60 protein-coding genes, 2 pseudogenes and 1 riboswitch (1 of these 63 running past the window's edge) are annotated in these 57,671 nt (G+C 36.5%); of the genes and pseudogenes, 17 read left to right on the top strand and 45 right to left on the bottom strand.

Annotation, left to right across the window (positions count from 1 at the left end; all coding sequences use genetic code 11):
* Window positions 1-30: the 3' end of a winged helix-turn-helix transcriptional regulator gene (locus CHI06_RS19730; protein WP_095250324.1), read on the top strand. Its footprint begins 282 nt before the window's first position; the window shows 30 of its 312 coding nt (coding positions 283-312); its start codon lies off the left edge, out of view; its stop codon occupies window positions 28-30.
* Between the two features lie 49 nt (window positions 31-79).
* Here the strand turns inward: CHI06_RS19730 and CHI06_RS19725 are convergent, their stop codons facing one another.
* Complete coding sequence (locus tag CHI06_RS19725; RefSeq protein WP_095250323.1) at window positions 80-733, bottom strand: carboxymuconolactone decarboxylase family protein; 654 nt, start codon at window positions 731-733, stop codon at window positions 80-82.
* A 155-nt stretch (window positions 734-888) separates the two neighbouring features.
* Entirely contained in the window at window positions 889-1,953 is a 1,065-nt protein-coding gene (locus CHI06_RS19720; protein WP_095250322.1) for a Gfo/Idh/MocA family protein, read from the bottom strand.
* 250 nt (window positions 1,954-2,203) lie between these two features.
* Between CHI06_RS19720 and CHI06_RS19715 the strand changes: the two genes are divergently transcribed.
* Entirely contained in the window at window positions 2,204-2,965 is a 762-nt protein-coding gene (locus tag CHI06_RS19715; protein WP_095250321.1) for an IclR family transcriptional regulator, read from the top strand.
* Between the two features lie 58 nt (window positions 2,966-3,023).
* On the opposite strand, the gene CHI06_RS19710 is transcribed toward CHI06_RS19715, so the two are convergent.
* The 11 genes from CHI06_RS19710 to spxA form a co-directional block, all read right to left on the bottom strand.
* Window positions 3,024-3,656, bottom strand: a complete 633-nt coding sequence (locus CHI06_RS19710) for an FMN-dependent NADH-azoreductase (protein WP_095250320.1) — start codon at window positions 3,654-3,656, stop codon at window positions 3,024-3,026.
* Between the two features lie 650 nt (window positions 3,657-4,306).
* Window positions 4,307-4,558 carry a hypothetical protein gene (locus CHI06_RS19705; protein ID WP_095250319.1) on the bottom strand — a complete coding sequence of 84 codons (252 nt, stop codon included), beginning with the start codon at window positions 4,556-4,558 and terminating at the stop codon, window positions 4,307-4,309.
* The gene (locus tag CHI06_RS19700) at window positions 4,551-5,021 is read right to left on the bottom strand and encodes a CBO0543 family protein (RefSeq protein ID WP_095250318.1); all 471 of its coding nucleotides are present in this window, start codon (window positions 5,019-5,021) and stop codon (window positions 4,551-4,553) included. Before CHI06_RS19700 ends, CHI06_RS19705 begins: the two co-directional genes overlap by 8 nt.
* Before the next feature lie 142 nt (window positions 5,022-5,163).
* Entirely contained in the window at window positions 5,164-5,595 is a 432-nt protein-coding gene (locus CHI06_RS19695) for an organic hydroperoxide resistance protein (protein ID WP_095250317.1), read from the bottom strand.
* Between the two features lie 173 nt (window positions 5,596-5,768).
* The gene (gene wrbA / locus CHI06_RS19690) at window positions 5,769-6,434 is read right to left on the bottom strand and encodes an NAD(P)H:quinone oxidoreductase (RefSeq protein WP_095250316.1); all 666 of its coding nucleotides are present in this window, start codon (window positions 6,432-6,434) and stop codon (window positions 5,769-5,771) included.
* Between the two features lie 50 nt (window positions 6,435-6,484).
* On the bottom strand, window positions 6,485-6,907 hold the full coding sequence (locus CHI06_RS19685) for a DoxX family protein (RefSeq protein WP_095250315.1): 423 nt from the start codon (window positions 6,905-6,907) through the stop codon (window positions 6,485-6,487).
* An 80-nt stretch (window positions 6,908-6,987) separates the two neighbouring features.
* Entirely contained in the window at window positions 6,988-7,596 is a 609-nt protein-coding gene (locus tag CHI06_RS19680) for a flavin reductase family protein (protein WP_095250344.1), read from the bottom strand.
* A gap of 23 nt (window positions 7,597-7,619) precedes the next feature.
* On the bottom strand, window positions 7,620-8,558 hold the full coding sequence (locus tag CHI06_RS19675) for a ring-cleaving dioxygenase (RefSeq protein WP_095250314.1): 939 nt from the start codon (window positions 8,556-8,558) through the stop codon (window positions 7,620-7,622).
* Window positions 8,559-8,647: 89 nt separating this feature from the next.
* Window positions 8,648-9,046: a DoxX family protein gene (locus tag CHI06_RS19670; protein ID WP_095250313.1), complete on the bottom strand. Its 399-nt coding sequence runs from the start codon at window positions 9,044-9,046 to the stop codon at window positions 8,648-8,650.
* A gap of 63 nt (window positions 9,047-9,109) precedes the next feature.
* Entirely contained in the window at window positions 9,110-9,532 is a 423-nt protein-coding gene (locus tag CHI06_RS19665; protein WP_095250312.1) for a MarR family winged helix-turn-helix transcriptional regulator, read from the bottom strand.
* A 95-nt stretch (window positions 9,533-9,627) separates the two neighbouring features.
* Window positions 9,628-10,032 carry a transcriptional regulator SpxA gene (spxA, locus tag CHI06_RS19660; RefSeq protein ID WP_095250311.1) on the bottom strand — a complete coding sequence of 135 codons (405 nt, stop codon included), beginning with the start codon at window positions 10,030-10,032 and terminating at the stop codon, window positions 9,628-9,630.
* Between the two features lie 369 nt (window positions 10,033-10,401).
* Between spxA and CHI06_RS19655 the strand changes: the two genes are divergently transcribed.
* On the top strand, window positions 10,402-10,896 hold the full coding sequence (locus CHI06_RS19655; RefSeq protein WP_095250310.1) for a hypothetical protein: 495 nt from the start codon (window positions 10,402-10,404) through the stop codon (window positions 10,894-10,896).
* 313 nt (window positions 10,897-11,209) lie between these two features.
* Here CHI06_RS19655 and CHI06_RS19650 read toward each other — a convergent pair whose 3' ends face one another.
* The 11 genes from CHI06_RS19650 to CHI06_RS19600 form a co-directional block, all read right to left on the bottom strand.
* Window positions 11,210-12,223, bottom strand: coding sequence for a pirin family protein (locus tag CHI06_RS19650; protein ID WP_095250309.1), 1,014 nt, complete (start codon window positions 12,221-12,223; stop codon window positions 11,210-11,212).
* Window positions 12,224-12,568: 345 nt separating this feature from the next.
* Window positions 12,569-13,546: a ring-cleaving dioxygenase gene (locus tag CHI06_RS19645; protein ID WP_095250308.1), complete on the bottom strand. Its 978-nt coding sequence runs from the start codon at window positions 13,544-13,546 to the stop codon at window positions 12,569-12,571.
* A gap of 18 nt (window positions 13,547-13,564) precedes the next feature.
* Window positions 13,565-14,533, bottom strand: a complete 969-nt coding sequence (locus tag CHI06_RS19640) for a ring-cleaving dioxygenase (RefSeq protein ID WP_095250307.1) — start codon at window positions 14,531-14,533, stop codon at window positions 13,565-13,567.
* A 95-nt stretch (window positions 14,534-14,628) separates the two neighbouring features.
* Complete coding sequence (locus CHI06_RS19635; protein WP_095250306.1) at window positions 14,629-15,027, bottom strand: DoxX family protein; 399 nt, start codon at window positions 15,025-15,027, stop codon at window positions 14,629-14,631.
* A gap of 528 nt (window positions 15,028-15,555) precedes the next feature.
* The gene (locus tag CHI06_RS19630) at window positions 15,556-16,899 is read right to left on the bottom strand and encodes a glucose-6-phosphate isomerase (RefSeq protein ID WP_095250305.1); all 1,344 of its coding nucleotides are present in this window, start codon (window positions 16,897-16,899) and stop codon (window positions 15,556-15,558) included.
* Between the two features lie 95 nt (window positions 16,900-16,994).
* Window positions 16,995-17,654 carry a fructose-6-phosphate aldolase gene (gene fsa, locus CHI06_RS19625; RefSeq protein WP_045517207.1) on the bottom strand — a complete coding sequence of 220 codons (660 nt, stop codon included), beginning with the start codon at window positions 17,652-17,654 and terminating at the stop codon, window positions 16,995-16,997.
* Between the two features lie 35 nt (window positions 17,655-17,689).
* Window positions 17,690-18,583, bottom strand: coding sequence for a phosphogluconate dehydrogenase (NAD(+)-dependent, decarboxylating) (gnd, locus tag CHI06_RS19620; protein ID WP_095250304.1), 894 nt, complete (start codon window positions 18,581-18,583; stop codon window positions 17,690-17,692).
* A gap of 43 nt (window positions 18,584-18,626) precedes the next feature.
* Window positions 18,627-20,627 carry a transketolase gene (gene tkt, locus CHI06_RS19615; protein WP_095250303.1) on the bottom strand — a complete coding sequence of 667 codons (2,001 nt, stop codon included), beginning with the start codon at window positions 20,625-20,627 and terminating at the stop codon, window positions 18,627-18,629.
* A gap of 25 nt (window positions 20,628-20,652) precedes the next feature.
* Entirely contained in the window at window positions 20,653-22,155 is a 1,503-nt protein-coding gene (zwf, locus tag CHI06_RS19610) for a glucose-6-phosphate dehydrogenase (protein WP_095250302.1), read from the bottom strand.
* A gap of 39 nt (window positions 22,156-22,194) precedes the next feature.
* Window positions 22,195-22,863: a ribose-5-phosphate isomerase RpiA gene (gene rpiA / locus CHI06_RS19605; RefSeq protein ID WP_095250301.1), complete on the bottom strand. Its 669-nt coding sequence runs from the start codon at window positions 22,861-22,863 to the stop codon at window positions 22,195-22,197.
* 35 nt (window positions 22,864-22,898) lie between these two features.
* Window positions 22,899-23,033 carry a BA3454 family stress response protein gene (locus CHI06_RS19600; protein WP_095250300.1) on the bottom strand — a complete coding sequence of 45 codons (135 nt, stop codon included), beginning with the start codon at window positions 23,031-23,033 and terminating at the stop codon, window positions 22,899-22,901.
* Window positions 23,034-23,378: 345 nt separating this feature from the next.
* Between CHI06_RS19600 and CHI06_RS19595 the strand changes: the two genes are divergently transcribed.
* On the top strand, window positions 23,379-23,819 hold the full coding sequence (locus CHI06_RS19595; protein WP_095250299.1) for a YaiI/YqxD family protein: 441 nt from the start codon (window positions 23,379-23,381) through the stop codon (window positions 23,817-23,819).
* Window positions 23,820-23,823: 4 nt separating this feature from the next.
* On the opposite strand, the gene CHI06_RS19590 is transcribed toward CHI06_RS19595, so the two are convergent.
* Window positions 23,824-25,005, bottom strand: a complete 1,182-nt coding sequence (locus tag CHI06_RS19590) for a helix-turn-helix domain-containing protein (RefSeq protein WP_095250298.1) — start codon at window positions 25,003-25,005, stop codon at window positions 23,824-23,826.
* Between the two features lie 260 nt (window positions 25,006-25,265).
* On the opposite strand from CHI06_RS19590, the gene CHI06_RS19585 reads away from it, so the two are divergent.
* A complete protein-coding gene (locus tag CHI06_RS19585; RefSeq protein WP_095250297.1) occupies window positions 25,266-26,873 on the top strand; it encodes a glucose PTS transporter subunit IIA in 1,608 nt (535 codons plus the stop codon).
* A gap of 175 nt (window positions 26,874-27,048) precedes the next feature.
* Here the strand turns inward: CHI06_RS19585 and CHI06_RS19580 are convergent, their stop codons facing one another.
* Complete coding sequence (locus CHI06_RS19580; RefSeq protein WP_095250296.1) at window positions 27,049-27,882, bottom strand: MerR family transcriptional regulator; 834 nt, start codon at window positions 27,880-27,882, stop codon at window positions 27,049-27,051.
* Between the two features lie 119 nt (window positions 27,883-28,001).
* Here CHI06_RS19580 and norA point away from each other — a divergent pair, with 119 nt between their 5' ends.
* Entirely contained in the window at window positions 28,002-29,195 is a 1,194-nt protein-coding gene (gene norA / locus CHI06_RS19575; protein ID WP_095250295.1) for a multidrug efflux MFS transporter NorA, read from the top strand.
* Between the two features lie 152 nt (window positions 29,196-29,347).
* On the opposite strand, the gene CHI06_RS19570 is transcribed toward norA, so the two are convergent.
* From CHI06_RS19570 to CHI06_RS29950, 7 genes are all read right to left on the bottom strand, one after another.
* Window positions 29,348-30,208 (bottom strand): amidohydrolase family protein, encoded by an 861-nt coding sequence (locus CHI06_RS19570; RefSeq protein ID WP_095250294.1) that lies wholly within the window; start codon window positions 30,206-30,208, stop codon window positions 29,348-29,350.
* 74 nt (window positions 30,209-30,282) lie between these two features.
* A complete protein-coding gene (locus tag CHI06_RS19565; protein WP_095250293.1) occupies window positions 30,283-31,083 on the bottom strand; it encodes a nucleotidyltransferase domain-containing protein in 801 nt (266 codons plus the stop codon).
* Between the two features lie 203 nt (window positions 31,084-31,286).
* Window positions 31,287-31,670 (bottom strand): MazG nucleotide pyrophosphohydrolase domain-containing protein, encoded by a 384-nt coding sequence (locus CHI06_RS19560; RefSeq protein WP_095250292.1) that lies wholly within the window; start codon window positions 31,668-31,670, stop codon window positions 31,287-31,289.
* A gap of 157 nt (window positions 31,671-31,827) precedes the next feature.
* A complete protein-coding gene (locus CHI06_RS19555) occupies window positions 31,828-33,108 on the bottom strand; it encodes a M48 family metallopeptidase (RefSeq protein ID WP_095250291.1) in 1,281 nt (426 codons plus the stop codon).
* Window positions 33,109-33,543: 435 nt separating this feature from the next.
* Entirely contained in the window at window positions 33,544-33,825 is a 282-nt protein-coding gene (locus tag CHI06_RS19550; protein ID WP_257009375.1) for a hypothetical protein, read from the bottom strand.
* A gap of 58 nt (window positions 33,826-33,883) precedes the next feature.
* Window positions 33,884-34,750 (bottom strand): hypothetical protein, encoded by an 867-nt coding sequence (locus tag CHI06_RS19545; protein WP_095250289.1) that lies wholly within the window; start codon window positions 34,748-34,750, stop codon window positions 33,884-33,886.
* Between the two features lie 95 nt (window positions 34,751-34,845).
* A complete protein-coding gene (locus CHI06_RS29950; RefSeq protein ID WP_179292703.1) occupies window positions 34,846-35,007 on the bottom strand; it encodes a hypothetical protein in 162 nt (53 codons plus the stop codon).
* Window positions 35,008-35,383: 376 nt separating this feature from the next.
* Between CHI06_RS29950 and CHI06_RS19540 the strand changes: the two genes are divergently transcribed.
* Window positions 35,384-35,782 carry a (deoxy)nucleoside triphosphate pyrophosphohydrolase gene (locus CHI06_RS19540; RefSeq protein ID WP_095250288.1) on the top strand — a complete coding sequence of 133 codons (399 nt, stop codon included), beginning with the start codon at window positions 35,384-35,386 and terminating at the stop codon, window positions 35,780-35,782.
* A gap of 28 nt (window positions 35,783-35,810) precedes the next feature.
* Here the strand turns inward: CHI06_RS19540 and CHI06_RS19535 are convergent, their stop codons facing one another.
* Both CHI06_RS19535 and CHI06_RS19530 read right to left on the bottom strand, forming a co-directional pair.
* The gene (locus CHI06_RS19535) at window positions 35,811-38,714 is read right to left on the bottom strand and encodes a DUF3427 domain-containing protein (RefSeq protein ID WP_095250287.1); all 2,904 of its coding nucleotides are present in this window, start codon (window positions 38,712-38,714) and stop codon (window positions 35,811-35,813) included.
* A 160-nt stretch (window positions 38,715-38,874) separates the two neighbouring features.
* Window positions 38,875-39,549 carry a uracil-DNA glycosylase gene (locus CHI06_RS19530; RefSeq protein WP_095250286.1) on the bottom strand — a complete coding sequence of 225 codons (675 nt, stop codon included), beginning with the start codon at window positions 39,547-39,549 and terminating at the stop codon, window positions 38,875-38,877.
* Between the two features lie 244 nt (window positions 39,550-39,793).
* On the opposite strand from CHI06_RS19530, the gene CHI06_RS19525 reads away from it, so the two are divergent.
* Window positions 39,794-40,633, top strand: coding sequence for a hypothetical protein (locus CHI06_RS19525; protein ID WP_257009374.1), 840 nt, complete (start codon window positions 39,794-39,796; stop codon window positions 40,631-40,633).
* A 163-nt stretch (window positions 40,634-40,796) separates the two neighbouring features.
* On the opposite strand, the gene CHI06_RS19520 is transcribed toward CHI06_RS19525, so the two are convergent.
* The gene (locus CHI06_RS19520; protein ID WP_095250285.1) at window positions 40,797-41,678 is read right to left on the bottom strand and encodes a LysR family transcriptional regulator; all 882 of its coding nucleotides are present in this window, start codon (window positions 41,676-41,678) and stop codon (window positions 40,797-40,799) included.
* A 244-nt stretch (window positions 41,679-41,922) separates the two neighbouring features.
* On the opposite strand from CHI06_RS19520, the gene CHI06_RS29945 reads away from it, so the two are divergent.
* Window positions 41,923-42,081 (top strand): hypothetical protein, encoded by a 159-nt coding sequence (locus tag CHI06_RS29945; protein WP_179292702.1) that lies wholly within the window; start codon window positions 41,923-41,925, stop codon window positions 42,079-42,081.
* A gap of 583 nt (window positions 42,082-42,664) precedes the next feature.
* On the opposite strand, the gene CHI06_RS19515 is transcribed toward CHI06_RS29945, so the two are convergent.
* The 5 genes from CHI06_RS19515 to CHI06_RS19495 form a co-directional block, all read right to left on the bottom strand.
* Complete coding sequence (locus CHI06_RS19515) at window positions 42,665-43,780, bottom strand: amidohydrolase (protein ID WP_095250284.1); 1,116 nt, start codon at window positions 43,778-43,780, stop codon at window positions 42,665-42,667.
* Window positions 43,781-43,863: 83 nt separating this feature from the next.
* Window positions 43,864-44,415, bottom strand: a complete 552-nt coding sequence (locus CHI06_RS19510; protein ID WP_095250283.1) for a hypothetical protein — start codon at window positions 44,413-44,415, stop codon at window positions 43,864-43,866.
* 2 nt (window positions 44,416-44,417) lie between these two features.
* Entirely contained in the window at window positions 44,418-44,768 is a 351-nt protein-coding gene (locus tag CHI06_RS19505) for a DUF6508 domain-containing protein (protein WP_257009373.1), read from the bottom strand.
* 156 nt (window positions 44,769-44,924) lie between these two features.
* A complete protein-coding gene (locus CHI06_RS19500; protein ID WP_095250281.1) occupies window positions 44,925-45,785 on the bottom strand; it encodes an EamA family transporter in 861 nt (286 codons plus the stop codon).
* 306 nt (window positions 45,786-46,091) lie between these two features.
* The gene (locus CHI06_RS19495; protein WP_257009372.1) at window positions 46,092-46,634 is read right to left on the bottom strand and encodes a GNAT family N-acetyltransferase; all 543 of its coding nucleotides are present in this window, start codon (window positions 46,632-46,634) and stop codon (window positions 46,092-46,094) included.
* 215 nt (window positions 46,635-46,849) lie between these two features.
* On the opposite strand from CHI06_RS19495, the gene CHI06_RS19490 reads away from it, so the two are divergent.
* The 3 genes and pseudogenes from CHI06_RS19490 to CHI06_RS19485 all read left to right on the top strand — a co-directional run bounded on the left by CHI06_RS19490 (window position 46,850) and on the right by CHI06_RS19485 (window position 47,631).
* On the top strand, window positions 46,850-47,062 hold the full coding sequence (locus CHI06_RS19490; protein WP_095250280.1) for a hypothetical protein: 213 nt from the start codon (window positions 46,850-46,852) through the stop codon (window positions 47,060-47,062).
* Between the two features lie 128 nt (window positions 47,063-47,190).
* Window positions 47,191-47,337, top strand: a pseudogene (locus CHI06_RS30645) (cupin domain-containing protein); the annotation flags it as partial.
* 6 nt (window positions 47,338-47,343) lie between these two features.
* Complete coding sequence (locus CHI06_RS19485) at window positions 47,344-47,631, top strand: hypothetical protein (RefSeq protein WP_257009377.1); 288 nt, start codon at window positions 47,344-47,346, stop codon at window positions 47,629-47,631.
* Window positions 47,632-47,684: 53 nt separating this feature from the next.
* On the opposite strand, the gene CHI06_RS19480 is transcribed toward CHI06_RS19485, so the two are convergent.
* The gene (locus CHI06_RS19480) at window positions 47,685-48,239 is read right to left on the bottom strand and encodes a YhcN/YlaJ family sporulation lipoprotein (RefSeq protein WP_095250278.1); all 555 of its coding nucleotides are present in this window, start codon (window positions 48,237-48,239) and stop codon (window positions 47,685-47,687) included.
* A gap of 148 nt (window positions 48,240-48,387) precedes the next feature.
* On the opposite strand from CHI06_RS19480, the gene guaC reads away from it, so the two are divergent.
* A complete protein-coding gene (gene guaC, locus CHI06_RS19475) occupies window positions 48,388-49,371 on the top strand; it encodes a GMP reductase (RefSeq protein ID WP_095250277.1) in 984 nt (327 codons plus the stop codon).
* Window positions 49,372-49,485: 114 nt separating this feature from the next.
* On the opposite strand, the pseudogene CHI06_RS19470 reads toward guaC, so the two are convergent.
* From CHI06_RS19470 to CHI06_RS19460, 3 genes and pseudogenes are all read right to left on the bottom strand, one after another.
* Window positions 49,486-49,800 (bottom strand): annotated as a pseudogene (locus CHI06_RS19470) (serine aminopeptidase domain-containing protein); the annotation flags it as partial.
* A gap of 105 nt (window positions 49,801-49,905) precedes the next feature.
* Window positions 49,906-51,402: an RNA-guided endonuclease InsQ/TnpB family protein gene (locus CHI06_RS19465; RefSeq protein ID WP_095250275.1), complete on the bottom strand. Its 1,497-nt coding sequence runs from the start codon at window positions 51,400-51,402 to the stop codon at window positions 49,906-49,908.
* A gap of 489 nt (window positions 51,403-51,891) precedes the next feature.
* The gene (locus tag CHI06_RS19460; RefSeq protein ID WP_095250274.1) at window positions 51,892-52,740 is read right to left on the bottom strand and encodes a DegV family protein; all 849 of its coding nucleotides are present in this window, start codon (window positions 52,738-52,740) and stop codon (window positions 51,892-51,894) included.
* Between the two features lie 321 nt (window positions 52,741-53,061).
* On the opposite strand from CHI06_RS19460, the gene CHI06_RS19455 reads away from it, so the two are divergent.
* The 4 genes from CHI06_RS19455 (at window position 53,062) to dapA (ending at window position 57,549) form a co-directional block, all read left to right on the top strand.
* Window positions 53,062-54,144 carry a branched-chain amino acid aminotransferase gene (locus CHI06_RS19455; RefSeq protein ID WP_095250273.1) on the top strand — a complete coding sequence of 361 codons (1,083 nt, stop codon included), beginning with the start codon at window positions 53,062-53,064 and terminating at the stop codon, window positions 54,142-54,144.
* 161 nt (window positions 54,145-54,305) lie between these two features.
* Window positions 54,306-54,779 (top strand): M15 family metallopeptidase, encoded by a 474-nt coding sequence (locus CHI06_RS19450; protein ID WP_257009371.1) that lies wholly within the window; start codon window positions 54,306-54,308, stop codon window positions 54,777-54,779.
* A 206-nt stretch (window positions 54,780-54,985) separates the two neighbouring features.
* Entirely contained in the window at window positions 54,986-56,182 is a 1,197-nt protein-coding gene (locus CHI06_RS19445) for a class I SAM-dependent rRNA methyltransferase (RefSeq protein ID WP_095250272.1), read from the top strand.
* A 179-nt stretch (window positions 56,183-56,361) separates the two neighbouring features.
* Window positions 56,362-56,542: riboswitch (Lysine riboswitch) on the top strand.
* A 128-nt stretch (window positions 56,543-56,670) separates the two neighbouring features.
* Entirely contained in the window at window positions 56,671-57,549 is an 879-nt protein-coding gene (gene dapA, locus CHI06_RS19440; RefSeq protein WP_095250271.1) for a 4-hydroxy-tetrahydrodipicolinate synthase, read from the top strand.
* The last annotated feature ends 122 nt before the right edge of the window (window positions 57,550-57,671 follow it).

The raw sequence follows: 57,671 nt of genomic DNA, 5'->3' as shown, positions 1-57,671 counted from the left end.
CTAGAAGAATGGGCAGAAAAATGGTTGTAAATTAAAAAACCTCTCTAATTAATGGAGAGGTTTTTAACTGTATATTATATTAATCACCATAGCTCTGAATTAAATTCGCGATATGAGCATAAGCCCCTCCTGCAAGCAATGCGGAAGTAACCATTACGGCTTCTGCAAGCTCTTCATTTGTACATCCAAGCTTCACGGCATTTTTCGTATGGACATCTATACAATATGGGCATTGCGTAGCATGAGCAACAGCCACAGCAATAATCTCTTTAAACTTTCCACCCAACTTGCCGTCCTTCATTGCTGTTCTACTAAACATTGAGTAACCTTTAAAGCCTTCTGGGGCAAATTTATTTAGTTGACCTAGTTTTTTTAGATTTGAGCGTCTATACAGTGAATCATCTGCATCGGAATCCATCGCATTATGTATATGAGTACTATGAGTGACAACTCCACCGGCTTCTACTCCCGCTACTACAAAGACCGCTTCTACTAGTTCTTCTAGTGACGCTCCTTCTGCTTTTGCACGACGTGTATGTGAATCAATGCAATAAGGGCATTCCGTTACATGGGCAATTGCAACCGCTATAATTTCCTTTTCTTTTTTACTAAGGGCTCCTTCAGTCATAACTGCTGTATTAAATTCCGAGAAAGCTTGCAGCTGTTCTGGCGCTAATTCTTGAAGTTTACTAAGATTCTTCAAATTTCCTTTTTCATATAAATTGTTTGTCACTGTAAACACCTTTCTTTCTAATTAAAATAAGGAGCATGATTCCCATGCTCCTTATTTTTATCAAATTTTACTTATTTCATTATGATTAAACTGCTACCGTCCATAATTTTCTTTGCTGTTTCTATTACTGTTTCTATTACTTTTTCTATTTACTGTTAAAAACCCTCTATCTGTATAGGTTGTCCTGTCCGTGCAGATTGATAAATAGCTAAAATAATTTTTAGTGGTTTTAATCCTTCTTCACCATTCACAAGCGGTTCTCTATCTTCCTGAATGGCATTAATCATATCGATAAACTGTAAACGATGTGAGGCACCATCAAGTGCTGCAGGGTTAATAGACGCATGGTCTTGGTCTGCCCCATGATGATGTTGAATATTAGCTAAGTTGATAGCTTCACTTTCATTATTTGGATTTCGTAGATAATGCTTCAGTAATTGATCATTCTCAATCACTGCTGTACCATTTGTTCCGATAATCTCTAAGCGGGCTGACAGGCCTGGATAAGCAGCTGTAGTTCCAACAATGGTTCCTAACCCGCCATTTTTAAATTTCACCGTGGCAACAGCCACATCCTCCACTTCAATTCCTTCATAAGCTAATATGGCGGTATGTGCGTATACACTTTCGACCTCTCCCATGAAATACTGAAATAAATCGATGGTATGAATGGCCTGATTGATTAATACGCCGCCTCCATCCATTTTTATTGTTCCCCGCCATTTACTAGTATCATAGTAGCTTTGAGGCCGGTACCAATTCACAGAGGCTTGGCCAAGGACCATTTTTCCAAATCGTCCTGAATCAATATCATCTTTAATCTTCACAGCTGAAGCATCAAAGCGATGTTGTGAAATAACACTTAATTTAACTTGTTGTTCACGGCATACATCAATCATTTGCTGAGCTTTCTCAAGGGAAATATCCATTGGCTTTTCAACAATTACATGCTTTCCTGCCCGAGCAGCCTCTATCGCCATGTCAGCATGAGTGCCGCTTGGAGTAATAATCGATACAATATCAATATCTTTTCTCTTTAGCAATTCATGATAATCGGTATACCAATCTGCACCGGCCTTATCCGCAAGTGATTTTGCTTTTTCTTCCTTACGGGAGTACACAGCAACCACTTTTGCTCCTTCAATCGCTGAAATTTGCTCATAATGCGTGGTACTAATAAGCCCAGTTCCGACAATAGCAAACCCGAATTCCCTCTTCATCCTGACCGTTCTCCCCTCATAAGAAAAAAATTTCACATTCTCTTTTTATATTAACACTACCTATTTTATTTTAACCACATCATGATACACCTGTATCGTATTACGATTAATTTCAGTATAATAACTTTCAATGTTTTCGTCAATTATTCTTTCCTAATTATTTGCTATAATTAATAATAATCTTTGATGTCTGTGTGAATTTTCTCAGCTAAAAATAATGGAATAGGTATAAGGAGAAGGAGGATTTTTCTTGAGCAATAATCAAGACCAAAATAAAACATCTAGTATCCAAGTAATATCGCGTGCAGCTAAAATACTGAGATTGCTTAGAGAGCATCCAAAAGGATTAAGTCTTTCACAGATAGCGAAAGAAGTAGACCTAGCTAGGTCTACCGTCCAAAGAATTGTAGCTGCACTCGAGCAGGAAAACCTGGTTACAACAGCTTCTGCTAATGGGGGCTTCCGCCTTGGTCCTGAGATTGCAAGGCTTGCTGGCGCTGTACATAGTGATTTAAGAGAAGAAATTAGACCATTTTTAATCCAGCTTTCTACTATAGTGAACGAAACTGTCGACCTATCAGTATTAGATAACGGAAAAGTGCTCTTTGTTGATCAAATTATTGCGCCACATCCATTACAAGCAACTTCACAGCCTGGTGCTTCTTTTCCATTGCATTGCACAGCAAATGGAAAAGCTATTCTCGCTTCACTGCCTTTAACTGAAGTTGAAAACCTGCTGCCGAAAGAGCTAAAATGGTATACGGATAAAACTATTACGAATCGGGATGAACTGTTAAAGGAATTAGAAACGGTCCGAAGCGAAGGGGTTGCTTTTTCAAGGGAAGAGCATATCGAAGGAATATGTGCAGCCGGGGCGGTCGTAGTAGATCGATTGGGCAATCGGAGTGCAGTCTCCATTCCGCTCCCATCTACACGTTTTTATGGGAATGAAGAAAAGCTGATTAGTGCTCTTCTCAAAACATGTCAAAATATTAATCGACACTTCGAGTAAGAGAGAAAAAGAAAGGCGCTGGGATATCCAAGCGCCTTTCTTTTGGTTTACTTCATTATTATACTGCTACTGGTGATAGTTTCTTTGCAGCTTCTTTTACTTTTTCTAATCCTTCAGCAATAATCGTTTCAGCTTGAGCTGGCATTGCAGCATGACCTTCAATAATAACTTCGTCAATGATTTCCATACCGAATACGCCGCCAACTACGTTTTTAATATAAGTTGCAGACATTTCCATTGGTGCTGCTTCCGGAGTTGAATAAACGCCGCCGCGTGCACTTAGGATAATCGCTTTTTTGTGTGTCATTAATTGTACTGCTTGACCATTTTCATCGTATTTAAATGTAAAACCAGCTTGGTATACATAATCAATGAATGTTTGTAATGGTGCTGGGATGGTTAAGTTCCATAATGGGAATGCGAATACAACTAAATCAGCTGCTGTAAGAGCATCCATTGCTTTTTGTTTTGCAGCAAGAAGACGTTTTTCTAGATCCGTCATTTCTTCACCTGATTCAACTTTACCGAAAGCGTTAAATAATTCTTGGCCAAAGTAAGGCATATCTTCAGCGAAAACATCGAAAGTTGTTACATTGACACCTTTTAAGTTCTCCATAAAAGTTTCATATATTTTACTTGATACAGCCTCTGAAGCGGGACGATTGTTTGCTTTAACTACTAAAACATTCATTTATATAATTCTCCTTTTTATCTTTGATTTTATTATTTTTAAATCATATATCTCGAATTAATAATATATTAATCTAGTATTCTTGTCAATCAAACACTCTTAGTAGATATTTCCTTGGGTAGATACTAAACATAAATTTGAAATGGTTGCTCGATACTCTAGCCGAATATAAAAAAGCCGATTCCTCCTTCCATTAGTAAGGAATAAGAGTCGACTTTTTTAACAAATTATCTCAACTTAATAGGGTTAAGATTATATTGGATAGACTGTTTTATGCAACTATCACCAATTGATTTTCCTGAGGTTGAAAGTATATTTGTGAATTAGAGGAGTAATACCAAGTCTTTTCTTTTTCCTTTGCTTCAAATATATTTAACTCATCCTGAAAATCTAGAACTGTAGACGCCGTTTCTTCATCAACAGATAAGGAGATTAGCCAACGATCGTCTTGCTTTTCAAAACGGTAATTAGTAGTTTTTTACAGCAATCGGCTGCCAATAGAGTGACGAATCATTAACATTAAAATCCACCTCCAGGTACATAAAAAGAAACTATCTTGATTTCCCTGAATCGTAATTTCATGAATGTCTGTAATCCGTGCCGCATCCTTGGATTGTAAAATAGAATCCTAATTAATAAAAAATTCTCCTTCAATAGTAAAGATGTAAATCTTTCTGCTTCTTATTACCGTCTAACTGTAAATATAGGGTTAAATCTTGATGAATTCCGGCCACCCCTTCGTAGGCAGTATGGGAGATTACAGGTAATAAGTTATTTTCTAATTGTTCAACATCACATGAGATATCTTCATAGGATGGTGTTAACTTTTTTTCATTTGGTGAAAACCATAGCTGTAAAAACCGGACTTCTTCATCATTGGAAGCATCTATAAATTTATGCACTCTTTATCTTATCTATTTTTTTTATAAACCCAACTAAACCTCTTATCGTAAACAAAGTAAAATTTACACTTGCAAACGTATGAAAGGGTGTCCATTTTTTCCATTTGAATAACCTAGAATTCTTTTCAAAGTACCATTGACCGATACTCATAGGAACACTAAAAAGTAAACTTTTCAAAAGTATTTTTCCTAATTGATCGTTATAAGAAATTTTCACCCAGATGACACTTAAAAGCGGAAAAAAAAGCATGTCATAAATAATATTTGTTTTGAAAATTTTAGGAAAAGGGCGAACAGGATATTCAAGTTTTTTGGTACCAACCACATAAGCATCAATCAGAGTTGCAATTACTCCTTTTGAGAAGAAAATAACAAGATTTTCTCGCATTTTTGGCCCTTTAAATAAAAATGGCAAGGAAACCAAACATAAAGCAGTAAGTAGATTCATCAGTTTTTTTTCCATAAAAAACATCCTTCCAAAAAACATCTTATCGATTAGCACTTTCTATCTCTTAACTATTCCCGTTCTTGTTCTTCACCTATTCTGCAACAGTAACAGTACCTTTTGCCTGATGCTTAACGGCAGATTGAACAGCAGAAAAGTCTTATTCTACAACCTCTAAAGTAATATCAATATTCCCTCTTGTTGCTTTTGAGTAGGGACAGAATTCGTGTGCCTTTTGTACAAGATCTTCTAATTTTCCTTTTTCAATCCCATGTCCTTTCACTTGTAACGTTACAGCAATTTTAAATCCTTGATCTTCTTCATCTTTTAAGAAACTTACATTTGCCGTTACTTCAGAATCAAATTTGACACGCTCTCGCCTCGCTATGTTTTGTAAAGCCCCATCAAAACAAGCAGAGTAACCACAAGCAAACAATTGTTCAGGATTTGTGGCATTTGGTAATTCTTTTGCTCTTGGTGTCCCTGGCATGGCTAAGTCCATTTTAATATTACCCTCAGCCGATTCCACTCTTCCATGTCTACCCCCAACAGCTGTTGCAGAGGACGTAAATAAAGGTTCCTGTTTAGTCATCGTTCTTCTCCTTTATTGTAAAAAATTTATAAAAGTAAACAAAGTTTCAAACATAATTTCCTACCTATTATTTCTTTGGGTTGTCATTAATATTCTTTAGATTTTTAATGTTTTTTTATGTAATTAAAAAACTAATCGAATGGCTTCGATTAGCTTTTATAATGATAAAGATTTTATTGATTCGCTTTTTTTACCCATTCTGCAACTGTTACTGTACGCTTCGCTTGATGTTTTACAGCAGCTTGAACATCCTCAATCATTTTACCGTCCTGACCAACTGTAACACTTGTTCCATAAGGGTTACCGCCAGCTCCGAATGTTACTGGATCAGTATAACCAGGAGCAGCAACGATTGCACCCCAATGATACATGGATGTATAAAGTGATAAAATAGTTGCCTCTTGACCGCCGTGAGGGTTTTGTGCGGAAGTCATTGCACTTACAACTTTATTCATTAGCTTTCCATTAAACCAGAGACCGCCAGTTGTATCTAGGAATTGTTTCATTTGTGCTGGCATGTTACCAAATCGAGTAGGCACACTGAAAATAATCGCATCTGCCCATTCTAGGTCATCCAATTTAACCTCAGGGACATCTTTTGTTGCATCTACATGTGCTTTCCAAACGGGATTCCCTTCGATAGCTGATTGTGGAGCAAGCTCAGGTACTTTTAATACTTTTACTTCAGCACCAGCTTCCTTTGCACCTTCTTCTGCCCATTTTGATAATTGATAGTTTGTTCCACCCATGCTGTAATAGATCACCGCTAATTTTACATTTGTCACTTTTTCTTCCTCCTTTTCAGTTGTATTTCCAAATAATCTAGACAAGAAACCCATTTGTAACACCTCCTATTATTTCTTTCCTCTAAAATCTTCATTCACTACTATTAAGCGGCTTTTTTTAACTCATTTGAATCTTTATGAAAAATCAACTGACTAACTGATAATAGCTTGCTTCCATTGATTACAAGGTAAACTGCTATTGCTAAAAAAGCTAAATCTAACTCATATCCTGCCATTTGACCGTTCCCTAATAAACCAATTGCAAGTTTAACTTTAACTGTTGCTCCGATCATTAATAATGCAAACAAAGCCGATACTAGTCTTGTTGCAAATCCAATGATTAATAGGATACCCCCAATAATTTCAAGTAATGCAACTCCATAAGCTGTAACTCCTGGTAAGCCAAGACTTTCAAACCAGCCTGCTGTATTTTCAATTCCACCTTGAAACTTCACAACTCCATGGATAAAAAATATTGCTCCTAATGTAATTCGTAATATAAGTGCTCCAATTTCATTTTTTAACATTTTCTATTTCCCCTTTAAGTTATATTATTTCGTCATAAAATACTTGGATGTTGAAATCTTAGAAGTGATCACATAGTGATTTAATTAGGTCGCTCTATTTCAAAAATCTCACCGACTTTTGCGTAATTATTCCCAGCCAATCGGCTCACTGCTGCTAATCCCCTAGGATCAATTCTTCCTTTTTCATATATGTCATTTTCAATATGAAACTGAACAATTCTCCCTATAAAAAGGTCACACCCTGGTGAATCCACACCGCCTAATTCAAGAGAATGCTCCAAAGTACATTCCATTCGAATTTTGGCTTCTTTTACACCAGGGGCAGAAACTTTTACACTTTCAACTGGCGTTAGTTGAGCAAGTTCTATTTCACTTTGGTGAGGAGGTAGACTTGCCGCTGTTTGATTGATCTTTTCAACATTTTGTTCATCTACGATGTGAATCACAAATTCCTTTGAATCGATAATATTTCTCGCTGTATCCTTTCGCTGCCCCTCTCTTCGCTGAATCGATAAAGAAATCATCGGAGGATTTGAGGAAACAATATTAAAATAACTAAAAGGTGCGCCATTTATAATTCCATCCTTCGAAAGGGTGGTAACAAACGCTATCGGTCTTGGAATAATACTGCCGATTAGAAATTTATAATTTTCTCTTTCAGACAATGAAGCTGGATCAATTGATAGCAAAGAAATCATTCCTTTTCGTAAAATCAATCTAATTCTCTTACTTGAAATGGCAGCAACCCGCGTTCAATTTGTTCTCTATGTGTTTCATACTGTGCAGGCAGCATTAATTTTTCTCCCATTGTCGCTACGGATTCATCATGGGCAAAGCCTGGAGGATCTGTTGCAATTTCAAATAAGATTTCACCGTGTTCTCTAAAATAAATGGCATTAAAGTAATTTCGATCCTGTACTGGAGTGACACCATAACCATTGGCTGCTACATACTTTTGCCATTCCAATTGATCCTGGTCATCACTAGCACGCCAAGCAATGTGGTGTACGGTTCCCACACCCATTCGTCCACGTCCAATTGATGTTAATTTTAGGTCAATGACATTTCCGATTTCTGCTGAAGAACGATAACGGGCGAAATCTCCTTCTTTACCTACAAATTCAAGCCCCATAACTTTTTCTAGCAAATCCCCCGTTTTATTAGGCTGAGTTGAAAAAAGGGTAGCTCCGCCAAATCCTTTGATGGCAACATCTGGTGTTACCCCGCTAAAGTTCCAAGTATTAACTTCGCCTTCATCTCTTTCAACAATTTCAAGGTGAAGACCATGTGGATCATCGAATTGTAAATATTCCTCGCCGAATCGTTCCACTTTTGAAAAAGGCACTTTGAACTTTTCTAATCTATTCTCCCAAAATCCCATGGCACCTTTAGGAACAACATATGAGGTAACTCCTACTTGACCACCACCGATTGTTCCCGGGCGGGCTCCAGCCCAAGGGAAGAATGTGATGATAGTTCCAGGTCTTCCACCCTCATCTCCGAAATAGAGATGATACGTGCCAGGGTCATCAAAGTTTACCGTTTGTTTTACTAAGCGTAACCCTAAAACACCCGCATAAAAATCAACATTCTCTTGTGGATGGCCTACAATAGCAGTGATATGATGAATGCCCATTGTTTTCTTACTCACTTGAAACACTCCTTTTAAATTATGATGTCTATTAATTGTTTATTTTATTGATGATACCTATTAATCGAGATTCTTTAATTCGAGATAATTTAGAATAAAAATGCATCCAAAGCATATTGCCCAGGCCCAATTAATGCTAACCCAATTACCACTGCTAATATTGTCAGGTTATGTTCGTATCCATTTTGTGTTGCCCAATAGCCATTGGGAGCATGAACCTTAACAATTGCCATTATCATTGTAGCAGCGATCATAATTTCTGCAAGGGGAGTAAGAAGTCCTAATGTAAACAATAATCCACCAATTAATTCTGCTAATCCTGCCAAGAGAGCCATCATCACACCTGGTTTCAATCCGAGGGATTCCATCCAGCCTCCCGTACCCTTCAAGCCATAGCCACCAAACCAGCCAAATAATTTTTGTGTACCGTGAGCCATGAATGACAAACCAATCACTAACCTAATAATTAATAATCCAATACTTATCATTATATATATCCTCCTGTTTTCTAATTATCTCGATTTCGAGATACTAAGTAAAAAAATATACGATTACACTCTATTACTAACCTTTTTTAAAGAATTGACCAACAACTGTGATTCATCATCTGTTAAATCCCCAAAAAAGGAATCAACCATTTCTTGATACTTCGGCATGATGTTTTCCATCATTTCCATTCCTTCTGCCGTTAATGTTATATGAATAACCCGCCTGTCTTCTCTACAGTCATTTCTTTTTATGACTCCTTTTTGTTCAAGTTTATCTATAACATACGTCATCGATCCGCTAGTGATCAAGATTCTATTTCCAATCTGCTGAATGGTTTGTTTTCCTTGGTAGAAAAGTACCTCTAAAACAGAAAACTCTGTAATGCTAAGTTTATTTTTGGACATTTCATCTCTTATTCGTTCCTGAATGGCTTTTGAGGTTTGCATTAACAGCAAAAATGGCTGGTTTGTACATTTCCTTTCCATGTTTACACCTCCTGATTAAATATCCTTAAACAATATATTTTGAATTCGAGATATTGTCAATACCTGTTTATAATATAGGTCGTACCATTTTTGCTCTATTGAGCTTCTTCAATATAGCTATGGTCTTCATCAAGTTGGAATATCCGCATATTACGCGGCAAAAAGCTACGTATCTCTTCTTCATTAAACCCAACCTGCAATCTTTTTTCATCAAGGATTAAGGGTCTCCTTAATAGCCCAGGATTTTGTTCAATAATTTTATACAATTCGCGAAGTGATAGAGAATCAATATTAATATTTAGCTTCTGATAAGCTTTTGACTTAGTTGAGATAATTTCATCGGTACCATCTTCTGTAAAGTGAAGGATATTCTTAATCTCATCCAATGTAAGCTTTTCAGAAAGGATATTTCTTTCTTTGTAAGGAATATGATATTCATCAAACCAAGCTTTCGCTTTTCGGCATGAAGTACAACTAGGCGTAATATATAAAGTTACCATTATTAACCCTCCCTTTATGTTTTAGTCAGTTCGACTGATTTTAAATAAATTTCCCATTTACCTCAAAGTTATTTATCTTCAATTATAATATCTCGAATTAGAGATAATTTTATTATATATCATCCTCTCCATAAGTCAACTGCAAATGATCAAATTACAATAAATTCCCTTTATGAATGTTTTTCCTTGTTGATCCGTTGATCTTTAAAACAAAATCGGTGTTTTAAAAAATAGTCGTGAGCATTTCCAACAAAATCTCACGCAACTTTAATTGATTTATTTATTCATGTTTACTATAATGTATTTAGGTTACTAAAAGTATACATGTTACTTTTTATATAATACTATTTTAGAAATGAGGTATGGAAAATGAATATGTTAGAATCAAAAGTAATTCAAACTAGATTTGAAAAAGAAATATTTATAGAAGAAAAATCAAATATTAACATTAAGGAATTTCATTTACTTGATAAGAACGCTCCTTTTTATGAATTTATGATTGGACTCGATCTAATTCGGATTAGGGATAATGAGTATTATGGAAATAAAACAAGTTACGTTATTATAAGAGTTTCAGAGGATTTACAATCTCTTTTTGTATTAGAGTCTGATCTCCAAAGTATATTTGCCATTAAAAACAAACAAGAAATAGAAGCAGCGATAGAATTAATTCATTATCTATTGGTTGATTCACAAACTTTTAAGCAAGTTGTCTCAGATATGATAAGTACCATAAAAAGAGAAAATCTTATTAATGGATTTGAAGTCAAGGAAGCTAACGCTAAGCTGGCTGTGCTAGAAAGATTATTAAACGTTAGTAATGAAGACTTAAAATTCATGATTAGAATGGAAAATATAGCTTAATATTAATAAAAGGAGAAAAGCCACTTTTAAATGGCTTTTCTCCTTTTTTAATTGAAATAGTTCTTCCTGCATAAAAAAAGCACCCCTATCTAAGACCGGTGCGGTTTTGAATTATAACTTTCGAATTCACAGCTAAAATCACTGAGAAAATGGTATATGAATTAACAAACGACAAAGTGCCCTGCCACACTGAATGGAATGTCTTCCTTTTCACGACACTCCAAACAAAGCTGATGCTCTGTTTGTTTAGAAGGTGTTGGGAGGGAGTTGGAGACGATCGATCTCATTAAATGTGTAAAAATGGACAAGTTTGTTACCTTTTTTCAACTCTTCCATCCGCATGGCGTGCGAATCTTCCTGATTCACGCTTATTTACAGGATCAGGACGGTCCCACGGCCAGCCTCCAAATTGTGTAGCTTGATAATCCTTAAATGCATCGCGAATTTCCTGCTCAGTATTCATTACAAACGGTCTATAGGATACGACAGGTTCTTGTATCGGCTCACCCTCTAGGAGCAGCATATAACTATCGGATGATCCATTAGTAATCGTGATTTCCTGATCACCGGCAAGCTTTACACGGTGGTACGTTTCAATCGCTTTTTCGTCTATATTTAGTTTATCTCCTTGATAATAGTAAATATTTCTCATCATTGTCGCTGAAACTGACGGCAGGGTGAATACTGCATCCGGCTCCATATGGATAACGTAAATACCCACATGATGATTTTTATCGTTTGCCCAAGAAGCAGAGTTTGGTTCTAAACTAGACTTGCCCTTCATACTTCCGGCAACTAGTCTTACGGTCGTTTTCTGTCCATTAGCAGCAGCCAATTGTACTTCCGGTATATCTTCTGCCCATAACATTTTATACTCAGGATCAGCAAATTTATTTTTTGCAGCTAGATTCAGCCAAATCTGAAAGAATTCAAGTGGATTGCCTTTGTCCTGGTGGACGAGAGGAAACATTTCAGTATGCTGTGCGCCCTTTCCTGCTGTCATCCACTGAACATCTCCATTCCCAAATCGTCCTACGGACCCATATGAATCAAAATGATCAATAAGACCTTCAAGAACGACGGTTACCGTTTCAAAGCCTCTGTGGGGATGTACAGGAAATCCCGGAACCGTTTTGCCATGATACATTCTAAAACCATCACGAAGCGTAAAATCCTCGCCAAGATTTCTGCCTTCCAATGAAACGTTTGGACCCTGCTGGTCATTTCCTGAAGGATACGCATCTTTATGATGTACGGTCATAAGGAACGGATCATCTGTCTTCCACGGAAATCCTAATTTTTGAATTTTCATGATTTTGCTATTCATTTCTACCTCTCTCCTTTAAAAGTCATCATGTTGTGGTTGAATAAGTTTACTATTTTTCCTTTAGCTCTGTTATAAATGAATGTTGATTTCACTGTGTTTGAAAAATAAACGGTAAAATTCCGGCTAAATTGGGAAATACACATATTTCCTTAAAAATAAGGGAAGTTTTTCTGTTTATATTAGCCAAATCTTTAGATTTTGTCTTATTTAAAGCAGTTAATCGGAATATCTCCGCTTATATCTGCTTCTTAAGCTTCCTCTATATACATTAGCAGGAAATTCTCCGCCTATAAGTTCTCATACCTACACTAAAATCAACAATTGATAATAACACAGCCTTTCCTTTTATTCTTTGCTGAATTCCTTTGTGCTTCTTACTGTATCAATGGGGCGAACTAATTTTTCGATTTCTTCACGTTTAGGCTCTAAGAATGGGGGTAAGGATAATTTTTCCCCCAGCGTTTCATATGGCTCATCTCCCATAAAGCCAGGACCATCTGTAGCGAACTCAAATAAAATTTGCGGTGCAACCCTTACGTACAATGACTCAAAAAAGTGACGATTTACATAGCCGGATGTATGGAATCCAAAGCCATTCATTCGTTCAATCCATTCTTCTAAAACAGTACGATTCTCTACACGTAATGCCGCATGGTGAACCGTACCAAAACCTTGCTGGGCTTCAGGAAGAACCGCATTATATTCTACAATGACCGAGGCACCATTCCCGCCTTCTCCCACTTCAAATAAGTGGAATGAACCTGCTTTATCTGTCTCTTTAAATAGTAAAACTTTTTCCATCATTTCTTTAAAGTAATCAAAATTTGCTATTCGAACAAAAACAGGTCCTAAACCAGTAATGGCATATTCTAATGGAATTGGACCTTTCTGCCAAGGTGTACCGGATTCCACCCCTTTGTTGAATTCATCTGAAATCAATTGATATTGTTGATCATCAAAATCAACGAAAGAGAGTGTTTTCTTGCCAAATTGTTCTTTGATTCCAGTATGTTTGACTTCTAAACGATCAAAACGTTTTGCCCAATAGTCTAACGCAGCATCACTTGGTACACGGAACGATGTCTTTGAAATCTCATTTGTACCATGTACGCCTTTTGGAATGCCGGGGAAGTCAAAGAATGTCATGTCTGTGCCTGCGCTGCCTTTATCATCGGCAAAGAATAAATGATAGGTTTGAATATCATCTTGATTGACTGTTTTTTTTACTAAACGCATACCTAAAACATAAGTGAAAAATTCATAGTTCTTTTCTGCACTGCTTGTAATAGCTGTTACATGGTGTATTCCTTTTAAATGGTTCATGATATACTCCTCCAAGTTTTAATTTAAGTTTAATGGTCGTAATTTTTCTTCGATCTCTTTTCGATTGGGTTCCAAAAATGATGGAAGTGATAGTTTTTCTCCCATTGTTTCCATTGGTTCATCTGTCGCAAATCCCGGGGTATCCGTAGATAATTCAAATAAGATGCCATTGGGTTCTCTGAAATATAATGCCTTGAAGTAATACCGTTCCACTTTCCCAGAATTCGGCATCCCGTGTTCTTGCAAACGCTCTGCCCATTGGTTATATTCTTCCTCATTCGGAACACGGAAGGCAACATGGTGAACACCACCACGACCTAAGCGGGCTCTTGGCAAGTCAGGTCTTGTTTCAATATGAACTTCCGCACCGCTGCCGCCTTCTCCAGTTGCATAAATCAATATATCTGGATAATCTCCTCCAAGTGAAGGATAAGAACCGCCAAAGCGAAAACCCATCACTTCTGTTAAAACACCGATAGTTGGTTCTGCAATTGCCACTGTTAGTGTTACAGGTCCTAAACCAATAATGGCATGTTCCACTGGAATGTCATCCCTTTGCCAGGGAACTCCTGCTCTAACACCTTTTTCGTCATTATCGGCTACTAGGATTAAACGTGTCCCCTCGAAATCTCTAAAAGCCAAGGTATCACGATTTGCTCTTTTTTGAATCTCATCATGTTCAACCCCAGATTGTTTAAATCGTTCTTTCCAAAATAACAATGAATCCGAGTTTCTAACCCTTAGTGATACAGTAGAAATATCTGAAGTTCCCCTGTATGTTTGCCCAAGATGAGGAATGTCAAAGAACGTGACTTCAGTTCCTGGGGTTCCTTCAGCGTCAGCATAGAAAAGATGATAAGATTCTGTATTATCCTGGTTTACAGTTTTCTTCACCAATCTCATTCCTAAAATTTTTGTATAAAATTCATAATTTTTTTCCGCTTTCCCTGATAAAATGGATACATGATGTAGTCCTAAAAGTTTCATATACTAATCACTCCTGTCATTATATTAATTTAATTCTTTTGTTCGAAATTAAAGATCGCCTGGAATAGTAAAAGTGCCATAAAAGACCGGATATTTTAGAATAAAAATGAATCTAAAGCATATTGACCAGGACCGATTAGAGCTATACCAATAGCAACAGAAAGCAAAGTTAAGTTGTATTCATAACCATTTGCTGTTGACCATAATCCGTTAGGAGCATGAACTTTCACAATCGCCATTGCCATAGTCCCTGCAATTATTATTCCTGCGAGTGGGGTTAATAGTCCTAAAGCAAACAAAAGTCCCCCAATAAGTTCTGCTAACCCTGCGAAAAGAGCCATAGTTACTCCTGGTATTATCCCAATGGATTCAAACCATCCACCAGTTCCTTTCAATCCATAGCCACCGAACCATCCAAACAATTTTTGAGCACCGTGACCCACAAATAGTAAACCAATTACCAAACGAATGATTAATAAACCAATGTTTATCATCCTTAAATCCTCCTAAGTATTATTTATCTCGAATTCGAGATATTATATTAAAAAAAATGAAAGTTTAAACAGAATTCCGTAATACCAAGCTTGTTCTTTGCATTTTCTTCACATATTTGATTATGAATTACTTTCGATGTTTACATTAATAGTAGAAAGGCCAGATTATTGCATTTCCCCTCCATTATTTTTACCTCCCTAAAAAATATTGAATTATATTATCTCGAATTAAATTATCTTTAATACGAGATAATAATAATACTTAAAAACTCTTTTGTCAATAACCTTTTATTTTATTGAACTAAAATGACCTTATATATAGTACCAGGGCGTAGTATTCAACACATTAATGACGTTAAATATTACCCCCAATATCTTGAGTAGTAATGCCCATTAACCTATGAATTCGCATATAACACTTTAAAATCCTGTCGTATCAACCAAAAAGCAGTTCAATTTGCGAATTGGACTGCTTTTTGGTGTGATATTTAATGTTTGGTATTCGATATCCGCACGAGTTAATCAAATTTATTTACTAATAGATATTCGCTTTTGTAATTCTTCTCTTTCCTCTTCATATCCTGGCTTACCAAGGAGTGCAAACATGTTTTTCTTATATGCTTCTACACCTGGCTGGTCAAAAGGATTAACTCCCATTAATAAGCCGCTGATTCCACACGCTTTCTCAAAGAAATAAACCATTTCACCGAAGGTATACTCATTTAATTGGTCCAGCTCGACAGATAGGTTTGGAACTCCTCCATCTACATGAGCTAAAACCGTTCCTTGAGCAGCATTCTTATTCACATAGTCCATTGTTTTCCCAGCTAGATAATTTAATCCATCCAGGTCTGCATCTTCTTTCCCAAGAGTGATGTCTAATTTTGGCTCTTTTATAGATACAACTGTCTCTATCAGGTCACGGCGTCCTTCTTGGACATATTGTCCCATCGAATGAAGATCTGTAGTGAAATCGACAGAAGCAGGATAGAGACCTTTTTGATCTTTACCTTCACTTTCACCAAATAACTGTTTCCACCATTCCGATACATAATGAAGGGAAGGCTCAAAGTTTACCAATAGTTCAATTGATTTTCCTTTACGATAAAGAGCATTTCTAACTGCCGCGTACTGATAACTTTGGTTTTCTGCCAGGTTTGGGTTACTATACTTATCAGCAGCTGCTGCGGCGCCTGCCATCATGTTATCAATATCTAACCCAGCAGTTGCAATTGGTAATAATCCTACTGCGGTTAAGACAGAGTACCTGCCTCCAACATCATCAGGAATAACAAAAGTTTCATATCCTTCTTCATCAGCAAGTGTTTTTAATGCTCCCTTAGCACGGTCCGTTGTGGCATAAATACGTTTCTTCGCTTCTTCTTTTCCATACTTTTTCTCTAAATAGTCACGGAAAATACGGAATGCAATGGCAGGCTCTGTTGTTGTACCTGACTTTGAAATCACATTGACTGAAATATCCTTGTCTTTTAACACATCAAATAAATGCGAGATATATGTAGCACTGATATTTTGCCCAGCAAAATAAATTTCTGTTTTGTCATCCAATTGGTTATGAAATGTATGAGATAGAGCTTCAATGGCAGCTCTAGCGCCAAGATAAGAGCCACCAATACCGATTACGATTAATGCATCTGAATTACTCCGAATTCTTTCAGAAGCCGCCTTAATTCTTGAAAACTCTTCTTTATCATAGTTATGTGGTAAATCGACCCATCCAAGATAGTCGGATCCGGGACCTTTTTTCTCGTGAAGCATGTCATGCGCAGTTTTCACAAATTCACTTAAATAATCCACTTCATGCTGCTGCATGAAAGATAAAGCATTAGAATAATCCAAAGTAATAGCCATTACGTTCTCCTCTTCCCTAGTTAAATAATGTGAAAGGGCGTTATTTCCTATCCCGGCAAAGATAAGAGATAACGCCCTTTAGTTTTTAGTAAGTTTTAGACTGTTTTCCAGTCAGCTGCAAATTTTTCAAGTCCTTGGTCTGTTAACGGATGCTTTGATAATTGCTCAATGACCTTAAATGGAATCGTTGCAATATGAGCTCCAGCCAACGCCACACGGGTAACATGATCAGGATGACGAACAGATGCTGCAATGATTTGTGAATCTAGATTTTGAACACGGAACATCTGAGCAATTTTTGCTACAAGTTCTACACCATCTTCATTAATATCATCCAAACGTCCTAAGAATGGCGAAACATAAGTAGCTCCTGCACGTGCAGCAAGCAATGCCTGATTGACACTAAATATCAAGGTAACATTGGTTTTAACACCTTTTTTAGTTAAATAGCGGCAAGTCTCTAGTCCATCAAGTGTCATTGGAACTTTGATGGTAATATTCTTATCACCACCGTTAATTTTAATAAGCTCGTCTGCTTCCGCAATCATTTGCTCAGCCGTTAAAGCATTTGGCGTTACTTCGGCAGAAACTGACTCAACCTCTGGAACGGCATTTAAGATTTCTGCAATACGATCTTCGAATTTCACGCCTTCTTTAGCAACCAATGAAGGGTTAGTTGTAACACCTGATAATACGCCAATTTTATAAGCCTTTTTAATTTCCTCTAGGTTTGCAGTATCGATAAAAAATTTCATAATCTTTTTCCTCCAATTTTTAATAAATAATATTTTTAGTTCTTTTCGACAGCATGTCCACCAAATTCATTCCGTAAAGCCGCTACAACTTTACCTGTAAAGGTGTCATCCTCTAGAGAACGATAACGCATTAATAATGACATTGCAATGACTGGTGTTGCTGTTTTGAGGTCTAATGCTGCCTCTACAGTCCATTTTCCTTCACCAGAGGAATGCATAATCCCTTTAATTTCTTCCAAATCTGGATATTTTGAAAAAGCATTTTCAGTCAATTCCATCAGCCATGAACGAATAACGGAACCATTATTCCAAACTCTTGCAACCTTTTCGTAATCAAAATCAAATTCACTTTTTTCCAGTACTTCAAAGCCTTCTCCAATTGCAGCCATCATGGCATATTCGATTCCATTATGAACCATCTTTAAGAAATGCCCGCTGCCTGCTTTACCGGCATATAAGAAGCCATTTTCAACAGCTGTATCCTTGAAAAGAGGTTGTACTGCTTCCCATGCTTCTGGATCACCGCCAATCATATAACAAGCACCATTCCGAGCCCCTTCCATACCGCCTGAAGTACCCGCATCCATAAAGCTCACACCGATTTCCTTTAACTCATTATAGCGTTGAATCGATTCCTTATAGTGAGAATTACCTGCTTCAACAACAATATCTCCTTGTTCCAAAAACGGTAAAATTTCACCGATAACGGAATCAACCACTGCATGTGGGACCATAATCCATATAATTCTTGGATGATCCAAAGACTGGATGAGTTCTTTATAACTGGAAACACCAGTTGCTCCAAATTGCTTCATATTTTCGACTGCACTCGGATTCACATCAAATGCTACCACTTCGTGATGATGATCCAATAAATTTTGTCCTAAATTTAATCCCATTTTTCCTAAACCAATAAGTCCTACCTTCATTATGTTCTCCTCCAATGGTGTAAATAATTTGTTTTATCTTCTTCTACTTAGAATGATTTAAGACACTTCTCGCCATACGCACTACATTATCAGTAGTAAATCCAAATTCCTTCATGACTGCAGCTCCATCACCTGAAGCACCAAATGTTTCAATGGACAAGATTTTCCCTTCAAATCCAACAAACCGTTCCCATCCAAGTGAAATCCCCATTTCAATGGCTACACGTTTAGATTGAGAAGAAGGGAGTATCGTTTCTTTATATTCTTCTGATTGCTGACTAAACAATTCCCAACTTGGCATAGAAACGATACGGACCGATATATTTTCTTTTTCAAGTTCAGTCTTTGCATTCACAGCCAAGGACACTTCGGAACCAGTAGCCATTAAAATGACATCTGGATTTGAATTTGTCTCTTCCAGTACATAAGCTCCTTTAGATAGGTTCTCTAGATTTGCTTTTGTTTCATTAAACACCGGTAGGTTTTGGCGGCTTAGGATCAACGCAACTGGACCTTCTGTTTGCTGAAGAGCATACGCCCAAGCACTTGCCGTTTCATTTGCATCCGTTGGTCTTATCACCGTTAGTCCAGGTATTGTACGAAGTGCTGCAAGATGCTCAACAGGTTCATGGGTAGGACCATCCTCACCTACTGCAATGGAATCATGTGTAAACACATAAATAACTGGAAGTTTAGATAATGCAGCAAGACGGATCGATGGTCTTAGGTAATCATTAAAAACAAAGAATGTACTTACAAAAGGTTTCACACCTCCGTGATAGGCCATACCATTAGCAGCTGCTCCCATTGCGTGTTCGCGGACACCAAAGTAAACATTACGTGCACCGTATGATTCTACCGCGTACATTTGTTCACCTTTAATTTCTGTCATTGTAGAATGGGAAAGGTCTGCACTTCCGCCAAAGATTGCTGGCACAGATTTCACATAATGGTTGATTGCATCTCCGCTAGCAACCCTTGTTGATACAGCTTTCCCTGTATCAAAGGTCAATATATCTTTTGTATCAATCAGTACTTTTCCATCGATAGCATTTGTTAATTGATGAGCTAATTCCGGGTATGCTTGCTTATAGGATTCAAAAAAGCTCATCCAGCTTTGCTCAGCGTCAATTCCTTTATTCTTTAGTTGTGCAAAGTGTGCTTTTACTTCCTCTGGAACGTAGAAATCTTCTTCATAAAGCCAGTTATAGGCTTGTTTTGTCGCTTTTCCTTCTTCCGCTCCAAGTGGCGCACCATGTGCTTTATTGGTTCCTGCTACCTTTGGGCTGCCATATCCAATTATCGTTCTGATTTCAATCAAACTTGGCTGGTCTGTTTTTTGTTTGGCTGCTTCGATTGCATGAGAGATCGCTTCCAGGTCATTTCCATCTTCTACTCTCAAATAGTGCCAGTTTGCTGATTCTGCTCTTTTCTCAATATTTTCAGAGAAAGAAGCATTTAATTCTCCATCCAGTGAGATATCATTTGAATCATATAAAACAACTAGCTTCCCAAGTTTCATATGCCCTGCCATTGACATGGCCTCATAGGAAATACCTTCCATTAAGTCGCCATCACCGACTAACGCGTAGGTGTAGTGATCAATTACCGAGTGTCCTTCTTTATTGAACTTGGCTGCTAAATGAGCTTCTGCCATCGCCATTCCAACAGCATTCCCAATTCCTTGCCCTAATGGACCTGTAGTTGCCTCTACACCAGCTGTATGACCGAATTCAGGATGCCCTGGTGTTTTGCTATTTAGCTTTCGAAAATTTTTCAAATCATCAATGGTGACATTATAGCCAGCTAAATGGAGCATGCTATACAGCAAACTTGATCCATGTCCCGCAGATAAAACAAATCTGTCGCGGTTAAACCATTTTGGGTTTTCGGGATTATGATTCAGATATTTCGCCCATAATGCATATGTCATGGGTGCTGCCCCCATCGGGAGACCAGGATGACCTGAGTTTGCCGCATTAATAGCATCAATGGATAATGTTCGAATAGTAGAAACTGATAGATTTTCAATGTTTTGTGACATCTTTGTTATTTCCTCCTAGATATTCTTAGTTGTGTAGAACCTTTTCCTTGCTTTCTTGATGTTTTTCATCCAGCCACCATTTAAAGCCATTTTCCAAAAGTAATAAATCAGCGGCAGCAGGGCCGTAAGAACCTGATTGATATTCCTTGAGGGGTACTAGATTTTCCTCAAAGGCATCTAGAATTGGCTGGACCCATTCCCATGACAATTCAACTTCCTTCCAATGAGCAAAGAAAGTGGAATCTCCATTAACGGCATCATAAATCAGTCTTTCATATGCTTCAGGGACCCCTAAGCTTATTTGATCATTCGATAAATTAATCCTTACAGGTTCAACCTTTCCATTATTCAATGGATTTTTACTGTTTAATTGGAAAGAAATATTTTCATCTGGATTGATTTCGATGATTAATAAGTTCGGGTTCATTTGATTATTTTTATATGAAAGGTCAGCATGATTTTTAAATTCAATGACAATTCGTGTGGATTTTTCCTTCATTCTTTTTCCTGTGCGAATGTAAAAGGGAACCCCGGTCCATGATGGATGATCCAACCACAATCGAGCAGCCACAAAGGTATCTGTAGTGGAAGCAGAAGCTACACCTGGTTCCTCTTTATAGCTTGGAACTTTCTGTCCATTTACTTCTCCTGAAATGTATTGGCCGCGAACAATATCGTAATGAACATCTTCTTTAATTTCGGGACGAAGTGACTCCATGACCTTCCGTTTCTCTCTTCTAATTTCTGCTGCGTTTATTTCTTTAGGTGTATCCATAGCTGTCATCATCAGCATTTGCAGCATATGGTTTTGAACCATATCACGTATTGCTCCAGCCTGATCGTAATATCCAGCTCTTTTTTCTACCCCAACCGTTTCACTCGCGGTAATTTGGACATTTGCAATATGTTCTTTATTCCAAATCGACTGTAATATGGGGTTTGCAAAAGCCAGTGCTTCAAGGTTTTGAACCATCGGTTTCCCTAAGTAATGGTCAATTCGATAAATTTCCTCTTCATCAAATGCACGGCTTAGTTTTTCATTTAATTCACGGGCAGATTGGAGGTCATGGCCAAATGGCTTTTCAATGATCAACCGTTTCCAACCCGATGTATTACCTAGTCCACTGTTATTGATGTTCAAGGCAATTGTGTCAAAAAATTCTGGTGAAACCGAAAGATAAAACATCCGGTTTTCGTCTAAATGAAGTTCCTTTTCACGCTGCTTCACTAACTGTAGTAATGATTGATAATCTTCTTCACGGTTCACATCCAACTTACTATAGCGGAAGTACTCTAAAAATTCTCCCATAGCAGCAGCCTCATGCTCCAGGCGTCGTGAAAATTCCAAAATGGAGTCTTTTACTTTTAATTGAAAATCAGAGTGTGAAAGTTCCCCTCTTCCGAGTCCAATAATGGATATAGACTGCGGTAATTTTTGATCCACATATAAGTTGTATAGAGCTGGGAAAATTTTTCTTTTTGCTAAATCCCCTGTTGCTCCAAATAAGACAAAGGTCATTGATTCCATCATTCTTCCCCCATGTTCGTAATCTATTTTCTCTACTATCTATCTTCGAGCTTTCGTTACAAGTTTGTTATCAACAACGGTAATAACAGCATCCGCCATTCCAACAAATAAGCCATTTTCCACCACACCAGGTATAAGGTTTAGCTTTTTCTCTAAATCTCTTGGCTGCTTAATTTCTTGAAAGCTGGTATCCAAAATATTGTTACCGTTATCTGTTAAAAAAGGATGCCCCTGATCTAGTCGTATCTCTGGTCTGCCACCAAGTTCTCGGACGTGTTTGACTGTCATTTCAACTCCATACGGGACCACTTCGATTGGCAGCGGAAAGGTTCCTAATGTATTTACATTTTTATGAGAGTCTGCAATGACAATAAAAGTTTTAGCTGCTGCAGCGATAATTTTCTCTCTTAAAAGGGCACCGCCTCCGCCTTTTATGAGATGTAACTCTGTGTCCACTTCATCTGCCCCATCGATCGCTACATCAATTTGCTCAATCTCATGGAACGAAACAAGCGGGATGCCAAGTTCTATTGCTAATTTTTCTGTCTGCTTTGAAGTAGGTACTCCTTTAATGGAAAGTCCTTGCTGGACTAGTTGACCAAGCTTAGAAATGAAATAATATACGGTAGACCCTGTACCAAGTCCGACTACCATACCGTCTTTTACGTACTCTACAGCTTTTTCTCCAACTTCTTTCTTTTCATTCAAAGATTAATCCCCTTTCTACAAAGCTGATTTCCTTATTAATTTGTCCATTGTCTTGAGACTTGTTCCCTTGCCAACTGCAAGATCTCCTTTTCAGAAGTATTCTTTCCTACAATGACATTCGTTTGATAATTTTTCCCTTTGAAATTAAGCTTTACAGTTACTTCAATCATATCGTTCACTCCCTGATGAATTTTTCTTCTATTTATCTATCTGCAATTTTCGTTATCTGGTTATTTTTATTACATGAGTTACTTTATGTAACCATATTACATCTTTCTTTTTAGAACCGTCAAGAAATTTATCTTGGATTAAAGATATTATTGTTTTTAATGTAAAAAAACACACCATCCTTCTTATTGGATGATGTGTTTTCACTTTTCTTCTCTCTCTTTATGTTGTATATTTTCTTATTATTTGTTAGGTTTACCTCAGGCAAGAAACAATTCAATTCTTAAACTAATGTTAAAATTTATATATCTGGTAATAGTTAAAATAACTTTACAGGAGTGATAAAGTTGAAAATTTATGTTGATGCAGATGCTTGTCCGGTAAAAGATATTATTATTGCTGAAAGTAGGAATGCTGCCATTCCTGTTGTTCTTGTTACTAGCTTTTCTCATTTTTCTAATGCGGAGCAACCATCGGGGGTAGAAACCATTTATGTTGATTCTGGAGCAGATGCTGCGGATTATCGGATTATGAAGTTAGCAGCAAAAGGAGATATCATCGTTACGCAAGATTATGGTCTCGCTTCGCTAGGTTTAGCAAAAGGGTGTACCGTTCTTCACCATACAGGGTATAGCTATACAAATGAAAACATTGATCAATTATTACAAACGCGTTATTTAAGTGCAATGGCTCGAAAAAGCGGAAAACGTACAAAGGGGCCAAAACCATTTACAGCCGAAGATAAGGAGAAATTTAGGGAGCTTTTTAAAAGAGCGATTTTAAGCTAAAAAATCAGTTCCCATCCTCCCCATCTCGATACTGTGAGGGGGTTCTGCCTGTTTCTTTTTTAAATACTCTAGCAAAGTAGGACGGATCATCGTAGCCAATCATAAAAGCGAGTTCCTCAACGGATAGATTCTCTGCTTTTAATAGATGTTTCGCTTGATTCATTCGCAGCATTTGCTGAAAAGCTGTTAAGGTCATGTTTGTTTCTTCTTTAAATTTTCGAGATAGATGGCTCGGATGGGTGGATAGCATTGCTGCCAATTCTTCTTTATTGATTTGCTTATTATAAAAACTGATTATGTATTCCATCACTCTTTGTGTCATGTATGTGTAATTACTTAACGAGTTGGATATAACTACATCGCAATATTCCTCGATCATGCGGTCTTCTAATTGATGCAGGGTTTCCACTTGATTGGCATTTTCAATTTCATAGGCGAATTTTTCCGAGATCCGATGAATCATGATGGCAGGAACATCACTGTTTCTTGCTGAAGTCCGCAGAAGCGTATTTAGGATAATGGCAACATTTTTTAGCCTGCGTAACGGCTGGTTTGGAAAACGTTCAGAAAAAGAAAACAGCATATTTTTAGAATTAATGAGTTCTAGAGCCTCCTTTTTATCCCCGCGTTCAACGGCATTCATAAAATCCTTTTCAGTCTTATACCTCAACTTAACTAGTTCGCCTTCTTCATCCACGTTAAAGTGGTCTTCCTTCTTATGAACTGGAGTGCTGCTTCTATCAGAAACAATGACAATCGGAGTCAATTCCTGCTCTAACATGCTTGTAAACTGCTGAAGGACACTTCCATAACTGCTGGCTTGTTCTGCAGTTAGTACATAGATTTTATCGCTTATCAGCCTTAAATCTTCACTTTGTGTATTTGTGAGGTGATAGTTCCTTGATAAACTATTTAGATTCGGTGTCTTATCAAAATACGGCCCAATGATAATGGTCCAGGCTTCCTCCTTTTTGTTGAAGGAATATCCAAAATAGTGTAAGTCCCATTCATTCATATAGGAATAAAGTTGTCCTGTTTGTTTCATATTGTCATACAAAGATAAAACATCACTTTCCCCTGAACCTAGCATAAATGCAGGGATCGTTATCATTTCATGATGGTAAATTAGCTCCCGATTTTGATTGATTACATATGTATTTAAATTGGTTATATGTTGAATTTTCATAGCCGTTGAGATGATTTTTGTTGGTTCCAGGTTACTTCCTCCAATTGCACAGGTGCAAATATAAATTTGTTTTTATCCGGATATTATCAAATAAATCCTAATGGATTACGATTGAAATCATTATACTAGTATTACGTTAGCCCTTTCAAATTCAAGAAATATTAAATAGAGAAAATGAAAGCGGTAAAAATATTTATAAGCGATAGTAATTGAGGAAAATAAAGCAAAAGATATAGGATATGGGAGTGTGGAAAACAACTATGAGTAATCAAAATCAGCACCCTGCAAATACAGCAGATTTACCGAATGAGAAAAAAGAAACGACATTGTCTAAGGTTTTAGGCGTTATCTCAGGAAGTTTTGCCCCTATTATCGGAGTTCTCGCTGGTGCCGGACTCTTAAAAGCAATGTTATCGGTTTTAAACACTTTAGGTTGGCTATCACATGAAAGCGGTGCCTATGTAATTTTATCAGCAGCTGGAGATGCTGTTTTTCATTTCTTGCCTTTATTTCTCGGTATATCCATTGCACTTAAACTGGGTGCCAACGGTTATGTCGGCGGGGTAATTGGTGCAGCCATACTGATGCCAGAAATTATGCACCTTGTAGACAACGATGTGAAGTCAATTGACTTTTTAGGTATTCCTGTCTTATTAGCGGATTATTCTTCTACCGTATTTCCTATCTTTATCGCCATGTTTGTTTATGCAGGCCTTGATCGATTGTTAAAAAAAGTGATTTATAAAGATATTCAGATGTTTATCAACCCTTTGATTTCAATAGCTATCCTTGTCCCGTTAACGATGCTGGTGTTTGGCCCAATTGGGACACTTCTTGGAGAAGGATTAGGTTCGGTCATTAATTTCTTAAGCGACCGAAGCGGACTTTTAGCTGGTGCTGTGTTAGGTGCTTCATGGACATTCCTAACCATTATGGGGTTACACTGGACGATTATTCCACTCGCCATCGTAAATCTCGCAACGGGTCCAGACCCTATTATCGCCATGGCAGCGGCAGCTCCTTTTGCTCAAGTGGGAATCGGGATTGCGGTTTTTCTAAAAACACGTGATAAAGATTTAAAAGCTCTTGCTGCAAGCGGAATCTTACCTGGTGCTTTGGCTGGAACCACCGAGGCAATTAATTATGGAATTATCCTTCGTTATCGAAAAACAATGGTCTATGTCATCATTGCAGCTGGAATTGGCGGAGCAATAAACGGAAGCCTTGGTGTCGTTATGAATGATTTTGTCCTTCCAAGTGTACTTGCCATTCCCGCGTTTACACCAATTTGGCAATATCTAATTGGGATTGGCGTCGCTTTTGCCTTAGGATTTCTTTTGACATATCTCCTTGGTTATGAAGGGAAAAATTCAAAAGTGAATGATAATTTTACCCAAAATATTTTTGGTGTACAGCCGGAAAACATTAATAGCCCATTACGTGGAAAGGTGGTCCCATTAACCTCTATCCGCGACCCATTATTTTCGACCGAGACCGTAGGTAAAGGAATTGCCATTGAGCCGGAAGCAGGTAAGATTTATTCTCCTGTTGATGGTGTGATTACAACACAATTTCCTACAGGACATGCAGTTGGGATAAAGTCTGAAAATGGAGCTGAGGTATTAATTTATATTGGCCTTGATACTGTAAAACTAAAAGGAAAATACTTTACACCACATGTAAAACAAGGTGATCATGTTAAACAAGGCGACCTGCTCATTGAATTTGAAATGAATCAAATAAAAGCAGAGGGATTTGAAACCACGACATTGGTGGTCATCACCAATAAGGACCAATATCTTGATATTAAAGCTATGAATCATGACACTGTCGAACAAAATGAAACCTTATTGAAATTAACGGTTTAATCTACTATTAAAGGGGTGGTCTTGTTTTAATTCGGATATTAATAAAACCCCTTTTGTGGTCCAGTGAAACATTAAGCGATATTCAACTACCTGCCTTTAGTTGAAGAAGTTTTGGATTTCAATAACAAAGAAAACTCGCCAATACTAAGCTCATCTAAACAGAAATATGGAAAAATTAACTCTCTGTTTGATCGACTTGTATCATAATTTTGGTAACGTAGTGTTCCTTATGATTAATTACAACTGTATCATAAATATACTCTTCAAAAACATAATCACCTAGAGCTAAATTTAGTCGATCCATCTCTGAAAAAAGCCGCTTATATGTTTTATGTATTGTTTTCTCATCCCCTATATGATATCCAATGAGAAAATCACCCTTTACACTTTTAAAATACGGATATCCTTCCTTGGGATTTGGCTGCTCAATATATAAATAGCTATAATTAGTGAATTCTCCGTTTAATACATGCTCTCGTTTTGATATAACACCTATTGGATATCCCGTATCAAGTTGTGATACGTTCAATTCATTAATAAAGTCTGAAAAGACCTCTACAAATTCTTCATCGGTTAAATTTTCAATATTTCTACTTAAATAAAGTGTTACTTCTGGTAATTGTTCAAGCGTAACTTGATGAAAATCAAGGTGTGACGCTTCTTCCATTAATGCTATTTTTGCATCGATCATTTTTTCTTTCATTTCAATCTCCTGACGTATTTTCACGATCTCTTCTTTTTTTTGGTACATTAATGACAAAAAACTTTCAGGCGATTTATTTTGCATATATTGTTGAATATCGTTTAGCGACATACCAAGATCCTTTAATAAATCGATAACAAAGAATAGCTCTATCTGGCGAATTGAATAATATCGGTAACCTTTTTCATTTTTCCATACCGGAGACAAAAGCCCAATTTGATCGTAATAAAAGAGTGTCTGTTTGTTTACTTTACAAAGCTTCGCGAATTCCCCAGTAGTTAAATATTTTCCATTTTCTTCATTCATTTTATTACAGCACCGTCCTTGACTATATAGTAACTATATACACTAGGATGGGTATTGTAAACAAATGAAAACAACTTAGGTTTGTTTCAGTTTTTGGTTTGTTAAGGGGGATGTAAAAGATGAAGACACATAATGTCATGTTAGGTTTAGTATTAATGAATTTATTTATAGCCTTTTTGGGGATTGGTCTCGTCATTCCAGTTTTACCTACGCTGATGAATGAATTAGGCATTACGGGAACCACAGTTGGTTATTTAACTGCAGCATTCGCAATTGCTCAATTAGTTGTTTCACCATTTGCAGGGAAAGCGGCAGATAAATACGGCAGGAAGATTATGATTGTCATTGGCTTATTCATTTTTGGCTTCTCAGAATTCTTATTTGGGATGGGCAGAGAAATCGAGGTGCTATTTATTTCTCGTATTTTGGGTGGAATTAGTGCTGCGTTCATTATGCCAGCTGTTACGGCTTTTATTGCTGATATTACAAATTTGGATACGCGCCCCAAAGCACTTGGTTATATGTCAGCTGCCATTAGTACAGGATTTATTATTGGTCCAGGTATTGGTGGATTCTTAGCGGAATTTGGAACTCGTGTACCATTTTTCTTTGCAGGTGCACTTGGTACCATTGCGGCTATACTTTCAATTATTTTATTATCTGAGCCGAATCGGAATGAAGATCATCATGAACAAGTCTCAGATGATAAGAATGGCTTCAAACGTATTTTTGCTCCAAAATACTTCCTTGCGTTTATTTTAATTTATATTGCCTCATTTGGTTTAGCAGCTTTTGAATCGTTCTTTAGTCTATTTGTGGACCATAAATTTCAATTTAAGCCATCCGATATAGCCATAGTTATTACTGGTGGTGCGATTTTTGGGGCAGTTTCACAAGTCTTATTATTTGATAGGCTTACTCGAATATGGGGTGAAATTAAACTGATTCGATATAGCTTACTATTATCAGCCTTACTTGTCTTTTTAATGACTGTTGTTCATTCATATTTTTCTATTTTACTAGTTACATTTATTGTTTTTGTAGGATTCGATTTGTTCCGACCAGCCATTACTTCATACCTTTCAAATATCGCCGGGAACGAACAAGGTTTCGTTGGTGGAATGAACTCAATGTTTACAAGTTTAGCGAACATAAGTGGACCAATTCTAGGGGGGATATTATTTGACATCAATTTTAACTATCCTTATTACTTTGCGACTGTGATACTATCTCTGGGAATCGTGATTACATTGGTCTGGAACAAGCAAGCAAATAAATCTTCAAACGAAATGAAGGCTAGTGTAGCTAATTAGAGGGGAATACAGCAATCATCAGAAGAAGAATTACACTGGAAGAACTTAAACTATGCCCACGTTAGTTGAACAAACTAAAAGAAATGGCTCAGCATAATGCTATAAACGGAGCCATTTCTTTTATTATAAAAAAGCTGAGATAGAGTTTTGAATTAATCAATCAATCCTAGAAAGTTTTTTCCAAGGATATATTCCTTTTGGTTATCAGGAAGTTGAAGTGAATCAATCCAACCTATCTTTGAGGAATAATCATATTCATTAAATTTATTCATTCCATACGGGCCGTCGCAGCCAAAGAGAACTTTTCGATATCCTAAAGATTCCACTGCCTTCTTTACAATAGATGGAGTAAGATAATCACTTGAAGTATCAACAAATACATTGGGTTGATCCTTAACGTAATTCCATAGTTTCTTCCAAAAGGGAAGACCGGCGTGAGCATAAATCAATTTAAGGTTAGGGTAATTATCAGGTAAATATTTAAAAGAGTCGGGTTCTGAAGAGAGATGAATAATCATGGGTACGCCTTTTGATTCACACATAGCGGCAACTGGATCAAGTGCCTTAATACTATATTCATGCATGAACGGATGAGCTTTAACCCCAATAAAACCAGGTTTATTAAGATATAACTCTACTTCTTCCATGGATTCAGGAATCATAGGGTTTACGGCTGCCCATCCTAGAAACCGGTCTGGAAATCTATCAATCGCATCAGCCACAAGTTCATTCCTCGGCTTGGTAAAAATCTTGTATGAATGGCCATAAAGGTTGAATACGCCATCTTTCACTAGACCATCATAAATCTTGTGGCCAATTTGTGGTGCATGAAGTATTAGAAAACGAAATAACCGTTGTAAATGATGTTGATAAGTACTATCCACTTCAAACATTGTTTCGTTCATGGAAGCAATGAGCGCTGTTTTCGTTACATTATTTTCATTCATCCCCTCTAGCATTTTGTCTAAAGTCAACATGGTTTCATCCACATGAAAATGGCAATCTACGATCATTTTAATACTCCCCTTCGAATAACTATATTATTTCTGTTATCAACTTTAAGGGCTATAACTTCAGCTGGATAAGGTTATAAGTTATTCCTTTTTATCAAATCATCTAAATTGTCAACAAGATCATTTATGTCACTTAATAGTGTTATGGTATTGTTGCTAAGAATCATGATTATGTTTTCTTCCATCTTGTCTGGGAGATATTTGCATGTTTTTTGTGCGATCTTAATTAACTTCTTTTCTCCAGGGTGTGGCAACTCGTTAATCGCAAATAAGATATCGAAGTAACTTGCAAGTAACGCAGCAACCCTATGATTGACACTTATGTAGTCTTTTCTTTTTAGAGCTTTCTCGATTTGACAATAGTAGGATGTAACACTGTCTCGTAATAAAGGGTAATTTTTGTTAAGGATATTTTCTTTTAATTCTTTTGGAAAGGTTACGTTAATTTTATCCTGTAGTTTCTTTAATTGACCATTTTGATCATATAGTATTTTGGAATTTAAATAATTACTCCAAAAGCATGTAGTGTAACCGACCTGAGCCTGGAAATTCACTACCGTTTTCATAAGTTCGTTTTCAATCCAAGCATAATTTCTATATATGATTTCTATACCAATATTGGGTTCATTTAGCGTTCCATCATCTTCTGTTTCCCAATACTGGTTATTAATCTCCATATAATCCGAAAAAGGTTCTAACAATTTTTTTCGAGTGCTGGTAGGGATTTCTTGAACACTATAAATATACAAATCTATATCAGAATGTTCATCTTGGGTGTTTGTTGAAAGAGAGCCAGAGAGTACAACACCTTCCACTTCTTCTAACTGTGAAAATACAGACGAAATCTTCATAATCATGTCATTAATAGTGTTCATTTTGGATTCCTTCCCATCTATTTTTTATTTTTCGTATTGCCCCAATTATAGGATATTTATGGGATATAAGCCATTTTTATATTGGTGATTTGCTACCTTTAAAACAAAAGTAAAAAAAGACCTAAAAGGACATGGTCAAAAAAATAACCAAGATTTACTTTGAATAATTTTTTTAAAATAAATCTTGGTACTTATGAATGATTTCATTTTGGTGGTTTTACTAAATCCTTATTCTTCCGATTTTTAACTTCTTCCATTTTGGCATAAAAGCTTTCTTCTACATCGATTCCAAAAAAATTATAAAATTTCAGCATGTAAGCGAGACAATCTGCCAATTCTTTGCCTACGTTTTCTTTAATTTGATTCTTTGCTAACTCAAATGCCTGTTCTTCGTCCATTCCATTTTCAACATTAGAAGCTGTTAGATTAAAAGCCTTTCGCAGCTCCTCTGCTACTTCGGCAACCTCCGTCGTTAGCAGCATGTAATTATTTAAAAGAGAATCTCTGCTCTCAGCATAACTCTCCTCAGAAATTTCCCATCCCATTTCTTTTTGATATTGTTTCGCAAAAGTTTGTATCTCTTTCATGTTAATCCCTTCTGTCATTTGACCGCTTAATTTGTTAATCAAACGTTTGATTAGTTTCCCACCCGTTTAATTAAACGTTTGATTAGTTTTTTCATACAAAGGGTTAGCCCAATAGGACCAACCCTTTTAATTTTATCAACTATAAGATTCCCCGATGTTACTCATTTTTACCTTTTGTCATAAGTTCTACGAGCTCAGTGTTGCCCAAATCTTCTGCATAGGTAATAGCAGACATCTCTTCCTCATTTTCAAAATTAGGATCAGCACCTGCCTCTAATAGTAACTGCACCATCTCTTTGTTTTCCATGAATACTGCCCCCATTAACGGTGTGTAACCGTAATTGTCCGGTAGGTTAGGATCCGCCCCATTTTCCAATAAAATTTGTGCGACCTCCAATTGATCATTATCTGCTGCAAGATTTAATGCAGTCGTTCCACCTTCTGGCTCCTGTTCATTAGGGTCTGCCCCTTCTTCCAATAAACGGCTTACTTCTTCCGTATCACCATTTATAGTAGCTTCCATTAGCCCGGTCAACTCTCCAGTTGGTAAAAATTCCTCTGTAAAATTGATTACATCTTTAATGAGTGAGTAGCCCGTCCAAATGAATAAAGCACCCGCAAGAATCGTGGAAATAAGAATCGCAAAAACTCCGGCTTTGGATTTTTTCTTTAGTACAACCGTACTCTCCCCTATCTGAGCTTCAATTTCGAAAATTCTTCTCGGAATGGCAGGGTGTGTAGATAAAAGCTCCGTCAAAGAGATAAAAAATCCCTTTTTATCATTATACTGATTCAAATATTCCTGTTTGTTCACATCTCGAAATAAATACTTACCGGCTGCGAAAACCGTTAGTGCCCGAATTGCTTTTTCGGGCTTTTCCGTACAGGCTACTGCCATTCGATCGGCTGTGAATTCACAAGCTCTCGAATAGGCCTCGCCGAGAAATGGAATCCACATAGCCAAAAAAGTAAGCAACTGCTTTACGACATGATTTCTCTTCACATGTGCCAATTCATGGGCAATGACAAACTCCAACTCATCCTCATAGCCGTTCTCGACCAGATCCACGATATCAGAATAGAGGACAACAATGTTTTTACCAAACAAACCAAATATACGGGATGCAAAGGCGTTAAGGGCCCCTCCTGATTCAATAATATAAACTTCAGGTATGTCCTCAATCCCAAACCGCTTACTAAGTTCTAATACCCTGTTATAAAGATTACCAAATTGATTGGTAGAAAGCTGGATACCATTCAGGCGGATATAGGCTATTGAAACGGCGTGTGAAACCAACGTAACGAGCGCCAGTCCAAAAAAGATTGAAATCCCAATCAGCGACACAAATAGAATAATGATAGCTATAACACTAAGAATGATTGAGAAAATGAATAAAGTTTTTTCACTTTTATGAATGAGGCTTTTCTCATCTAGCATCTTGTTCAGTCCCTTTAACTAAATTTTTTATTAAATCTATTTTTCTTCTATATTATTTGGGATTGAACTAAATTTATTCTTTGGTTGCTGGTAAAAAACCCCACACCTATATCCCCCACTAATTTAGAAAAAAATGACTAGATTATTTTGAATAAGTTTCCAAATAAAACTTGGCCATTATAAACAATTTCAAATATTTGACTTTACTTTACTTCAATCTTTAACTTCTTCCAATTTAGTGTAAAAGCTTTCGCATTTGACAGCTAAATTTGTTCATCAAACGTTTGATTAGTTTACCACCCGATTTAATTAAACGTTTGATTAGTTTTTCAGAACCATATTTACCACGGCATTCACCCGTTTTATCAACATTAGATTAGTTATTACCTTTTCTAGCTGCAGTTTAGTTTTTATTGTTGATACCACTCAAGCGTATTACAAATTAGTTAAATTATTAACTGTCTGAATAGTGCTGATTTCCTTAGATAATGCTTCTCTCATTTTATCTCCACATTTTTCACTACATATAGCAAAAATACCATCAATTCCTTGCTTATCTGCCTCAGAATTTTCTCCAGGGACAATCATTGGAACACTTGTGTTCCTTGACTCAAGATGTATATGTATAATTCTTCCGTCAGGATCTGAAATCTTTTTCCCTTCAACAAACGTTACATTCAGCCCATACATTGGTTTTCCACTCTTAAACTTTTTCATACACCAAGAACATCTAAACATATTAATCACCTATTATTATATTTTTTTATAGACGGGTCTAGCAAACTGAAAATAAATGGCCGCTTATATAACAATTTTCACTTGTACTAGGTCTTATTTTAATATTAACATGAACGCACAAATCATCAGCTGGATTGCATAGCAGTGAGCTGTCTCTATATAGATTAAAAATACTTCTTTGCCCTAGCAGATTAGTAGAATGATCATGGAGCATTTTTTTGATTTCCTCCTTGTTATGAGGCACCTTTTCCGAAAGACGCATTGCAACCTGCTCATCATTTAAACCATTATGTACATGAAAGGCACAAATGACACCATCCAGTAATTTTTTCATCGCATCAGACGGTAAAGAGAACCTCTGGTTTGGAGGCAAAAATAAGGATATTTCTAGCCCATATTCTTTAAGACTCTCTGTCCCTGAATGAATATTTGCAAGGCTCTGTTTCATAGAACACCATATTGAATAGGCATCTTTTAAACTAATAATCTTTAGATTCTCCCAATTTGCAAGTACCTTATCCTTCTTCCAATAAGAATCCTTCTCCTCCTTAGGAACGATTTTATAAAGAGAATAACTGGTAACAGATTCTTCAAACTTAACATGGGGTGTTTTAATAAAATCTATGATCTTTTCAAAGCGAATTTCCGATACTCTTAATTGGGAAAAAGCACTGCTTCCTACATTGTAAAAAAGGATATTTTCAACGTCATACCCTGTTTCATTAGTCGTAGATTGATAGCACCCATAAAGGACCTCATCCCTATTACATGTTAACTTCTTTAGGTCTTTCCTTAAGTCATCCCTCATATCTTTGAGCCAGCTCTTCGGCTCAAATGGAAGCCGCTTTGTTGACCAAAGCTCAACTGTCTTAATTTCTTCCAAATATTTAATAAAGTACTTCATGTAGCTATAACCTCTTTCTCTAACCTATGAAAAGTACTCCTAAAACAGGATTTGCTTCGTTTTTCTTCACTAACTTTTAATAAGTGATTAATTACTTATGCGCTGACCTTCATTGCTTCATCAATTAACCCAAAGATGTATGCTGTATTCTGCGATTTCTTTGCTGCCTCTTGACGGCTGCGTGTTTCACCCTTTTGCCAACGGTCATAATAGCGGTAAACATACTCAAAATCCTTATATGTAATCATTCTTTCCATAGAAATGTTTACACTAGGTGTATGATTCTTCGCCTTTTTTATAATGAGATTTTTTTCCCTAACGCCTACTAAAAACTATAAAGGCACACTTTTATTTTGGGGAACAGTATGTATTTCAAATTCTGATTGTAAGGCTCTCTCTCTAAGCTTCTCCCAAAGAACTACTGCATTCATATTCTCTATCTCCTCTCAAAACAAAGAAATTTCCAAATATTAACTATTAACATTATAGCAAAAAACATCGGTAGCTTAATCACCACGATATAATATTTAATTAAATTTCAGATGTATTTAAAGTCTAGACATTAACCTGTTAAAAGAATCTAATTTAAAAAAATGATATTATTATGATTATAGATATCAATAGGAGGCTATCATGAAAAAACTTGTAAAAGTAGTTGCTGCTATTATTGAAAATGAAAATAATGAAATTTTATGTGCACTAAGATCTCCAGAAATGTCGATTCCTAATATGTGGGAGTTTCCAGGTGGCAAAGTGGAAGCAAATGAAGATATATACTCAGCACTCGAAAGAGAAATAGATGAAGAATTGGAATGTAAGATTGAAACAACAAAAGAAATCTTTAACGACAACATTCATGAATATGAAACATTTATCATTAATTTGATATCAATTAAATGCAAAGTTATCGAAGGTACGCCAACTCCGAGTGAGCATTCAAAATTAATCTGGTTAAAAAGAGAAAATCTAGATTCACTCAAGTGGGCTCCAGCGGATATTCCAGCTGTTGGGCAGTTAATTCAAGATAAATAGTCTTCTCATTGTGAGAAGACTATTCTTGTTATTCAACAATTCCATTTTTCAGATAATGGTAAAGCTTATTTTCAACAGAATTCTCCATTATCAAATTCATATGAACGACAGGTAGTTCTCTACCATTTTCTACTTTCATTATTGCTTGCTCGATATTATTTTTATCAGGAATTGCCTTACCTAAATAGTAAAAGTCAGTTCCTTCATCATCATCTTTCTTAACAAATATATGAAGGTCAATATTTCTCTCTTTGGCCTCAATAATAGTTTTAACTTCTTGTGACTCTAATGTTCTATTACTTCTTGTAGACCATTTAAGTATATCTTGACTAAGAAATTCTTCCGAATAATTAACACTTGACTCAACATCTTCATCCTTATGATACGTAATAAAGATTGGGCAAGTGCCATGTTTTGTTTTATAGCCGTAAATCGTCGAGCTTTCATCATTATTCCAATTTAATAATTTACAAGCATCTTTTCTGGAGTATTTTTCATACAGGGTAAGAGGTTGCTCACTTTGATAATGTTTAGCTTTCTCACGAGAGCACCTAATAATATCTAAAACCATATATTTAAAATATTCATTTGCTTTTAAACTAAACTGTATGGATTCGTTGAAGCTAAGAACTGAATTATCATCTAAAAGAATAATCGGTTTATTTCCGTATTTCAATTTATTATTTTGAGTAAAAAACTCCAATTCAAATATCTTCATAACAGATGTAAGCGTATCTTCATCTGTTCTACAATTAGATATAATTAATTGATTAATAAACACATCGTAATTTACCTTTTCACTATCTAAAAGTAATTCTAACAATATTACTTCATGCTTCCGTTTACCTTCTAATATTTCTGAAGAAAGCATAGTTAAAACTTGATTCTCATATTGGGTTAATATTGGAACTTCTTCTCTCATTTTTAATAAAAATTGATTATAGTTAGGATATTTACTAAGTATTACTACAGGATCAATGGAATGATTTGTTACAAAGTCATATAAATAAGGAACTCTTCCAATTCTATTTTTCAATTCACTATAGGCTTCTTTAAGAACTTTAAATGCTGTTAGATTACTATTATTTATTGCTTTAAAAATTTGATTTTTTGCTATTTCTTCAAAATTAACTGTTGAAACCCCTTTAATATAGCTTGTATCCTTTATTTGTCGACGTATATTGTCCTTATTTTGAGATTTATCTCCTGATAGAGCTATTGGAATTAAATAGTTATTTTTATAATTGCCAATAAAATCGATAATCGTAACGTAATCTTTAGATTCATGTTTACGAAGCCCCCGACCAAGTTGCTGAATAAAAATAATACTTGATTGTGTTTGCCTTAACATTACAACTTGATTAACACTAGGAATGTCAATTCCCTCATTAAAAATATCGACAGTTAAAATATAGTCCAATGCTCCATTCTCTAATTGATTTACACGGAGTTCCCTCTCTTCTTGAGAATTATCTCCAGTTAATGCAATTGTCCGTAATCCTCTCTCATTTAATACATTTGATAATTTTATTGCTTCATCCTTTCTACTACAGAACATCAGGCCTTTTACTTTTTCCCCTGAAAAACCATAGTAATGAATCTTTTCAAGAATATGGTTTACTCGTTCCTCGGTAACAAGTTTAGAAAGAATTGCGGTATCATCAATGAATTCACCATCGTATTCAAGGTCGGTAACCCCGAAGTAGTGAAATGGACATAGCATATCTTCCTCAAGTGCTTCTTGCAATCTAATTTCGTACGCAATGTTATAATCAAATAATTCATAAATATTAAAGTCATCTGTTCGTTCTGGTGTAGCAGTCATTCCCATAAAGAATTTGGGTTTAAAATAATCAATTACTTTAGTATAAGATTGAGCACCTGCTTTATGAACCTCATCTATTAGGATATAGTCAAATGCGTCAGGATCAAATTGATGTAAGCTTTCATCTTTTGAAATTGTTTGGATAGTGGCAAATAAATATTTTGCATCATTTTGTTTAGTAGACCCCGATAATATCCCAAAATCTTTTTCAATACCACCAAGAATTTTTTTAAAATCAGCTTTTGCTTTTTTTAATATTTGTTCTCTGTGGACTATAAATAACATACGTTGTGGTGCAAATCGTCTTACATCAAATGCCGAGAGAAATGTTTTACCTGTTCCGGTTGCTGAAATAATTAGTCCTTTTTGTTCTCCTGAATCCCGAACAGCTTGTATTTGTTGCAACGCCGCTTCTTGCATTTTATTAGGAACAATTTTAATAGCATTTTCAATAGAATTTGTAGAGTATTCAGTGGGGAAATCAATGACTTGGTCAATCATTTTCCTATTTATAACAGGTTTGTATGTTTTTTCGTACTGTTCAATCCATTCATCAGAAAGTGGTACTGCATCTTTCCAAACATCCTCAAACTGATTTTTAAAATGATGTACTAACTCTCCGTTTTCATGTGAAGTAAGTTTAACATTCCATTCATAGTTTACTTTCAAAGCATGCGCAGTTAAGTTAGAGCTTCCAACAATCAATGAATAATGTGTTTTATGGCTAAAAATATACCCTTTTGAGTGAAATCCTTCTAGACTAGTTAATCTCACATCAACATTTTTTATTTTCAATAGCTCTCTGAAAACTTTAGGTTGATTGAAACTCAAGAAGGTGGATGTTAATATTCGCCCTTTAATCCCTTTACGTTTTAGATCAAGAAAATGAGATTTAAGGGTTGCGAGCCCACTTTCTGTAATAAAGGCGACTGAAAATAAAAAGGATTCACTTTCTTCTAGTTCTTCTAATAATGAAGTTAGAACGTTCTCATTTTGTTTCGTATTATTTACTAATAGCCTGGGTCTATAACTTCCAGATTTACTTTGTTTTTGATCAATAAACCCCTTATGTAACGAAGCTTCTAAATTCTGAATAAAATTACCCATATGATCACCATTCATTACCAATTTTTAATTATATTGTAATGCTCAGTGTTTTGAAGTGCAAATGTATTATTAATATTAAAATACTATAAGCAACTTTTTTTCGTGGCTAAGGCAAATACATTAATTGTACATCCTCTACTATTTATTGAAACTTTATTGTCTATAAATTATTAATTTGCCAATCAATCTCCCTACTCCCAATCGCACTCAAAAACTGATTCGCTTTGGAAAATGGCTTGCTGCCAAAGAAGCCATTATGGGCAGAAAATGGGCTCGGGTGAGGAGATTTAATAATGTAGTGGTGAGATGAGGTAATGAATTGTTGCTTCTGCTGTGCGAAATTGCCCCAAAGGATGAAAATGACAGGTGTCTCCCTTTGATTCAATATTTCTATGACTCTATTGGTAAACAACTCCCAACCCAGACCTTTATGTGAGTTTGCATTTCCAGCTTGGACTGTCAGCACCGCATTCAGCATCAAAACCCCCTGTTTGGCCCAATCCACTAGGTATCCATGATTAGGAATCGTGCAACCCAAATCATCCTGAAGCTCTTTATATATGTTGCGTAATGATGGTGGGATTTTCACTCCCGGTTTAACGGAGAAACTTAGACCATGAGCTTGTCTAGGGCCATGATAAGGATCCTGGCCAATAATAACTACCTTTGCATCTTTATAGGAAGTGTAGTGGAGGGCGTTAAAAATATCATGTTGATCCGGATAAATGACCCTTGTTTGATATTCATTCAGTAGTTTTTTCCTTAAGTGTTGGTAATACGTTTTCTCAAATTCCGCCTCTAATAAAGGCGCCCAATCATTTTTTAAAATTGCCATTTTCTTTCACACTCTTTTCAAGATTGTTAAGTTAATTATAAATATATAGAAATACTTTGCACTATAAAAGACACGAACTGTGCCAGGCACTGTTCGCAATGATCCACAAAAGATTGATTCGGCAGTTTCCCGAGTCTTTTTTTATTCTATGTAGTACACAATTCTGTAACAACTTTCTGCAAACGACCCTGTCCTTTTGCCCTCTAAATTCCTATATAGAGGGTAGAAAGGCTGGTGCATTTTTATGAATTTGAAATCAGGCAGAATTGAAGGGTTTGAAGATTATTCTCAGTTTAAAAGTGTGAAGGAGTTTAATACGCATGTGGAGATGTGGTTAGCTGTAAAGAAGCAGGAGTTTTCAAAGGGGGAATTGGTCGGGTTGAAACGGCTGGTTCGTTTTTCTGTAAAAGTTCCCGGTGTTTGTAATGCAAAGATTGGAACGTTACTAAAAGCAATTAATGAAGAGTATCAAGGTAACGGTATCTCCCGCTCAACGTTTAAACGGATGATCCTCAAAGCAAAAGAATTAGGAATCCTCACCATCTATGAAACTGAACGCAAAAATGGATCACAGTCTAGCAACTTATACAGCTTTAATCGTTTCCCTGCAAGTGAACCACCCAAGGCGAATAAATTGGACCACCCTAAAGAAACTAATAATCTTTTAAAAACAAATAATCAAAAGATTAATAAACGTAACGAAGCGCCGATTGAACTCGATTACACTTTTGTTAGTGATAAAGTTCCACAGACATTTGTCCAGCTTGTAAAATACTTCTTCTCCGATGCAAAGACGATTGAAGAATACTGGCATATGGTACAGATTGCTGCTTTTCGATTTGAATGTACGCAAAATACTGAGGACGTTCTTTCTATTGCTATTCAGTCCTTTAAGCAGCTGGTCCGTAAGTTGAAATCTACCAAGCTGGTGGTAAAACCAATAGCCTTCTTTTATGGCATTTTAACCAACAAAATAAAAGAATTCTATCTCGAACAATTGTTTGAAAATCAATGTGAGAGTAAGTCGTTCCGTTATGTGCTCGAGACAGGCGAAGTTATGTACTATGACTGGCTGCACGCTTAATGGGAGAGGAAAATGAAAGAAGGTTTACAATCCGTAATTGAAATGGCTCTGTCTATCTCTTCTAATTCATCATGGATATTTTTACAATAATTTTTAACCTCATTTATTTGCTTGCGCACTTAATAAAAATAGAGCATGGAATAACCAAGCTCTTTCAAGGTGATCACTCTATAAATTCCAATGTCTCAATAAAATTTACAAAAGCCTTTACGACATTCCATTCCAAGGATTCCTTATGGTAATACATCCATGTTTTGCGTAATATAGGATTTCCATTGTGGTCCGTTAAATCTTTTTTATATAATTGTTCTGTATCCTTGAGCATTCGGCTAGGCAAGATGCCATAGCCCAATCCGTTTATAACCATTTCCTTACAAGTATCAACCTGATCCACTACTATACTGTTTAAAGGCGGATGTGTATAGTTTTCAGCCCACCAATTATCAATTAATGATTTTAATAAGTAATCTCCACTATAGTTAATTCTAGGAAGATTAGGCAAATCAAGAATGTCAATCGATTCCCTCGACGTAACAGAAACTGTTTCTTGAAATAACAAATGTTTCTCTAGTCCTCTGTAGCTATAGTCGCCTCGAATAAAGCCGATATGAACATCCTTTTTGTGTATAAGTTTATTTACATCTTTACTCCAGCCTGTAATTACTTTAAATTCCACAAGAGGATACTGGCTTTTAAATAACTTCAAAATATAAGGCAGTTCATAATTCGCAAAAAAATTAGAAACACCCAATTTTAATGTCCCTACAACTTCATTACCTGCGCTAATACTCATATTCTGGACATGCTCTCTTATTTTGTTATACTGAGCAAGGATATTATCTGCACATTGAACAAGATATTCTCCCTCTAGGGTAAAATGAATCCCTCTGCTTTCACGGGTTACTATTTTCACACCTAATTCATCCTGCATGTGCTTTAAACGGCTTGTTAAAGCAGGTTGTGTAATAAACAAAAGCCGCGCTGCTTTCGTTAGGTTCTTCTGACTATAGAGGACCTTCAGTATTTCCCAATCACGATAATCCACTTTTCCCTCCCAAATTCTACCATATTATTTTTTTTTATATCTCGTTATAATTTTTTTAAATTTTATTTATTTTCATTATTGCATTATCATTGGTCCATATCAATTAGTAATTACTACTTCAAAAACTGAATAGGGACTTCATTCCAGCTAAATCATCCTTATGTATAATACAGCATTCGATATCTTTAGCCATAAAAATGTCCAGTCTGCAGGGCAGAAATAACTTAAAAGAGGAGAAATATTCATGTGGATTATAACTTGTTATGTAGATTCAACTATTTCCATGTTTGAATTCGAAACGGAGGAACAAGCAAGAGAGGCTCTGAATAACATGAATGGCACTTACATTCTTTCTGAAGTTGTATACTTCAATGATCCTTGTTTTCAGCAGGAAGCGGCATAAGATATTTGGATAAAAAGGCATAAACGAATCACACATAAAAAAGGGCAGATTGTTAGGTTTCAATTGATTTCCTAACGAACTGCCCTCTTTACTTATGTTTTTATTATACTGATTTGCACATTTTTGACTATTTATTATTCCATGAAAAAACCTCATTTATTTATGATACGGTTCACCGTGTCACATCAAAATGAGGTTCTTTTAAAAAGATATCTCACTTCCTTATAACAAGAAGTCTTATCCTTAATTAAGCAAAAGTAATAAGCGGATATTTTCCGGTTAATTTCATAATGGAGCTCGTTTCGGGGTAAATAAGCGGAGGTTTTCCGGTTATGCATAGCTAAATTGCCTATTTTCTCATTTTTTGAGTCAATAGGCGGAATCCCTCCGTCTATTTAAGCTATTTTTAATGATAATTACTAAATAAACGGAATTTTCCCGTCTATTTATCAGATCTGGTGCTTAACCTTCTTCAAATCTGATTGGTAAAAACAAAAACTCTTTTACAGGATACTGTTCAATTGAATCATGTAGCACCGCCTCTTCCATGAACAGTGCCAGGCTCTGTTCGCTACAAGGCTACTCATATTTCAGCAAGTCCTTTGAAAATCCCCACCGCGGTTTCGATGATTTCATCGCGGAAGTCATACTCATAGGTATGGATATGGGGGTAATTTTCACCGTTGCCGAGGTAGAATATAGCACCTTTTGTCAACTTCGTGTAGTGCCCGAAATCTTCTGAGGCACGGAAGGCTTCCTTCATTTCCACCAATTGATATCCCTTTTCTAGGCAAACCTTACGGATTTTGTCAGAACTTTCTTTGTGGTTTACCGTTTCCGGAAATTCATCGTTAAAGGAGATACTCATCTTTAATCCATACTTTTCTGCTTGCTCACGTGCAAGATCTTCTAGGTTTTTCTGAAGATTATCCAATTCTGCTTCGTACAGCGCACGGATGGTTATTAGAAGTTCACCTTTACTAGCTGCTAAACAAAATGCTCTTTCCCCTATGTTTACTTGAACAACCGTACAAAGTACCAACCCTTCATTTTTTGCAGGAGAGGTCAGCTCTGGAATGGCACCTATGATCTTTGCAATCGCAAATGAAGGATTCACTCCATTCTCAGGCTGGCTGGCATGAGCCGGAGAACCTTCCATTTGGATTATCATGCCCTTTGATGCACAATGAGCAGTACCGTCGATGACATTGATGGAATGAAAAGCCATTTCACTCATATTATGAAAGGCGAAAATTTCTTCTATGTTATGTTCCTTAATAAATGTGGCACATTGGATAGCGCCATCTCCCGTTTCCTCCGCGTGCTGAAAAAGGAAAAAGATGTTTTTGTCAGCACCATTTTGGTCGACTTCCAGTGCAAAGCCTGCCAGACTTGCAGCATGCCCATCATGTCCACATTTGTGGGATACACCAGGATTCTTGGAGGCATGTGGAATGTCAATCACTTCCGGCATGGGAAGGGCATCAAAATCTGCACGATAGGCAATGTTCTTTTTATCCCCGCCTGCTCGGTAAATCGCATAGAACCACTGGCCTCTATCTACGATTTCTAGCATCGTATGCTTTTTTAGGAAGTTAATTAAATGTTGTTTTGTCCAAACCTCTTCGTTTGAAAGTTCAGGGTGCTTGTGCAATTCATGACGCAGTTGTATAGCTAATTTTAAATTTTTTTCATCCAACGTATCCTCTCCCCCTTCCTAAATGTATCTGCGGGTATAACCCTACTATTAATACTAACCCTATAGTTTTTATTGTAAACGAACTATCGATCGTCTCTTATTTGCCAAATGACAAAGTCTATTTTTTTAACATCTGTTATTCCGGTGTTTGGGTACTCTTCATCAAATAACTCTATAATTTTCTGTCCTTCTTCATCTTTAAGGTAATCTTTATACCAATCCACTATCCGTTCATATAACACAATCGTCTCTTCGATTCTATCTTTTCGATAATAAGCTGGCGGCTTTAATTGTAGGTTATTCAGGACGACAGAGTCCCAAATTGGAAGATTGGGATTGATGGTCGTGACTAATTTGCTTGAAAAGGATGGTTCAACTCTTCGTAGTTCTTTTTCAATATACTTTAAAGTTTTTTCAAATGATGGTGCGCTTCCTTTGTGTTCTTCCATAAACGAATAAAATGTATCATAGAAAACCTGCGGCCGCTGCCTTACTCGATAAAAGCCATTAAATGCTCTTTGGAATTCTTTATCTTTTGATACATCTACCATTTTTACCAGGCTCATTATTTTTAAATATTTCTCAAGTCTTGGCTTTGCTTTTTTAAGTGCTTCTTGCAATTTTATATCGTTCACTTTTAGATATCTACTTCTTTTAATCGATAGAGAATTCTTAAAAAAATACCTTCCTTTGCGGAATTTGCCCATGCACCGTCACAGAAACGTTCTGAGCGCACATAAAAGGTTAAAATTGCTCTTAATAATTCAAAATCTGCTGTAGGAACAGCAATAGCGTAATCCTTGACTAATAGCCTTTCTTCCAAGTATTCTAAATAATTGCTTTTCATTAAATCTGTTTTATATACTTCCTTGATGAAATCCTTCAGCTTCTCGTCATATTGTGGATACATCCCCTCCCACCTGCAAAATACTATGTTCTCATCTTCAAAATAAGGTATGTAGTTTAGTAGCTGTATATAGGTGTTCATTGTCTACTCCTCACATAACATCAGTTAGATTCCTTTTACTTCCAACTTCAATTATAGTACGATTTGAAAATTATATTATCGATATTTTTTCATATTCCTATATGTAATAAAAAGTAAAAGTACGGTATCTCCTAAAAGAAGTTACCGCCTAATAGATCATAAAATTAGTAAAATCGTTCCTATCGTTATGACAATACCACCAATGATTGTGTGTTTGGCCGCTTTTTCTTTTAAAATAGTAAAACTCAATATCATTGTTATTACAACGCTAAATTTGTCAATGGGGGCTACGATAGACACTTTGCCCATCGCGAGTGCTGCAAAATAGCATAACCATGATAAACCAGTAGCCACTCCAGACAGGACTAAAAAGAGATATCCTTTTTTCGAAATACTTTTCAATTTCTTGTGAGTTCCCTGAAATAATACAATGGCCCATGCAAATATAAGAATCACAATGGTTCGTAGAAAAGTAGCAAGATTGGAATCGACATCTTCCATTCCGATTTTTGCTAAAATGGATGTTAGTGCGGCAAATACTGCCGCTAAAATAGCATACACAATATATCGTTGAGATCCTGAAAACCGTTTCTTTTCTTCATTTTTTCCAATTAATATAAACGTCCCTATCGCGATAATCGCTCCTCCAGCTAAAACCAAAGGCTCCGCAGGCTCCCCTAACACAAGAATGGAGAAAATAATGGTGAGTACTACACTGGATTTATCTATCGGTACCACTTTGGAAACATCACCAATGGCAAGTGCTTTAAAGAAAAACAACCATGAAACCCCCGTTGCTAATCCAGAAAATAGAATAAACCATAATGCGCTGGTAGAAATCTGAGGAATATTGTCTAGTTGTCCGGTTACGATCACAATCAGAAATGCCATGATTAACACCACAATGGTCCGAATCGCTGTTGCAAGGTTGGAATTTACATTTTCAATCCCGACTTTTGCTAAGATTGCTGTAAAGGAAGCAAATAAAGCTGCTAATAATGCTAGAATAATACTCATTGTGCACCTGCTTTTTATATGTTTAAATATTTCCGAAAGTAAAAATCACCATCTACTATACATTTATGTACGACTAATGTTCACAAAACTCCTCCTCATATTATTATGTTAAGTTTAAAATTTTAGCAATAACGGATGCCTTACAAGCATTATGTATCCCAGCAATAACTTATGATTTTCCTTATCCTTTGCCCTTTTCTAAACCTCACAGTAAAAAAGGAAGTACACCCTATGATCGAATTCTCACTGAAATGGAAAGCTTACTAGTTAAGTAAAAGGGTTCAGTTTTGAAGTGTTATATAAATTTCAATGTGTTAATGAATGATAAATTGTATAGTCCACTTCACCACAGATGTTTTTCAACCCATATTTACACAACTCCATTGCCATTAAATTCTCCTTGGATGGCGGTAAGTTTTTTTTGGACGCATATATACCGAACTCAGTTGATGTTCTAAATCCAAAGCGTCGATAATATTTGAAATCTCCTTCAACAATAATTCCCTTATATCCTCTTTCAGAAGCTAATTTAATACCTTCCAGCAACATAAACTTGCCAACACCTTGTCGTTGCTTTTTAATTGCCACAGAGACGGGGGATAACATTAATATTTCGTTTTCATATTTATTACTTATTGGAAGTTTTGAAAGTATAAAGTGTCCTATAATTTCTCCTTTCTCCTCAGCAACTAAATCTAATTGTGGGATGTAATATTGTTTTTCTCGAATCTCTCTTACAAGAGATTTTTCAACTACACCATCTGAATAGCTCGTATTCTTGAAAATTTCATAAACAAAATCTTCGATAAAACTATATTCTTCCTGTTTAACAGCTCTAATTATCATCATAATTGCCCCTCCATTACCTAAGATATTTCAACCTCATTTATTAAATTCCTCTTTTACTAACCTGCCCCGGTAGTTCACCAAGATTAAAGCAGTATTGTCAAACGTATCTGCAATAAAATAACAAATTTATAAATCTTGCGAAAAACTCTTTTCAATTTCAGTTTTAATTGATATTATTCCTATTAGAACAGTAGGAATAGTGGGTGCTTTTAAAAATGTCTTTGTATGAAAAATTACCAAGTGATTTTTTGATTCAATTTTATTATGAAGTGAGGAAAATGATTTCAAAAGGATTAGTTTCTAAAAAGATGTACTACGAATTAGGACTAATAATTGCAGCTGCGTCAAGAAGAGGGATACTACTGGATATGCCAAAAGATTTTGAACAACACATTGTCCACGAATTATTAATGGAATTAAGTAACTAGAACTCCGCAGTTATTGAATAAATAGTTAATCGTAAGAAGTTTTCATTAAACAAAGAAAGCCACCGATCAAAATCAGTGGCTGTTTTCAACTAAAGCACGCTAAACACACTCGTTTCGCTGAAGTACCTATGCATATTCATACCTGGCTTGAAATCAACTATGTTTACTCGGGATCGTGTACCCAAATTATCAATAACGAAACCATTACTTTAACAGAAGGACAACTATGTCTTATATACACTAAGGTACCTCATGCTATTTTAGCCGCTGGGGAAAACGATATGATCATTAATATCCTAATTCCAAAAGAATTACTATCAACCGCATTCTTGAGCCGATTATCGCACAAAGGAATCATTTCTGATTTTCTTATAAATGCCATATCAAAAAATCAGATTCATAACCATTACATCATTTTTCATTCAGAGAATAATAAAAAAATTCCACGTCTCATGAAAGAATTACTCTGCGAGTATTTCGATAAAACACCTTATTTTAATGAGATAATCGAATCATACTTGGCCATCATTTTTACAGAGTTGTACGTCAGTTCTTGTGTCATTTATTAATGATAGCACCGGAAAACGGACTATTCTAGGTAATTATTATTCAAAGTGCCCGATTAGTCCTGTCTAACCCTCTCATGATGATTAAAGACTCTGTGCACCATTTCGTTAAATCCGCCGTTCATTCCTTCTGCTTTTCTTCCATTTTGTATTTGTTCCCTATGTTGGCTCATTTGCCTGACAAAGTCACGATTGCTTGAAATATATACATTTTGAATAGATGCGTCAGCTTCCCTTACCTGTTGTGCAATTTGATCTTCAATGTAAGGATAAAGCTCGCCATGAAAGTCATCGTCCATAACAACCGCTACATAGGCATTACGGTTCTTTATAATGATATTCGCACGTTTAACTTCATGTAAGTTCTGAACATTCTCTTCTGCTTCATCTGCTACCCGTAAACCGGATTTATTAACCTTGTTGGAAGTGTTATTCATATTCGTTAAGTTTAAATTGGGATTACCTAAACTATTTCCTACATTTAAAGAACCCGCATTGCGGTTATTAATCTCGCCGTGCTCATCTGTTTCTCTTCCTTCTTCCTTCATATTACACCCAGCAACGATTACAGAAATGCATAAGCAGGTTAATATGATTCTAAATCTCTTCATATGATTCCTCCTAAAATGAGTTCATGCTTACAATTACCTTTATCCCCTTTTTTTATGTAGAGGGTTGGAGGAATTTTTTAAAAAAGAATAAAAAGAATCCATTCAAAACACACTAAACCATTGATGATTTTGTTTGAGGAGGATTCTTATGGATAGTGTATTTGATTATGAAGATATTCAATTGATTCCCGCAAAAAGTGTAGTGAATAGTCGCTCTGAGTGTGATACGACCGTGTCTTTTGGCGGCAGAACCTTTAAGCTTCCAGTGGTTCCTGCCAATATGCAGACCATTATTGATGAAAAGATTGCTATCTTCTTAGCGGAAAATGGTTATTTTTATATCATGCATCGATTTGAACCAGAGAGGCGGCTAAATTTTATTAAAGATATGAAATCACGCGGGTTATTTGCCTCTATTAGTGTTGGAGTCAAAGAGGAAGAATATCGTTTTATTCAAGAGGTGGCAGAGGGAAATTTATCTCCAGAGTTTATCACGATTGATATCGCTCACGGGCATTCCAATGCCGTGATTAAGATGATTCAACATATTAAGCAATATTTGCCCCAAAGCTTTGTGATAGCTGGAAATGTGGGTACTCCAGAGGCTGTTCGAGAATTAGAGCGCGCTGGTGCGGACGCGACAAAGGTTGGGATTGGACCAGGAAAAGTATGTATCACGAAGATTAAGACGGGATTTGGAACGGGAGGCTGGCAATTAGCAGCTCTTCGCTGGTGTGCGAAGGCAGCAAGTAAGCCGATTATTGCGGACGGCGGGATTCGGACCCATGGGGATATTGCGAAATCGATCCGATTTGGGGCATGTATGGTGATGATCGGTTCCTTATTTGCTGGACATGAAGAATCGCCTGGGGAAACGATTGAAAAAGATGGGAAACTCTATAAAGAATATTTCGGATCAGCCTCGGAATATCAAAAAGGGGAACGGAAAAATGTAGAGGGCAAGAAAATGTTAGTGGAACACAAAGGCGCCTTGATCGATACTCTCGTTGAAATGGAGCAGGATTTACAATCTTCTATTTCATATGCTGGCGGAAACAAGCTCGAAGCCATTCGTTTTGTAGATTATGTCATTGTGAAGAATTCTATTTTTAACGGTGATAAAGTATATTAAGTAATTTTTACAGAAAGATAAGCAGGATTCATTTATCCTGCTCATCTTTCTTTTTTACTATAGAATATTATTAACGCTGAACAACCCAACTCCCAATAAATGTGGGAATCGGGTTTAACCTGCCTGGACTTTATTTTTTTGAATTTTCTCCACCTGTTGGTCAAGCCATATAATCATATCTCTTAGAAACTGCTCTTTTCCTGCCCCATCAATGGGCCGATGCTTTGCTGCAGGATATTCAATTAGCTGTTTATCCTTGGATGAAACGTGCTTAAAAAAGGAACCAAGCTTTGTTGGCGGTGTAATTTTATCTCGAAGTCCGTATTGTAACAAAAACGGCATCGTTATCAAAGGTGCCTTATTTAATACCCTTGATACTCCTAGGATCAGCCCGCGTCCTAATCCAGGTGTAATGGTATTGTGACGTAAAGAGTCTGAATGTGTATCCCCAAAGCTAAAGCCAGGGGTTTCGAAAGAATAGTCTTAAAAAGCACCATTGTCTTTACGTGGGCTACCACAAGTCCCGCTATTACATCAGGCCGAAGCCTTCAGCTTTGCATGTCTATTTTCCATGATGATGATTTTCTGTGGAGCTTGAAGGAATTGATTTCTTTCAAGTCCTTCAAAGGCATTCTTTACATGTTTTCGAACGATATTAAATGCGCCATTTACATCTGCATGAATTAGAACTTTTGAGCCCTTAATTTTGTAAAAAGCTCTAGTACTTCGATACCCACTAAAAATAGTTTGATGTTCTTCTCCGAATGTCGGAATGGGGTCATGATTCAACAAACTAGACTTGGAGGTGTAGCTTTCTTCCCTATCAATGACTTGAACCCCTTGGCGTTCGGCTTTGTATCGAATCATTTCTATGAAAGTCGAATATGGAATTTGGATGAAGGTCTGCTTATTTGCCTTTTGCATATCAACCTCCAATTTCCAGCCAACATTCCTTCCAATAATGATAGTATCAATGTTTCTTACTAACGCAATTTCCACCACTTTAGCGCTAGCTTTATGCAAAAAATCCATGACTCGGTTATTTCTTTTTCGGTCCAACGATATCATTCGTTTAGTGTTAAAAATCCCTTCTTTGGGACCTTTCCCATTTCGAATAATACTCATGTACTTGCTCTTTAATTTGTTATAGTATTGATTGATTGATTTTAAACTTGTGCCCTTGATAAGCAGAGGCTTTAGCCCCGTATTATCGACGATAGTTGCCAAGTTATTAACGCCCAAATCAATACCCATTACTCGTTTAGGTTCAAATACCAATTCATTAAATTGCTTTTCAGTGCGATAGATTTCCTTGTCTTGTGTACCTTTAAAAATGACCTCCACTACATAGCGGCCATAGGAGGGGACAATTCGAACCTGTTGCAGTTTCCCTTCGAATTGGGCCACTTTCCCCAAGTTTAACTGTAGATGGGTTCCAGGTAATTTAAGAACATTTCCTTCTTTGATCGTTGCTATTTGATTGGTTAAATAACACGTGGTTTTCCCATTTTTCTGTTTATATTTTGGAATCTTTGGCTTACCGGAAAAGCTGGCAGGATTGATTTTATATTTCTTAGAGGCTTCGAAGAAACTTTTCCAATCATCATATACTTTTTTCATTGTTTGCTGATTGGACTGGGAGGGCATAGAAGTGTAGTCTACTTGTTTCATCACTTTAAATAAGGCTTCTACAAAGCCATATCCAATAAATGATTTCTCAAGATGAGGCACTTTAAATAGCTTCAACACTGGATCAAGAATTTTGCCATTTTTGTCTACTTTCTTAGGTTTTACCTTCACTTTTTCATGACTTTTCTGGCGAATCTTATTCATTTTAGATAAATGTGTTTCAATATCCATTAGAACGTGAAGTTGATTTTCACTTCTAATTTCTTTTTTTAGTGCAGTGTAAACCTGTCTAATATAGTAATTGGTAATGTTGTACAAGTTTTTCGCTTTAAAACATAGAGAGTCACAGTAATCAAACAATTCATGGTCCGGATGTATTTGTATTTTATAAGCACTATACATTTCGTTCACCCCCTCACAAAGAACAAACGTTCTCTTTGTGCTTTCATTATACCAAATAGTTTGATAGAAAGTATAGTAGGAGCCCTGATTTTATCCAAAAATACAGCTTATACCCTTATATCTTAAGCTAGGGGTTTTACGCTGCTTTTTGATAAAATTTCTACATTTACACGATATGGAACAGTGCTTTGCCATTTGGGGCAATTGATTTATCGAGGATAAGGTGACATATTTATCAACATCACTGAATAAAAATAGAATAAATATACATTTTCACTGGAAAGGGGAGTTTCTTCTTATGGATGTCTGCATTTCTTGTGGCGAGGAATTATGTCTCATGGAGAGGAATCGATGTGAGTGCTGGGATTGCAGGGACACGACGACCGAGGCATATACAGAAGAAGAATAGGTAGTTTTATCCTGATGGAAGAAATTCTAAAGGGCCGTTTGATTCATTCAAACGGCCTTTTATCTGCTTATTTTCCCAAATTATTCATTAACCCATGATAGTCCAAGAGTTCCAACACCCGTATGTACACCGGCAACGGTGATGAGCATTAATTTCTCTGTTTCTATATGTGGAAATGTTTCATTTACTAATTGTTCAAGCCCAGCAGCCCTTTCACGGTCATTAGCATGGACAATGGCAACCTTTTGAACTTTTTTTGAATGAAGGTCATCCTTTAAATTATTTACCAGCCAAGCAAGAGCCTTCTTTTCAGTTCGGACTTTGTCTTTAATCTTTGCGGCTCCATCCTCAATCGATAAAATCGGCTTAATATTAAATAGCGAAGCTAATATTTTTTGGCTTCCAGACACCCTGCCGCTCTTGTGAAGCTGGTCTAGGTTTGATGGAACCAGGAATAATCGAGTGTGCTCGCGCAATGCGTTTAGTTGTGTAACTACCTCGTTAATATCGACTCCCTTTTCAACTAGTTCTACCCCTCTTTTCACAAGGAACGATAAAGGATAAGAACCCGTATGGGAATCAATCGCAAATAATTTGAATCCAGCCATTTCCGTTGCCATCACAGAGGTTTGATAGGTGCCGGTTAATGTACTAGATGCATGTATGGCTATTCCAAAGTCATATTCTTCTTTTAACTTTTCATAAAGGTCCACGATGTCCCCGATATTTGGCTGTGATGATTGGAATTTCCCTTCCTCATTCTTCATTCGATTATAAAAATCTTCTTCGGTAATATCGATTGTTTCTTTATAAAATTTATCGTTAATGACAACATGCAGGGGAATAACATGTATGTTATGCTGCTTAATAAACTCTTTGCTAAGAGAAGAAGTCGTATCGGTAATCCATGCAATTTTAGGTTTTTTCATATTATCCTCTTCCTTCTTAAAATTCTCTCAATCTATATAGGCAATAACCTTAAAAATAGTAGTATTGTAATGAGGTTAACATTACAAAAATGAGTACTTTTTCACCAGTTATATTTGTCATATAAGATGAAGTTTTTTAGGTCTGACAAACGAAATTGTCACCACTTTGACAAATCTAAATCAAAATTAACCTGATTTAATTTAAATAGTGGTATAGTAAAGGGAAGAATTTTTACTATTCCAAAAAGATAATTTTTAGAGTAAGATTGAGTGAATTAAGTGTTTAAAAACTGAACTTATAAATAAGAATGAGGTGTGAGCATGAAACAGGAGATTTCATTTATCCCTAGAGAACAATTAAAGGCAAAGCCAGATCCCTCTTCACTTGGTTTCGGCAAGTATTTCAGTGATTACATGTTTGCAATGGACTATCATAGTGACCTAGGCTGGTTTGATCCGAGAATTACTCCTAATGAACCGTTAATGCTTGATCCATCAGCAATGGTTTTTCACTATGGACAAGCAATCTTTGAAGGAATGAAAGCATATAAGACTGAGGATGGGTCCATCCAATTATTCCGTCCTGAGAAGAATATGAAGCGTTTCAATGAATCCTGCGATAGGCTGTGTATTCCCCAAATTGATGAGGACTTCTTATTAGAAGGAATTAAACAATTAATTATTACTGAAAAAGATTGGGTTCCAAGCGGTGAAGGAACTTCGCTTTATATCCGCCCGTTTATTTTTTCAACAGAGGCGTATCTCGGTGTCCGACCAGCCAAGCAATATAAATTGTTGGTTATCCTCTCCCCTTCTGGAGCCTATTATGGCAGCCAATTAAGTCCCGTGAAAATCTATGTGGAAGAGCAATTCGTCCGTGCGGTAATTGGCGGCGTTGGCCATGTAAAAACAGCAGGCAACTATGCTGCCAGCCTTAAGGCCCAAGAAAAGGCAGATGCTAATGGCTATGCTCAAATTCTATGGCTCGATGCGAAAGAGAATAAATATGTGGAAGAAGTCGGCAGTATGAATATCTTCTTCAAAATTAATGGTGAAGTGGTCACTCCGAGGTTAAATGGCAGCATTTTACCTGGTGTTACCCGTGATTCCGTCATTCAACTGTTAAAATATTGGAATATTCCTGTACGCGAGGAGAAAATATCCATTGAAGAGGTATTTGCTGCACATAAGCGCGGGGAACTTGAGGAGGTCTTTGGAGCAGGAACGGCTGCCGTTATTTCGCCTGTTGGTGAACTGACTTGGAAAGATCAATCTATTATTATCAATAACAATAATATCGGTCAGCTATCTCAGGATATTTATAATGAAATGACAGGAATTCAACTTGGGAAAAAAGAAGATCCATTTAACTGGACCGTTAAAGTTGCTTCAGTAGAAGCTTAATTTGAATCATGACTTTGTAAAGATCCAGTATACCTGGATCTTTTTTTATGTATGATTGAATAGATTTTCAAATAGGAGGAAATGAAGTAATTGAAACATTGGGTCCTTTATTATCGTCTTAGATGTTGAAAAGATTTTTAGGTAAGAAAGGAAATGCGATTTTGAAACTTAACGGGCAAGGGAAACTATTACTCACATTATTTATTGCTATTATTATTTATTTCATTATGAAAAATCCTTTAGGACTTAACTTGCTTAATAGATTAACGATGGAATCTGCGGATTTTCCAACTGAACTCCATCCTATCGTGAAGGACCGGAGCAATCAATTAATCCAGCAATCTGCCCAAAAAGGGATTGTGATCATAATTACGGATGACTTCCGCAGTGCAGAGGATCAGGACCGACTATATGAACAAGGCCGGACAGGAGAGGGAAATATCGTAACGCATGCTAGGGGAGGAGAATCCTTTCATAATTTTGGGCTTGCCATCGACTTTGCCATAAAAACCCCTTCTGAAAATGTCATATGGGATATGCAATACGACGTACAAATGAACTTTGGGTTAACACTTGCTGACTTACAGAACGGCAAGAGACCTGAAGAGTCATCTTTAACAGTGGACACCCACTAATTGGAGAAGCATTCCTCTCTTTTGAAAATAATTGCGCTATAGTAAATCAAGATCCAGATGCTTTCTGGATTTTTTTTATGTGTTCCCCTATCCTGAAATACGCACCACAAGTAGTAAAGCGTGTTATGATTGATGGATTGTGATTGATTTTACAAATATTTGTTTACAATGCTAATAATGATATTTACAAGAGATAGGATGAAAACATGAAAACAGAAGTTGGTTTAAAGGTAAAATCAAAGTTCGTTACTAAATATAAAAACGGCTACCCGCTTATTACAAAGGAAACCATTCTAAATTCTACTGCTCTTGATGTAGAAGGATGCACCATAAAGCTAGTTGATGAACAGAATAATTTTATTGCCAAAGGCTATTATGGAAAACAAAATAAAGGTCTGGGCTGGGTGCTTAGCAACAATGAAAAAGAACAGTTTGATCATCGTTTTTTTGAAAAGACCCTAAAGGCTGCCTTTGATAGAAGAGAGCATTTTTTTCAGGGCTCTGAAACTACAGCCTTTCGAGTGTTTAACGGCGAAGGCGATGGAATTGGCGGTTTAACGATTGATTATTTCGATGGTTATTACGTCATTACCTGGTACAGTAAAGGCATCTATCACTTTCGGGAGTTTATCATAGATTCATTGAAGAATTTGGTGGAGTATAAAGCTATTTATCAGAAAAAGCGGTTTGATGAAAGTGGTAAGTACATTGAAGAAGATGACTTCGTCGCGGGCGAACGAGGAGAGTTTCCCCTTATCGTGAAAGAAAATGGCGTCAATATTGCGGTTTATTTGAATGAAAGTGCCATGGTCGGTGTTTTCTTAGATCAAAAGGATGTAAGAAAAACATTACGAGATGTCTATTCAAAAGGGAAACGAGTATTAAACACGTTCTCTTATACCGGCGTATTTTCAGTTTTCGCCGATTTAGGCGGAGCGACGAAAACGACCAGTGTTGACCTCGCAAATCGAAGCAAAAGTAAAACGATTGAGCAATTTAAAGTGAATGGAATTGATGCAGAAACTCAAGATATCATCGTAGAGGATGTATTCAAATACTTCAAATATGCAGTGAAAAAGGGTCTGCTGTTTGATGTCGTGATCCTTGATCCTCCAAGCTTTGCAAGATCAAAGAAGTTTGTTTTCAGTGCCGAAAAGGATTATAAAAACCTATTAAAAGAAGCAATTTCCATCACAGAGGATAATGGAATCATCCTCGCATCAACCAATGCCAGCTCCTTTGGCATGAACAAATTTAAAGGATTCATTGATACCGCCTTTAAGGAATCAAATAAACGCTATAAACTAATGGAAGAATTTTCACTCCCTGAAGACTTCAGAACCAATAAACACTATCCAGAATCCGACTACCTAAAAGTAGTCTTCATAAAAAAACTTAAATAATAGTCTTCCTTTTGGAATAAAACTGTCCGCCTGAGGTGGACACTGTCCACGGGCGGTGCCTGTCACCGTGACTTTGTCACGGTGACAGGCACCCTTCTAAGGCTACCCTCTTGAACCATAATGAATTTTCTGTTATATTTACTTGTAATTAAATATTTTCTTACTTCATTACCTTTTGAAGTGAGGATAGAGGCGCAAAGACCATTAGTACGCAGTTTGAGGATGATGAGGTCCTAGGACGATTGTGGAAAGGGGAATTTGCCGAAGTGGATGGAATCTCATTTTTCTAGACCGCTGGTTCTGCTATTGAAGAAATACAGAACTGTCATATAGGAGACTATATGGAGGGCTATCTTACGCAAAGGAACGTTTCTTTATTATGTTTCTACTGCAGCCGCGAGCCTTCGTTGCTGCTTTTTTGCGTTAACTTTTGACTGACCTCAAGCCACCTCTAATTTTCAAAAAAAATGATATAAAGGGTGAATATGATGAATTTTGGCCAAGTGTTAACAGCTATGGTGACGCCATTTGATCAGCATGGTGAGGTTGATTTTAACGCAGCGAGAACATTAGTAAATTATTTAATAGACAATGGTTCTGATGGATTAGTCGTTTCAGGTACAACTGGAGAATCACCTACATTAACTACAGAAGAAAAAGTTAAATTATTTAAATTGACTGTTGAAACTGCCGCAGGCAGAGTGCCTGTCATTGCTGGAACTGGCTCCAATAACACAAGAGCTTCTATCAGCTTAACAAAGCTGGCTGAAGAAGCAGGTGTGGATGGAATTATGCTCGTTGCACCCTATTATAATAAGCCTTCACAGGAAGGAATGTTTCAGCACTTTAAAGCCATTGCCGAAACCACTTCCTTACCAGTAATGCTTTATAACATTCCGGGGCGCAGTGTCGTCAATATTTCGGTAGAAACAGTTGTCAGACTCTCAGAAATTAGTAATATCGTGGCGATAAAAGAAGCCAGCGGAAATCTTGATGTAATGGCAGAAATTATTAGCCTTACTTCAGATGATTTTACCTTGTACAGCGGTGATGATGGATTAACCTTACCTGTCCTATCCATAGGCGGTGCTGGAGTTGTTTCTGTTGCCTCGCATATTATTGGGAATGAAATGCAAGAAATGATCAACCAATTCAAAAATGGACGTGTTAATGAAGCTGCCGTTTCACATCGCAGACTTCTTCCAATTATGAAAGCATTATTTGCGGCACCAAATCCAACTCCCGTAAAAGCCGCTCTAAATATGCAAGGTGTCCAAGTTGGAGATGTCCGCCTGCCAATGGTTCCTTTAAATGATGAAGAAAAAAGTGTACTCCAAAAGGTCCTGCCTGCTAGGTCTTTGGTTTAATGTAAATACAAAGCTGCCTGTCCCGGAAGTGGGGCAGGCTCTCTTTTTCCTTAAGCTCTGTTAAAGACAGATGTTGATTTTTCTTACGGTAATCCTTATGGAGGACTAATCTCAAAGAGTAA

This window comes from Bacillus sp. 7884-1, from assembly GCF_002272245.1.
Classification (GTDB): domain Bacteria; phylum Bacillota; class Bacilli; order Bacillales; family Cytobacillaceae; genus Neobacillus.
This window is presented reverse-complemented; position numbering and strand designations above follow the sequence as displayed.

Coding starts and splice junctions, on each gene's coding strand:
- CHI06_RS19495 (WP_257009372.1), bottom strand. CDS start 46,634: ATGATGATAATTAGAGCTGTTAAACAGGAAGAATATAGTTTTATCGAA.
- tkt (WP_095250303.1), bottom strand. CDS start 20,627: ATGTCACAAAACATTGAAAATCTATCAGTTTCTACTATTCGAACATTA.
- CHI06_RS19570 (WP_095250294.1), bottom strand. CDS start 30,208: ATGATCGTAGATTGCCATTTTCATGTGGATGAAACCATGTTGACTTTA.
- CHI06_RS19600 (WP_095250300.1), bottom strand. CDS start 23,033: ATGATTGAAGTAACTGTAAAGCTTAATTTCAAAGGGAAAAATTATCAA.
- CHI06_RS19480 (WP_095250278.1), bottom strand. CDS start 48,239: ATGAAGAGATTTAGAATCATATTAACCTGCTTATGCATTTCTGTAATC.
- CHI06_RS19490 (WP_095250280.1), top strand. CDS start 46,850: ATGTCTTTGTATGAAAAATTACCAAGTGATTTTTTGATTCAATTTTAT.
- CHI06_RS19640 (WP_095250307.1), bottom strand. CDS start 14,533: ATGAAACTTTTAGGACTACATCATGTATCCATTTTATCAGGGAAAGCG.
- CHI06_RS19645 (WP_095250308.1), bottom strand. CDS start 13,546: ATGAACCATTTAAAAGGAATACACCATGTAACAGCTATTACAAGCAGT.
- CHI06_RS19540 (WP_095250288.1), top strand. CDS start 35,384: ATGAAAAAACTTGTAAAAGTAGTTGCTGCTATTATTGAAAATGAAAAT.
- wrbA (WP_095250316.1), bottom strand. CDS start 6,434: ATGGGTTTCTTGTCTAGATTATTTGGAAATACAACTGAAAAGGAGGAA.
- gnd (WP_095250304.1), bottom strand. CDS start 18,583: ATGAAGGTAGGACTTATTGGTTTAGGAAAAATGGGATTAAATTTAGGA.
- CHI06_RS19565 (WP_095250293.1), bottom strand. CDS start 31,083: ATGAACACTATTAATGACATGATTATGAAGATTTCGTCTGTATTTTCA.
- CHI06_RS29950 (WP_179292703.1), bottom strand. CDS start 35,007: ATGGAAAGAATGATTACATATAAGGATTTTGAGTATGTTTACCGCTAT.
- CHI06_RS19635 (WP_095250306.1), bottom strand. CDS start 15,027: ATGATAAACATTGGTTTATTAATCATTCGTTTGGTAATTGGTTTACTA.
- CHI06_RS19500 (WP_095250281.1), bottom strand. CDS start 45,785: ATGAGTATTATTCTAGCATTATTAGCAGCTTTATTTGCTTCCTTTACA.
- fsa (WP_045517207.1), bottom strand. CDS start 17,654: ATGAAATTTTTTATCGATACTGCAAACCTAGAGGAAATTAAAAAGGCT.
- CHI06_RS19670 (WP_095250313.1), bottom strand. CDS start 9,046: ATGATAAGTATTGGATTATTAATTATTAGGTTAGTGATTGGTTTGTCA.
- guaC (WP_095250277.1), top strand. CDS start 48,388: ATGGATAGTGTATTTGATTATGAAGATATTCAATTGATTCCCGCAAAA.
- CHI06_RS19550 (WP_257009375.1), bottom strand. CDS start 33,825: ATGAAAAAGTTTAAGAGTGGAAAACCAATGTATGGGCTGAATGTAACG.
- norA (WP_095250295.1), top strand. CDS start 28,002: ATGAAGACACATAATGTCATGTTAGGTTTAGTATTAATGAATTTATTT.
- CHI06_RS19590 (WP_095250298.1), bottom strand. CDS start 25,005: ATGAAAATTCAACATATAACCAATTTAAATACATATGTAATCAATCAA.
- CHI06_RS19560 (WP_095250292.1), bottom strand. CDS start 31,670: ATGAAAGAGATACAAACTTTTGCGAAACAATATCAAAAAGAAATGGGA.
- CHI06_RS19535 (WP_095250287.1), bottom strand. CDS start 38,714: ATGGGTAATTTTATTCAGAATTTAGAAGCTTCGTTACATAAGGGGTTT.
- CHI06_RS19465 (WP_095250275.1), bottom strand. CDS start 51,402: ATGTATAGTGCTTATAAAATACAAATACATCCGGACCATGAATTGTTT.
- dapA (WP_095250271.1), top strand. CDS start 56,671: ATGAATTTTGGCCAAGTGTTAACAGCTATGGTGACGCCATTTGATCAG.
- CHI06_RS29945 (WP_179292702.1), top strand. CDS start 41,923: ATGTGGATTATAACTTGTTATGTAGATTCAACTATTTCCATGTTTGAA.
- CHI06_RS19650 (WP_095250309.1), bottom strand. CDS start 12,223: ATGAATAGCAAAATCATGAAAATTCAAAAATTAGGATTTCCGTGGAAG.
- CHI06_RS19455 (WP_095250273.1), top strand. CDS start 53,062: ATGAAACAGGAGATTTCATTTATCCCTAGAGAACAATTAAAGGCAAAG.
- CHI06_RS19700 (WP_095250318.1), bottom strand. CDS start 5,021: ATGGAAAAAAAACTGATGAATCTACTTACTGCTTTATGTTTGGTTTCC.
- spxA (WP_095250311.1), bottom strand. CDS start 10,032: ATGGTAACTTTATATATTACGCCTAGTTGTACTTCATGCCGAAAAGCG.
- CHI06_RS19685 (WP_095250315.1), bottom strand. CDS start 6,907: ATGTTAAAAAATGAAATTGGAGCACTTATATTACGAATTACATTAGGA.
- CHI06_RS19505 (WP_257009373.1), bottom strand. CDS start 44,768: ATGAACACCTATATACAGCTACTAAACTACATACCTTATTTTGAAGAT.
- CHI06_RS19580 (WP_095250296.1), bottom strand. CDS start 27,882: ATGAATGAAGAAAATGGAAAATATTTAACTACTGGGGAATTCGCGAAG.
- zwf (WP_095250302.1), bottom strand. CDS start 22,155: ATGGAATCAATGACCTTTGTCTTATTTGGAGCAACAGGGGATTTAGCA.
- CHI06_RS19655 (WP_095250310.1), top strand. CDS start 10,402: ATGAATATGTTAGAATCAAAAGTAATTCAAACTAGATTTGAAAAAGAA.
- CHI06_RS19485 (WP_257009377.1), top strand. CDS start 47,344: ATGATCATTAATATCCTAATTCCAAAAGAATTACTATCAACCGCATTC.
- CHI06_RS19555 (WP_095250291.1), bottom strand. CDS start 33,108: ATGCTAGATGAGAAAAGCCTCATTCATAAAAGTGAAAAAACTTTATTC.
- CHI06_RS19630 (WP_095250305.1), bottom strand. CDS start 16,899: ATGGCTATTACTTTGGATTATTCTAATGCTTTATCTTTCATGCAGCAG.
- CHI06_RS19445 (WP_095250272.1), top strand. CDS start 54,986: ATGAAAACAGAAGTTGGTTTAAAGGTAAAATCAAAGTTCGTTACTAAA.
- CHI06_RS19525 (WP_257009374.1), top strand. CDS start 39,794: ATGAATTTGAAATCAGGCAGAATTGAAGGGTTTGAAGATTATTCTCAG.
- CHI06_RS19585 (WP_095250297.1), top strand. CDS start 25,266: ATGAGTAATCAAAATCAGCACCCTGCAAATACAGCAGATTTACCGAAT.
- CHI06_RS19720 (WP_095250322.1), bottom strand. CDS start 1,953: ATGAAGAGGGAATTCGGGTTTGCTATTGTCGGAACTGGGCTTATTAGT.
- CHI06_RS19530 (WP_095250286.1), bottom strand. CDS start 39,549: ATGGCAATTTTAAAAAATGATTGGGCGCCTTTATTAGAGGCGGAATTT.
- CHI06_RS19460 (WP_095250274.1), bottom strand. CDS start 52,740: ATGAAAAAACCTAAAATTGCATGGATTACCGATACGACTTCTTCTCTT.
- CHI06_RS19665 (WP_095250312.1), bottom strand. CDS start 9,532: ATGGAAAGGAAATGTACAAACCAGCCATTTTTGCTGTTAATGCAAACC.
- CHI06_RS19545 (WP_095250289.1), bottom strand. CDS start 34,750: ATGAAGTACTTTATTAAATATTTGGAAGAAATTAAGACAGTTGAGCTT.
- CHI06_RS19710 (WP_095250320.1), bottom strand. CDS start 3,656: ATGAATGTTTTAGTAGTTAAAGCAAACAATCGTCCCGCTTCAGAGGCT.
- CHI06_RS19695 (WP_095250317.1), bottom strand. CDS start 5,595: ATGACTAAACAGGAACCTTTATTTACGTCCTCTGCAACAGCTGTTGGG.